At 65.0% G+C, this 46,110-nt stretch carries 47 protein-coding genes and 1 pseudogene (1 of these 48 only partly in view); 20 read left to right on the plus strand and 28 right to left on the minus strand.

Going from position 1 to position 46,110, the window contains the following annotated elements; genetic code table 11:
• Positions 1-363: the 5' portion of a transcriptional regulator gene (locus tag KZ498_RS19875; RefSeq protein WP_312621049.1), read on the minus strand. The gene continues 303 nt to the left of window position 1, outside the view; only the first 363 of its 666 coding nucleotides appear in the window; the start codon lies at positions 361-363; the stop codon falls past the left edge of the window.
• Between the two features lie 247 nt (positions 364-610).
• Between KZ498_RS19875 and hisS the strand changes: the two genes are divergently transcribed.
• Complete coding sequence (gene hisS / locus KZ498_RS19880) at positions 611-1,918, plus strand: histidine--tRNA ligase (protein WP_312621050.1); 1,308 nt, start codon at positions 611-613, stop codon at positions 1,916-1,918.
• Between the two features lie 61 nt (positions 1,919-1,979).
• Complete coding sequence (locus KZ498_RS19885) at positions 1,980-2,402, plus strand: SHOCT domain-containing protein (protein WP_312621052.1); 423 nt, start codon at positions 1,980-1,982, stop codon at positions 2,400-2,402.
• Positions 2,403-2,465: 63 nt separating this feature from the next.
• On the opposite strand, the gene KZ498_RS19890 is transcribed toward KZ498_RS19885, so the two are convergent.
• Positions 2,466-2,735, minus strand: a complete 270-nt coding sequence (locus KZ498_RS19890; RefSeq protein WP_312621053.1) for a hypothetical protein — start codon at positions 2,733-2,735, stop codon at positions 2,466-2,468.
• A 60-nt stretch (positions 2,736-2,795) separates the two neighbouring features.
• Positions 2,796-3,302: a GNAT family N-acetyltransferase gene (locus KZ498_RS19895; protein WP_312621054.1), complete on the minus strand. Its 507-nt coding sequence runs from the start codon at positions 3,300-3,302 to the stop codon at positions 2,796-2,798.
• 94 nt (positions 3,303-3,396) lie between these two features.
• On the opposite strand from KZ498_RS19895, the gene truA reads away from it, so the two are divergent.
• From truA to KZ498_RS19925, 6 genes are all read left to right on the plus strand, one after another.
• Positions 3,397-4,239 (plus strand): tRNA pseudouridine(38-40) synthase TruA, encoded by an 843-nt coding sequence (gene truA, locus KZ498_RS19900; protein ID WP_312621055.1) that lies wholly within the window; start codon positions 3,397-3,399, stop codon positions 4,237-4,239.
• Positions 4,240-4,277: 38 nt separating this feature from the next.
• Positions 4,278-6,068, plus strand: a complete 1,791-nt coding sequence (pepF, locus tag KZ498_RS19905; protein ID WP_312621056.1) for an oligoendopeptidase F — start codon at positions 4,278-4,280, stop codon at positions 6,066-6,068.
• 130 nt (positions 6,069-6,198) lie between these two features.
• On the plus strand, positions 6,199-7,419 hold the full coding sequence (locus KZ498_RS19910) for a proteasome-activating nucleotidase Pan2 (protein ID WP_312621057.1): 1,221 nt from the start codon (positions 6,199-6,201) through the stop codon (positions 7,417-7,419).
• 258 nt (positions 7,420-7,677) lie between these two features.
• Positions 7,678-8,892 (plus strand): PQQ-binding-like beta-propeller repeat protein, encoded by a 1,215-nt coding sequence (locus tag KZ498_RS19915; RefSeq protein ID WP_312621058.1) that lies wholly within the window; start codon positions 7,678-7,680, stop codon positions 8,890-8,892.
• Positions 8,893-8,934: 42 nt separating this feature from the next.
• Complete coding sequence (locus KZ498_RS19920; RefSeq protein WP_312621059.1) at positions 8,935-9,405, plus strand: pyruvoyl-dependent arginine decarboxylase; 471 nt, start codon at positions 8,935-8,937, stop codon at positions 9,403-9,405.
• Between the two features lie 82 nt (positions 9,406-9,487).
• Positions 9,488-9,841 carry a DUF5811 family protein gene (locus KZ498_RS19925; protein ID WP_312621060.1) on the plus strand — a complete coding sequence of 118 codons (354 nt, stop codon included), beginning with the start codon at positions 9,488-9,490 and terminating at the stop codon, positions 9,839-9,841.
• A gap of 57 nt (positions 9,842-9,898) precedes the next feature.
• Here KZ498_RS19925 and KZ498_RS19930 read toward each other — a convergent pair whose 3' ends face one another.
• The 4 genes from KZ498_RS19930 to KZ498_RS19945 all read right to left on the minus strand — a co-directional run bounded on the left by KZ498_RS19930 (position 9,899) and on the right by KZ498_RS19945 (position 12,835).
• Entirely contained in the window at positions 9,899-10,093 is a 195-nt protein-coding gene (locus tag KZ498_RS19930; RefSeq protein ID WP_312621062.1) for a hypothetical protein, read from the minus strand.
• A gap of 61 nt (positions 10,094-10,154) precedes the next feature.
• On the minus strand, positions 10,155-10,334 hold the full coding sequence (locus tag KZ498_RS19935) for a hypothetical protein (protein ID WP_312621064.1): 180 nt from the start codon (positions 10,332-10,334) through the stop codon (positions 10,155-10,157).
• 49 nt (positions 10,335-10,383) lie between these two features.
• On the minus strand, positions 10,384-12,189 hold the full coding sequence (gene infB, locus KZ498_RS19940) for a translation initiation factor IF-2 (protein ID WP_312621066.1): 1,806 nt from the start codon (positions 12,187-12,189) through the stop codon (positions 10,384-10,386).
• A gap of 94 nt (positions 12,190-12,283) precedes the next feature.
• Positions 12,284-12,835: a plastocyanin/azurin family copper-binding protein gene (locus KZ498_RS19945; RefSeq protein ID WP_312621068.1), complete on the minus strand. Its 552-nt coding sequence runs from the start codon at positions 12,833-12,835 to the stop codon at positions 12,284-12,286.
• Between the two features lie 184 nt (positions 12,836-13,019).
• Here KZ498_RS19945 and KZ498_RS19950 point away from each other — a divergent pair, with 184 nt between their 5' ends.
• The gene (locus tag KZ498_RS19950; RefSeq protein WP_162412324.1) at positions 13,020-13,259 is read left to right on the plus strand and encodes a PRC-barrel domain-containing protein; all 240 of its coding nucleotides are present in this window, start codon (positions 13,020-13,022) and stop codon (positions 13,257-13,259) included.
• Positions 13,260-13,718: an NOB1 family endonuclease gene (locus KZ498_RS19955; RefSeq protein ID WP_312621069.1), complete on the plus strand. Its 459-nt coding sequence runs from the start codon at positions 13,260-13,262 to the stop codon at positions 13,716-13,718.
• Here the strand turns inward: KZ498_RS19955 and KZ498_RS19960 are convergent.
• The 3 genes from KZ498_RS19960 to KZ498_RS19970 are packed head-to-tail and all read right to left on the minus strand — an operon-like array spanning position 13,715 to position 16,394.
• Entirely contained in the window at positions 13,715-13,861 is a 147-nt protein-coding gene (locus KZ498_RS19960; protein WP_312621070.1) for a CopG family transcriptional regulator, read from the minus strand. The two genes, KZ498_RS19955 and KZ498_RS19960, sit on opposite strands and share 4 nt — an antisense overlap.
• Before the next feature lie 56 nt (positions 13,862-13,917).
• Entirely contained in the window at positions 13,918-15,060 is a 1,143-nt protein-coding gene (locus KZ498_RS19965; RefSeq protein WP_312621072.1) for a CPBP family intramembrane glutamic endopeptidase, read from the minus strand.
• 23 nt (positions 15,061-15,083) lie between these two features.
• Complete coding sequence (locus KZ498_RS19970) at positions 15,084-16,394, minus strand: glucose-6-phosphate isomerase (RefSeq protein WP_312621073.1); 1,311 nt, start codon at positions 16,392-16,394, stop codon at positions 15,084-15,086.
• Positions 16,395-16,516: 122 nt separating this feature from the next.
• On the opposite strand from KZ498_RS19970, the gene KZ498_RS19975 reads away from it, so the two are divergent.
• Both KZ498_RS19975 and KZ498_RS19980 read left to right on the plus strand, forming a co-directional pair.
• The gene (locus KZ498_RS19975) at positions 16,517-17,065 is read left to right on the plus strand and encodes a hypothetical protein (protein ID WP_312621075.1); all 549 of its coding nucleotides are present in this window, start codon (positions 16,517-16,519) and stop codon (positions 17,063-17,065) included.
• Between the two features lie 95 nt (positions 17,066-17,160).
• Positions 17,161-17,628: a DUF5812 family protein gene (locus KZ498_RS19980; RefSeq protein WP_312621076.1), complete on the plus strand. Its 468-nt coding sequence runs from the start codon at positions 17,161-17,163 to the stop codon at positions 17,626-17,628.
• A gap of 18 nt (positions 17,629-17,646) precedes the next feature.
• On the opposite strand, the gene KZ498_RS19985 is transcribed toward KZ498_RS19980, so the two are convergent.
• Positions 17,647-17,961: a hypothetical protein gene (locus KZ498_RS19985; RefSeq protein ID WP_312621078.1), complete on the minus strand. Its 315-nt coding sequence runs from the start codon at positions 17,959-17,961 to the stop codon at positions 17,647-17,649.
• A 101-nt stretch (positions 17,962-18,062) separates the two neighbouring features.
• Between KZ498_RS19985 and secF the strand changes: the two genes are divergently transcribed.
• Together secF and KZ498_RS19995 are read left to right on the plus strand one after the other, a co-directional pair.
• Positions 18,063-18,923, plus strand: coding sequence for a protein translocase subunit SecF (gene secF / locus KZ498_RS19990; RefSeq protein WP_312621080.1), 861 nt, complete (start codon positions 18,063-18,065; stop codon positions 18,921-18,923).
• Positions 18,920-20,476 carry a preprotein translocase subunit SecD gene (locus KZ498_RS19995; protein ID WP_312621082.1) on the plus strand — a complete coding sequence of 519 codons (1,557 nt, stop codon included), beginning with the start codon at positions 18,920-18,922 and terminating at the stop codon, positions 20,474-20,476. Before secF ends, KZ498_RS19995 begins: the two co-directional genes overlap by 4 nt.
• 482 nt (positions 20,477-20,958) lie before the next feature.
• Here KZ498_RS19995 and rnhB read toward each other — a convergent pair whose 3' ends face one another.
• The 3 genes from rnhB to KZ498_RS20010 form a co-directional block, all read right to left on the minus strand.
• A complete protein-coding gene (rnhB, locus tag KZ498_RS20000; RefSeq protein WP_312621083.1) occupies positions 20,959-21,594 on the minus strand; it encodes a ribonuclease HII in 636 nt (211 codons plus the stop codon).
• Between the two features lie 56 nt (positions 21,595-21,650).
• The gene (locus KZ498_RS20005) at positions 21,651-22,928 is read right to left on the minus strand and encodes a tRNA pseudouridine(54/55) synthase Pus10 (protein ID WP_312621085.1); all 1,278 of its coding nucleotides are present in this window, start codon (positions 22,926-22,928) and stop codon (positions 21,651-21,653) included.
• Between the two features lie 67 nt (positions 22,929-22,995).
• Positions 22,996-24,105, minus strand: a complete 1,110-nt coding sequence (locus tag KZ498_RS20010) for a mechanosensitive ion channel family protein (RefSeq protein ID WP_312621087.1) — start codon at positions 24,103-24,105, stop codon at positions 22,996-22,998.
• An 89-nt stretch (positions 24,106-24,194) separates the two neighbouring features.
• On the opposite strand from KZ498_RS20010, the gene KZ498_RS20015 reads away from it, so the two are divergent.
• On the plus strand, positions 24,195-25,007 hold the full coding sequence (locus tag KZ498_RS20015; RefSeq protein ID WP_312621089.1) for an undecaprenyl-diphosphate phosphatase: 813 nt from the start codon (positions 24,195-24,197) through the stop codon (positions 25,005-25,007).
• A 55-nt stretch (positions 25,008-25,062) separates the two neighbouring features.
• Positions 25,063-25,929, plus strand: a complete 867-nt coding sequence (locus tag KZ498_RS20020) for a CheF family chemotaxis protein (RefSeq protein WP_312621091.1) — start codon at positions 25,063-25,065, stop codon at positions 25,927-25,929.
• A gap of 380 nt (positions 25,930-26,309) precedes the next feature.
• Here KZ498_RS20020 and KZ498_RS20025 read toward each other — a convergent pair whose 3' ends face one another.
• The 8 genes from KZ498_RS20025 to acs (KZ498_RS20060) form a co-directional block, all read right to left on the minus strand.
• Positions 26,310-26,534, minus strand: a complete 225-nt coding sequence (locus KZ498_RS20025; RefSeq protein WP_312621092.1) for a hypothetical protein — start codon at positions 26,532-26,534, stop codon at positions 26,310-26,312.
• Between the two features lie 210 nt (positions 26,535-26,744).
• On the minus strand, positions 26,745-26,963 hold the full coding sequence (locus KZ498_RS20030) for a hypothetical protein (RefSeq protein WP_312621093.1): 219 nt from the start codon (positions 26,961-26,963) through the stop codon (positions 26,745-26,747).
• 53 nt (positions 26,964-27,016) lie between these two features.
• A complete protein-coding gene (locus KZ498_RS20035; protein WP_312621095.1) occupies positions 27,017-27,490 on the minus strand; it encodes a universal stress protein in 474 nt (157 codons plus the stop codon).
• A 4-nt stretch (positions 27,491-27,494) separates the two neighbouring features.
• A complete protein-coding gene (locus KZ498_RS20040) occupies positions 27,495-29,165 on the minus strand; it encodes a sodium:solute symporter family transporter (RefSeq protein WP_312621097.1) in 1,671 nt (556 codons plus the stop codon).
• On the minus strand, positions 29,162-29,596 hold the full coding sequence (locus KZ498_RS20045; RefSeq protein WP_312621099.1) for a DUF4212 domain-containing protein: 435 nt from the start codon (positions 29,594-29,596) through the stop codon (positions 29,162-29,164). Before KZ498_RS20045 ends, KZ498_RS20040 begins: the two co-directional genes overlap by 4 nt.
• A gap of 45 nt (positions 29,597-29,641) precedes the next feature.
• The gene (gene acs / locus KZ498_RS20050) at positions 29,642-31,636 is read right to left on the minus strand and encodes an acetate--CoA ligase (RefSeq protein ID WP_312621101.1); all 1,995 of its coding nucleotides are present in this window, start codon (positions 31,634-31,636) and stop codon (positions 29,642-29,644) included.
• Positions 31,637-31,706: 70 nt separating this feature from the next.
• Positions 31,707-33,398 (minus strand): bacterio-opsin activator domain-containing protein, encoded by a 1,692-nt coding sequence (locus KZ498_RS20055; protein ID WP_312621103.1) that lies wholly within the window; start codon positions 33,396-33,398, stop codon positions 31,707-31,709.
• A 141-nt stretch (positions 33,399-33,539) separates the two neighbouring features.
• The gene (gene acs, locus KZ498_RS20060) at positions 33,540-35,483 is read right to left on the minus strand and encodes an acetate--CoA ligase (protein ID WP_312621105.1); all 1,944 of its coding nucleotides are present in this window, start codon (positions 35,481-35,483) and stop codon (positions 33,540-33,542) included.
• A 167-nt stretch (positions 35,484-35,650) separates the two neighbouring features.
• Between acs (KZ498_RS20060) and KZ498_RS20065 the strand changes: the two genes are divergently transcribed.
• The 3 genes from KZ498_RS20065 (at position 35,651) to glmS (ending at position 39,789) form a co-directional block, all read left to right on the plus strand.
• The gene (locus tag KZ498_RS20065; RefSeq protein WP_312621107.1) at positions 35,651-36,511 is read left to right on the plus strand and encodes a CheF family chemotaxis protein; all 861 of its coding nucleotides are present in this window, start codon (positions 35,651-35,653) and stop codon (positions 36,509-36,511) included.
• 297 nt (positions 36,512-36,808) lie between these two features.
• Positions 36,809-37,999, plus strand: coding sequence for a bifunctional sugar-1-phosphate nucleotidylyltransferase/acetyltransferase (gene glmU, locus KZ498_RS20070; RefSeq protein ID WP_312621108.1), 1,191 nt, complete (start codon positions 36,809-36,811; stop codon positions 37,997-37,999).
• Positions 37,999-39,789, plus strand: a complete 1,791-nt coding sequence (glmS, locus tag KZ498_RS20075) for a glutamine--fructose-6-phosphate transaminase (isomerizing) (RefSeq protein WP_312621109.1) — start codon at positions 37,999-38,001, stop codon at positions 39,787-39,789. Before glmU ends, glmS begins: the two co-directional genes overlap by 1 nt.
• 2 nt (positions 39,790-39,791) lie before the next feature.
• Here the strand turns inward: glmS and KZ498_RS20080 are convergent, their stop codons facing one another.
• From KZ498_RS20080 to aglF, 6 genes are all read right to left on the minus strand, one after another.
• On the minus strand, positions 39,792-40,235 hold the full coding sequence (locus KZ498_RS20080; RefSeq protein WP_312621110.1) for a hypothetical protein: 444 nt from the start codon (positions 40,233-40,235) through the stop codon (positions 39,792-39,794).
• Between the two features lie 49 nt (positions 40,236-40,284).
• The gene (locus KZ498_RS20085; RefSeq protein WP_312621111.1) at positions 40,285-41,700 is read right to left on the minus strand and encodes a DUF4330 family protein; all 1,416 of its coding nucleotides are present in this window, start codon (positions 41,698-41,700) and stop codon (positions 40,285-40,287) included.
• 178 nt (positions 41,701-41,878) lie between these two features.
• Positions 41,879-43,285, minus strand: coding sequence for a sugar transferase (locus tag KZ498_RS20090; protein WP_312621113.1), 1,407 nt, complete (start codon positions 43,283-43,285; stop codon positions 41,879-41,881).
• Positions 43,286-43,531: 246 nt separating this feature from the next.
• A complete protein-coding gene (locus KZ498_RS20095) occupies positions 43,532-43,750 on the minus strand; it encodes a hypothetical protein (protein ID WP_312621115.1) in 219 nt (72 codons plus the stop codon).
• 43 nt (positions 43,751-43,793) lie between these two features.
• Entirely contained in the window at positions 43,794-44,270 is a 477-nt protein-coding gene (locus KZ498_RS20100; RefSeq protein ID WP_312621116.1) for an RNA ligase family protein, read from the minus strand.
• A gap of 584 nt (positions 44,271-44,854) precedes the next feature.
• Positions 44,855-45,610, minus strand: a complete 756-nt coding sequence (gene aglF, locus KZ498_RS20105; protein ID WP_312621117.1) for a UTP--glucose-1-phosphate uridylyltransferase AglF — start codon at positions 45,608-45,610, stop codon at positions 44,855-44,857.
• Between the two features lie 164 nt (positions 45,611-45,774).
• Here aglF and KZ498_RS20110 point away from each other — a divergent pair.
• Positions 45,775-46,110 (plus strand): annotated as a pseudogene (locus tag KZ498_RS20110) (preprotein translocase subunit SecY); the annotation flags it as partial.

The raw sequence follows: 46,110 nt of genomic DNA on the forward strand, positions 1-46,110 counted from the left end.
CTCGACCGGGTCGACGACGAGGAGTGACTCCGCCGTGAGACCCTCGACGTGGGCGAGCGCATCGCTGACCGGTGCCTCGCGGTCCAGTTGGCTGACCGCAAGCTCGTCGTAAGCCACTCGCTGTGACCGCAGCGCCGACGTGACCGTTGTCGGTGCCTGCTCGCCGGAGAGATACACCGTCGCCTGCCGGGCGACGAACCTGGAGAGAAACAGCTCCGCCTGGCTCGCCGGTTCGGCGAGCAGCGTGACGAGGCTTCCGGCCGGGATACCGCCGTCGAGCTTCCGGTCGAGCGCTCGAATGCCCGTCTCGAATCGCTGTGTCACTGCCTCCACCCACGGTCTGTCCGCCGATCCAGTGCCCATCCCATAGGGCCACACTCGATTGAACGCGTCTTTGTTGTCGCCTCTCTAACACGGGCTGGTCGCGTCATAGTCGGTCACTAGCCTCTCTGACGCCGGCACGTGCTGGTCATGCCCGCCTGTCACGGACTCACTACCGGCGAGAGCAGTCGCGAGTCCCTGTCTTAGTAAGTCTCTACCGGATGTGAGGCGACGAACACGGTCAGCGTGAACGAACAGGTTCAAGCGGACCCTCGCTGTAGGCGCGGGTATGTACAACTCCGTCAAGGGCTTTCGCGATTTCTACCCCGAGGAGATGCAGGCACGGCGGTGGGCCATGGACACGCTGGAAGACGTCGCACAGCGGTACGGCTTCCGGGAGATCGGGACGCCGGCGCTGGAACCGACCGAGATGTACGTCGACAAGAGCGGCGAGGAGATCGTCGAGGAACTGTACAGCTTCGAGGACAAGGGCGGGCGCGAGGTCGCGCTCACGCCGGAGCTGACGCCGACTGTCGCGCGGATGTTCGTCGCCAAGCAACAGGAGCTCTCCAAGCCCATCAAGTGGGTGTCGACGCGGCCGTTCTGGCGCTACGAGGAGCCCCAGCAGGGCCGGTTCCGGGAGTTCTACCAGACCAACGTCGACATCTTCGGGTCGGCGGAGCCGACGGCCGACGCCGAGATTCTGGCCGTCGCCGTGGACATGCTCACCGACCTCGGACTGACGGGCGCGGACTTCGAGGTCCGCGTCTCCCACCGGGACATCCTCTCGGGCGTGCTGGAGTCCTTCGGCGCTGACGTGGACGTGCCCGAGGCGATTCGCGCGGTCGACAAGCGGGCGAAGGTCGACCACGACGACTACCTCGACGCGCTCGTCGAGGCGGGGCTCAACTACGGCCAGGCCGACACGTTCGACGAGATGCTGCAGATCGACGCCGAGGAGGTCGAGACGCTCGCGGACCTCACCGGCTCCGAGGACGTCCGCGCGGCGACCGACAACCTCCAGGCGGTGCTCGACGCGGCCGAGGACTTCGGCGTCCGCGAGCATCTGACCGTCTCGCTGACGACCGCGCGCGGGCTGGACTACTACACCGGCGTCGTCTTCGAGTGCTTCGACTCGACGGGCGAGGTGTCCCGCTCGGTGTTTGGCGGCGGCCGCTACGACGACCTCATCGAGGGCTTCGGCGGCCAGCCGACGCCGGCTGTCGGGTTCGCGCCCGGTCACGCCACGCTCCAACTCCTCTGCCAGCGGGCCGGCGTCTGGCCCGCCGAGGAGCTGTCGACGGACTACTACGTCCTGCAGGTCGGCGACACGCGCCCGACCGCGGCCCGCATCGCCCGTGACCTGCGCGAGCGCGGTCACGTCGTCGAGAGCGACGTCGCCGACCGGTCCTTCGGCGCGCAGATGGGCTACGCCGACGGCATCAACGCCGAGACGGTCGTCATCGTCGGCGAGCAGGACCTGGCAAACGACGAGGTGACGCTCAAGGAGATGGACGACGGCGAGCAGGTCAGCGTCCCGCTCTCGGCGTTCCCCGGCGACCACGACCGGCCGACGTTCGAGGACTTCGCGGAGTAACGCGGTCGAGCGGCCGGCCTCCGACAGTAGCTTTTTGCGGCCACCGTGTCGATTGTTCGACATGCAGCTCCCCTCCATTGCCCTCCCGAGGTGGAAGCTCGTCGCGACCATCGCGATACTCTCGCTGGGTATCGCCATGCTCGCAGGCGCGGCCGGCTTCGGCGGGCCGATTGCATCGGCGTCGATTATCCTCGGTTGGTTCATTCTGATTCCGCTTGTCGCCCTGTTGGGTTCGGAACTGCCGATGGTCGAGGCTCCGGAAGATGTGGCGGAGACGGACGAAACCGCCCAAACCGACGCGGCGGAACCGACGGTGAACCCGGTCGACCACCTCCGAGAGCGCTACGCCCGCGGCGAACTGACGGACAGCGAGTTCGAACGTCGGCTGGACCGCCTGCTGGAGACCGAATCGCTCTCGGCGGACGACGTGACCGAGGATGACGTCCGTGAGTCTGACAGAGAAGTCAGCCTCGAAACCGAGTGAGCGGCGGGTCATCGCACTCGAGCCGTACCGAAGGCGGGTGTGCAGTGCAAGACACTCGCGACCTCACTCCTTCGCGCTGAGGACCTCGATGTCGCTGTCGGTCAGGCGAACGTACAGAAGCGTATCGTCCGGTCCCGGGTCGACGACGTCGTCGAGTTCGGGCGCACAACCGGTCATTCCGATGTCGTTGAAGCCACAGGCGTCACAGACTGCCGCGTCGACCAGCGGGTGGTAGGTTCCGTCCCGCTCGGTCGCCGGCAGGTAACCAGCGTCCTCGATTGCCGTGCCACACTCGGCGCAGGTCAGCGTCTCCGGGTGCGAGGCGAGGTCCATACACCAGTGTTCGAATGGCCGTTATTTATGGCTACGTGGGCCGTTCGCGAGACGGTCCGGTCAGAGCGCCCGCTCCATCTCCATCTCCACGCGCTCTTTGGCGATCGTCTCGAAGCCGACCGACTCGTACAGTGCTCGTGCGACGTGGTTGGTGTTCGAGACGGAGAGCCAGACGCGGTCGAGCCCCTCTTCCTGTCCGTACCCGAGCAACACGCGGATGAGCTGAGAGCCGATGCCGGCGTGCTGGTAGTCCGGATGGACGAAAATCGCCAGTTCCGAGGTGTCCTGATACGGGACGAGGACGGCGTGGCCGACGGCCTGCCCCTCGTGCCAGACGACGACGTTCAGGCCGTTTTCGACGAGGTTTGGCAGCCAGTCGCGGATGTCCGCTTCGGTCCGTGGTGGCACGCCCTGTGACCGGGAGTCGGTCCCGAAATCAACGTACATCGCCACCAGTGGGTCGATGTCGCCGTCATAGGATTCGATTGTCACCGTCCGCCCGTCGTGGTCGGTGACCGTTTCGGGCGGGCGAGGGAATTCGTGGTCCGCCGCGGCGGCGTTTGACATACTCTCCCTTTGTTCTCAGCATGCCTAAGTTCGTCTATCCTTCCCAGCGACTGAGATTCGGGCGAGCCAAGTGGCTCGCAGTCGAGAAAACGGTATGCGCGCCTATCGCGTGGCCTACGACGGTCGGCCGTATCACGGGTTCCAGCGCCAGCCTGACGTCGACACCGTCGAGGGACGACTGCGCTCGGCGCTCGTCCGCCTCGGCGTCTGCGAGCGCGGCGAGGGGCTGCCAGAGTGCTACGCGGCCGCCGGTCGGACCGACGCCGGCGTGTCCGCGCGGGCACAAACCGTCGCCTTCGACGCGCCGGCGTGGCTCTCACCGGCGGCGTTCAACGGCGAGCTCCCGGACGACGTTCGCGTGTGGGCTAGCGCCGACGTCCCCGACGGCTTCCACGCGACCCACGACGCGACCGAGCGGACCTACACCTACTACTGGTACGCGCCGACGGACGCCGACCGGCCCGGACGCGACCCGGTCGACGACGAGCGGTGGGCCGACGCCGTCGACGCGCTCGCCGGGACCCACGACTTCCACAACCTCACGTCCGACGACACGGGCACCGAGCGGACCGTAGCTATCGACTGGACGCGGGACGGCCAGTACCTCGTCGTCCAGTTCAGGGCCGCCGGGTTCTGCCGCCAGCTGGTCCGTCGGCTCGTCTCGCTCGCGGCGGCTGTCGCGGACGGGTCGGCCCCGCTGTCGAAGGTCGACCGCGTCCTCTCGCCTGAGCGCGTCAGCGGTCCCGACGGCGTCCCGCCGGCCCCGCCCGAACCGCTGGTGCTGACAGACGTTCGCTACCCGGACGTTACCTTCGTCCGGGACGAGGACGCCGCTGCGGATGCGCAGGCAGTCTTCGCTCGCCGACGCGCGAAAGCAGCCACGACTGCGCGGGTCACAGACCACATCGCCGACGGGCTGTCGGGCGGCCGGCGCTGAAACGAAGGCTTACTTCGACCCCGTCCCAAGGGCGGGCTATGAGTTCGGTACCCGCACGGAGCGACATCGACGAGGCGTACAAGTGGGACCTCGACTCCCTCTACGCCAGCGACGAGGACTGGGACGCCGCCTACGAGGAGGCGGAGGAACTGATAGAGGACCTGTCTGCCTACGAGGGGCGGGCCACCGAGGACGCCGCCACCCTGCTAGCGACGCTCGAGACCTACGAGGAACTGATGCGGACGGTGTCGAACGTCGCCGCCTACGCCCGGATGCGCCGGGACGAGGACACGACCGACGACACGTACCAGGCGCTGACCGCCCGCTCGCAGTCGCTCTCCTCTGAGGCCAGTTCGGCCGCCTCGTTCCTCGACCCGGAACTGCAGGACCTGGACTACGACGACATCGAGGCGATGATCGACGAGGAGCCGGGGCTGGAACCCTACGAGCACTACTTCGACGACGTGCTCCGGATGAAAGACCACACCCGCTCGGCCGAGGTGGAGAACCTGCTCGCCGAACTCGGCGAGGTCACCGGCGCGCCCGGCGAGGTGTACAACATGCTGGCCAACGCCGACATGGAGTTCCCGACCGTCGAGGACCCCGACGGCGACCAGCAGCCGATCACGCTCAACAACTTCACGACGCTGCAGAAACACCCCGACCGCGACTTCCGCCAGCGCGTCTACGAGGCGTTCTACGATGAGTGGGAGACCGTCCGCAACGCCGTCGGGACCGCCTACAAGAACGCCGTCAAGACGGACGTGAAGATGGCTAACGCGCGCGACTACGACACCGCCCGCGAGGCGGCGCTGGACGGCCCGAACGTCCCCGTCGAGGTGTACGACACGCTGGTCGACACCGTCCACGACAACCTCGACACGCTCCACCGCCACGCCGACCTCAAGCGGGAGTCCATCGGCGCTGACGACCTCCGGATGTGGGACCTCTACGTCCCCCTCGTCCAGGAGGAATCGCCCGAAATCGAGTACGAACAGGCCTGCGAGTACGTCACCGAGGCCGTCGCACCGCTCGGCGAGGACTACCAGTCCCGGCTGGCCGAAGGACTGGACTCCCGCTGGGTCGACGTCTACGAGACCGAACACAAGCAGTCCGGCGCGTACTCCGGTGGCACCTACGACTCCCAGCCGTTCATCCTGATGAACTACCAGGACGACGTGGAGTCGATGTACACGCTGGCCCACGAACTCGGCCACTCGATGCACTCGGAGTACACCAGCGAGTCCCAGCCGTTCGTCTACTCCGGCTACGAGATATTCGTCGCCGAGGTCGCGTCGACTGTCAACGAGACGCTGCTGACCCACCACCTGCTGGACACCGTCGAGGATGAGCGCCTGCGCCGGCACATCCTCAACGAGTACCTCGAGCGGTTCCGGTCGACGCTGTACCGGCAGACGATGTTCGCCGAGTTCGAGCACCGTACCCACGAGATGTCCGAGGCCGGCGAGCCGCTGACCCCCGACCGGCTGGACGACCTCTACCGGGACCTGAAAGGCGACTACTACGAGCCGGCGGTGCTAGACGACCGCATCGCCCGCGAGTGGATGCGCATCCCGCACTTCTACCGGGCGTTCTACGTCTACCAGTACGCGACCGGCATCTCGGCGGCCGTCGCACTCGTCGACAGCATCCTCGACGAGGGCGAGCCCGCAGCGAACCGGTACATCGACTTCCTGCAGAGCGGGTCGCGACAGTACCCCCTGGAACTGCTTCGTGACGCCGGCGTCGACATGGCCAGTCCCGACCCGGTCGAATCCGCGCTCTCGACGTACGGCGACTACCTCGACGAGTTCGCCGAACTGCTGTAAACCGCCGTCCGTAGCCAGTCAGCGCGGCCGAAGCCGGGGGACGGCCGCTGTCCCGACACGGATAACCCTTTCACCCCCCCTGTGACCCGAAGGCACTTTGTGTCTCAACCGTATAGTACCGACCATCCAAATGTCGCGCAGTCCCTCGCTTCCGGAACGACCGCGGTTGGAACTCGACCCAGATATGACGCCTGACGAGCGTCTGGAGGCACTCCGGGAACATTTCAGAGAGATAGTACAGGTCAACGAACAGCTGACCGAGCAACTCGACACCGCCCGTGACCGGCAGACCGACCTCACGGACGAGGTCGACCAGCTCGAACGCGAAAACGAGACGCTCAAGACGTCCTCGCTGTACATCGCCACGGCCGAGGAGCTGACCGACGACGGCGTCGTCGTCAAGCAACACGGCAACAACCAGGAGGTGCTGACGGAAGTCTCGCCGTCTATCCGTGACGGACTGGAAGCAGGTGACCGCGTCGCTATCAACGACTCCTTCGGCGTCAAGCAGATTCTCGACCCTGAGACCGACGCCCGCGCGCAGGCGATGCAGGTCGATGGCTCGCCAGAGGTCTCCTACTCGGACATCGGCGGCCTCGAAGAGCAGATCCGCGAGGTCCGGGAAGCCGTCGAGGAGCCGCTGATCAACGCCGACCAGTTCCGCGAAGTCGGTATCGAACCGCCGAGCGGCGTGCTGCTACACGGGCCACCCGGCACCGGGAAGACGATGCTGGCCAAGGCCGTCGCCAACGAGACCGACGCCACCTTCATCAAGATGGCCGGCTCCGAACTGGTCCGGAAGTTCATCGGCGAGGGCGCGCGACTGGTCCGGGACCTGTTCGAACTCGCCGCCGAGCGCGAACCGGCTATCATCTTCATCGACGAGATCGACGCCATCGCGGCCAAGCGAACGGAATCGAAGACCTCCGGTGACGCCGAGGTCCAGCGGACGATGATGCAACTGCTCTCGGAGATGGACGGGTTCGACGAGCGCGGGGAGATCCGGATCATCGCGGCGACGAACCGCTTCGACATGCTCGACCGCGCCATCCTCCGGCCCGGCCGCTTCGACCGCCTCATCGAAGTCCCGAACCCCGACGTCGAGGGTCGCGAGCGCATCCTCGAGATCCACACCCAGGAGATGAACCTCGACGACGATGTCGACCTGCGTGCGTTCGCCGCCGAGACCGACGGCCTCTCCGGTGCGGAACTGGCCTCGCTGGCGACCGAGGCCGGGATGTTCGCCATCCGTGACGGCCGGACGACGGTCAAGCAGTCCGACCTCCACGACGCCCTGGAGAAGGTCGAAGCCGACGACGACGCCAGCAGCGTCCCGGTCGCGTTCGCCTAACCACCTTTTTCAGCGTCGCCTTTCCTCGCGCGCTCGTAGAGCGCGCTGTGGGAAGGCTCCTCGAAAAACGTGGGCGAAAAAGGCCGCGCTCTCACGGTGTTCGAGCGCGGTGATCCGCTCGCTACGCTCGCGGATGCTATTTTTGAATATAACCTCGCCGCTGGACAGTCGCCACGAACGCTAAGCGGTGTATGGCCTAATCCGGTCACACGGGTTGTCCCCAAGCGGTTTAAGTCACACCGCCCGGTATCAGCGCTCGTGACAGAGCGCGGACGGACGCGGCGGGCGTTTCTGGGGACGCTCGCGGCGACGACGGTCGGGTCAATGGCGGGGTGTCAGTCACGGTTCGACCCGCTCGCATCGACAGCCCTGGACGAACACGCCGCGACGCAGTTCCGCCAGGGCCTCCTGAACACGGGGTATCAGGACACGCCGGTTCCGGACGCCGTCGAGCGGGCCTGGGAACTGCCGACCAATCGCGGGGACCACACCGCGGCAAAGGGGAGTCCAGCGCTTGCTCCGACCGGTGACCTGATTCTGGCCGACGACACCGGTCGCGTGCGAGCCATCACACCGAACGGCGAGGTCCAGTGGTCGACGACGATTACACAGGCGACCCGCGGGAGCCACGGCACGCCGGCCATCGCCAACGACACCGTCTACATCGGGGCCTACGACGGTGCGCTGTCGGCGCTGGACCTCGAAACCGGCCGGCGGCGCTGGCGGACGGAGCTGGGCGACGCCATCGGCGCGAGCCCGACGTACTACAACGGGTCGCTGTACGTCGCTGTCGAGCACGCGGCGCCGAGCGGTTCCGTGGCCGCCGTCAACGCCGCCACAGGGGACGTGCAGTGGCGCGACAGCCGGCCGACCGACCACCCCCATTCGACGGTGGCGCTGGACCGCGAGCGCGGCCGTCTGCTGTTTGGTTCCAACGACGGCTACTGCTACGCGTGGTCGTTCCCGGGCTTAGAGCGGGTCTGGCGCTACGACACCGGCGGCGACGTGAAAGCCCCCATTGCCGTCGCTGACGGGACCGCTATCGTGCCGTCGTGGGCCGAGACGGTCACCGCCGTCGACGTGACCGACGGTTCGGAGCAGTGGACCTTCGGGGCCGACGCCGACGTGATGTGTGCGCCGGCGGTCCACGACGGCACCGTCTACGTCGGCAGCCACGACGACAGGGTGTACGCACTGGACCTCGCCAGCGGCGCGGAGCTGTGGCGGTACGACACCGGCGGGTGGATTATCGGGAGCGTCGTCGCCACCCCGAACCGCGTGCTCGTCGGGTCCTACGACGGACGACTGTACGCGCTGGACCGGGACTCCGGCGCGATGGCCTGGAGCACGGAGAACCGCGGTCACGTGACGAGCGCGCCGCTGGTGACTGCCGACGGCATCTACTACGCGGAGCGTGCAGCCGAGGGCGACCCGAACCGACCGGGGATGTGCTACAGGCTCGTCCCGACGTAGCGAAGCGAAACCCCTTACCCCGCGGACCGTCGACAGTCGCCTATGAGCACCATCCGGGTCGTGTGGGGGACTGCGACCGGCCCGACCGCACTGGCCGCGTACGACGCGGCACTCGCCGAGGCGGGCGTCCACAACTACAACCTCCTCACGCTCTCGTCGGTCATCCCGTCCGGACCGGCTATCGAGGTGACGGGGACGGCACCGGACCTGGGACCGCCCGGCGAAGCCATAGAGGTGGTCCAGTCCTCTGTGACTGTCCCGCCGGGCGAGCGCGGCGCGGCGGGCATCGGCTGGGCCCGCAGCGAGGACGGGCCGGGCATCTTCTACGAAGTCGACGGGGCCAGCGAGGACGCGGTCCGGATGGAGATCCGCGAGGGACTGGCCGCCGGCCGGGACCTCCGGGACTGGGAGTTCGTCGAGGAGAACGTGTACGTGGAGTCGGCGTTCGACGACGCCGAGTACGCCAGCGCCGTCGTCCTCGCCACCTACGGCGAGAGCCACCCTGTCGTGTAAGTAGCGCGCGGGCCGGTTCCGGCCAAACGTGTGCTGGCCCCCGGGTTTTTAGTCCTCCCCCCCATAGAGACAGAGAACGTTCATGTACGGGAATACGTCGTTTGGTGGGGAGACCGAAGAAGTGACCCTGACCGCGGAACAGCGAGAGAACCTCCGCCGGGACCTCTCAAGCGTCGCCGCCCGGACCCGCGAACTCCTGCCCGGCGAGTTCGTCGTCGGTTCGGAGATCAGCAACAGCACGACGGGCCCGCGGGCCACAATCGCGGTCCAGCCCCCCGTCGGGTCGGTCGTCAGCGCCGACTACACGCCGGAGGACCCGGAAAGCGCGAGCATCTCCGACGCCGAACGCGACGACCTCGCGCAGGGCATCGCCGCCTCCGCCGCCCTGCAGGTCAAGCAGTTGATGGGCGACGACACGTCGCCGACGGCACAGTAACGGCCGCCGCTCTCAGTTTTCGTCGGTACAGTCGCGGTAGCGGGTGGCCCCCGATTGTCAGGCGCGGCTACCGCTGGGGACTGGCGGGTCGTAAAACAGCGCGTAGCCGATGGAGCCACTGGCCGGGAGACTGCCGGCACTCAGCGCAGTCACGAGGCTGATGGAGGTGACGACTGCGCCGAGAGAGGCCAGCAGCATCGAGAGGGCAATGCTGGCGAGCACGAGGTCGGGCATCGACAGCGGGCCGGACATTCGTGTCTCTACAGAGACACGCCTCCTAATTAAATATTATTACTCGGTGCTGCGGCGCTCGTCAGGCGGCCCCCGTACTATCGAGGTAGTTGGTCACGAGCGTCGGCGCGATGACGCCGACACCAAGGAGTATTGCGAGTGTTACAGCAGACGTGACATCCGCCAGCACCGTGCTCGCATATCCAAGAACGAGGGCTGCGATGACGAAACCACCGACGATTTTGTTCTCGCGGGAGACCATACGCTCCGTTACACTGGGTCAGCACAAAATCCCGTCGGAAAAATAACCTTTATTTCCCCCAGAAGGGGTCCCTGTTCCGGTGGTTCTCCAGATACATCGACAGCGCCTCGCGCTCGTCGACGGAGATGTCCTCCTTGAGCTCCTGTTCCAGAATCTTCGCGTGCTTCTCCGGGATTTCGACCCAGAGGTCGTCGCCCTCCTCAATCTGGCGACCGACGGTCGGGCCCTGGATAGAGACGGCCATGCGCTCGCCGGCACGGGCCGAGTCGACGTCCTCGCCCTCATCTTGAATCGTCTTGAGGGTCCCGACGCGCTTTGCCTCGCCGTTCTCCCATCTGACGACGTTGACGTTCCGCCGGAGTTCGCCGGAGAGGATTTCGACGCCGACGACGGCGGGGTCGGACTGGCGGAAGGTGTGGTCCTGCAGAATCCGGAACTTCGCGGGCCGGGTGATGTTCTCCAGGATCTGCTCCTGCTGGGCCTCCTCGATGGCGGTGACGTGGTCGTCGTAGGACTCGACGAGCTGGTAGATGACGTCGTCCTCGAACAGCTCCACGTCCTCCTGTTCGGCGAGGTCGCGCGCGTCGTCGAGCACCTCGACGCTGAAGGCCAGAATCGCCTGGTTGGTCGGCTCGTTGGCCGTCTCGGCGACCCGCACGTCCCGCGGCGCGACCGCGCCGACCTCGGCGCGCATGACCGGAATTTCCTCCTCTTCGAGCGTACTGGACAGGGCTTCCAGCGACCCGAGCGTGTCTGCCTTGATTACGACCCCCTCCTCTTGGGTCGTCACCTCGATCTCGGCGAGTTCCTCCTCTACCTCGGCGATGACCTCGCTGCGGTCGCGGTCGCGGATGACGCGGATCGGCGCGCCGGCCATCGCGTCGCCGAGGTCCGGCGCGGCGATCTTGACCCCGTCGGCGGCGGCGACCTGCTCGACCTGTTCGAACTCCTGCTCGGTCCGGATTTCCTCGAGCGGGCGGGGGCGAAGCAGCGCGCGCACGTCGGTGACGATAGACCCCTGCAGGCCGCCGACGACGATCGTGTCGTCGTTGCGGATGGTGCCGTCGTAGATGATGGCGTCGAGCGTCGTCCCAAAGCCCTGGGTGTCTTTCACTTCGAGGACAGTCCCGACACCGGGGCCGCTGGTGTCGATCTCCATCTCCTCTTTCATGTACCGCTGGGACAGCCCCATCATCACCGTCAGCAGGTCGGGGATGCCCTCGCTGGTCTCGGCCGAGACCGGCACGACGCCGATGTTGGCCTGGAAGTTCTGGACGCGCCAGTACATGTCCGCCGAGAACCCGTTGTCCGAGAGTTCACCGATAATCTCGTACAGCTTCTCGTTCAAATCGGACTGCACGCGGTCGGACTGGGCGTCCATCGTCTGCTGGACCGGCTGTCCCTCGTTGGGGTTCCAGCCCGGAATCGTGTCGATCTTGTTCGCGGCGACGATAAACGGCGTCTGGGTTCGCTTGAGGATGTCGATGGCCTCCAGCGTCTGGGGCTGGAAGCCGTCGTTGACGTCGACGACGAGGATGGCGATGTCGGCGAGCGCGCCGCCCCGGGAGCGAAGCGTCGAGAAGGAGTGGTGGCCCGGCGTGTCGATGAACAGGAGACCCGGCAGGTCGAAGTCCGTCGGGTCGACCAGGTCGCCGGCTATCTCCGAAATCACGTTCAGCGGGACGGCTGTCGCGCCGATGTGCTGTGTAATCGCGCCCGACTCGCCGGCGGTGACGGCCGAACCGCGAATCTTGTCGAGCAGGCTCGTCTTCCCGTGGTCGACGTGGCCCAGGACGGCGACGATGGGCGTCCGCAGGGTGTCGTCGGTGGCTGTGGTGGGGTCCGTGTCAGACATAAATGGCTCCAGAAGTTGTCAGAACCGAGTCGTCGGTGGCAGTTAAGTTCGTCGTCATCAGTCGCACGCGACCGCACGTGGGGCTAAGCGGGCGTCACTCGGTCACAGTGAACGACCCCGTCATCCCGATGCTCTGGTGGGGCACACAGTGATACTCGTACTCGCCGGGGACTGTGAACGTGTGGGCGTACTCGTACCCCGAACTGTACGTCTTGCCCTCGTCTCCGGGCGTCCCCGACCAGTCGCTGTCGGCAGGCGTCGCGGTCGGTTTGACGTTGTGGCCGTCGGCTTCCCAGACCCACAGCACGGTGCTCCCGACTGGAACTTCGTAGGATTCGGGCTCGAAGACGAAGTCCCCCGGCGCGACGGCGACTTCTTGCTCAGCGTCGACGGGCGTTCCGGTCGGTGTCGCCGTCTCTGTTGGAGTGGCGGTTTCAGTCGGCGTTGCTGTCTCGGTCTGAGTGGCAGTATCAGTCGGCGTCGCCGTTTCAGTGGGCGTTGCTGTCGCGGTTCGGGTCGGTGCTTGCGTAGCGGTGGCTGTCTCCGTCGGGGACGACGGCCCGCCGTCGTCACCACTGCAGCCCGCGACGGCTCCGGTGACGACAGCCGTGAGACCGCCGAGAAACTGACGCCTGTTCCGGTCCATGTGTACCCGTCGGGTGCCTGTCGCTTAGGGCTGCTGCCTGGCCGTGAGTGTTCCCGGAGACGCCGCGAACAGCACCGTCGGTGATATCGACGGCTGCTGGTCTCTCTCTGTACCGGTCGGCGGCCACAGCTCACCCGTCAGACATCCCCGTGGCGTTTATATAACCTCGTTCGGAACAAGGGGTATGGCCGCGATACTTGCAGAAAACCTGTCGGGGAAAGACGTGATGGGGACTGATGGCGCGGAGATCGGCAGTCTCTACAACATCACGATGGACTTCTCGTCGGGCGCGTTGCACAACCTCGTCATCGACCCCGCGGACTCGCTCCGCAACACGGACTTCGAGTACAGTGATCAGGGCCGCCTGCTCGTCCCAGTCGGACGGGTCAAGGCGGTGAAAGACCACATGATCGTCCAACGCTAGATGTACGTCCTTGATTCCTCGGCGTTTATCAACGAGTATCACACTGACGAGCAGATAGCGACGATTCCGCTCGTCAGAGAGGAACTGGAGGACGAGGCCGCCTACCGCTTCGACGCCCTCGAAGGCTCGGGCATGCACCTCCACATCCCCGAGGACAACACCGTCGAGCGCATCGAGCGCGCCGCCGGCGAGACCGGGGACCTGGCGGAGCTCTCCGAAACCGACATCCGTCTGATCGCGGCCGCGTTCGAACTCGACAGCCGCCTCGTCACGGACGACTACGCGATGCAAAACGTCGCGGAGAAACTCGACGTGGCGGTCGAAGTCATCGCCCGGGACGGAATCTCCGAACAGCGCGACTGGCTGTTCCAGTGTGCCGGCTGTGGCCGCGAGTTCGAGGAGAACCGCGACCGCTGTCCCGTCTGTGGCAGTTCACTCTCCCGGAAGAACCCGGCCTAGACGGTCTGTTCGTCGCGAGCTTCGAGCCCGAGCTCGACCAGCTGCGTGAGCACTTCCTCCTCTGTGATGCCGTAGCGCCGCGCAAGCGTCTCGACCACCCGCGCCTTGTCATCATCACAGACGATAGTGAACCGCCGGGTCATGCTCTCGCCTACAACAGAAGTTCGCATAAACACCCGTCAGACAGCAGTCAGACGGCTCAGAGCGCCGGATTTCCTGTAATTTCAATGTACAATGTGAGAAACTGGATGGCGTTGAACGCCCCGTGGATGAAGATGGGCACGAGGAGGTTTTCGGTCTTGAGATAGCTCAGGCCAAGCAGCGTCGAGAGAACGAACACCAGCAGCAGCGAGAGCACAGTCTGTGTCGGCGTACCGGTACTGTACTGCCCGAAGTGGACGACGCCGAAGACGGCGCTGGTGAGAACGATCGCCTGCAGGTCACCGAAATCGTCGTAGAGGTACTTCTGGATGAGATTTCGGTAGATGAACTCCTCGCTCGGCGCGATAGTCAGAAACGCGAGCGGAACCATCACGAGCAGGAACGACGGGTCCTCGCGGGCCAGTTCCTCGACGCTGCTCCGGGCCGCTTCGAGCCCGAGCGACTGAATGAGGTAGCTGAAACCGAAGAGCGCGACCATGAGGACGACGACCCCGCCGACGCTGTAGCCGATATCGCGAACCCCGGGTCGGTGCAGGTCGAGGTCGGCCCAGTCCCGGTCTAACCGGGAGGCGACGGCCGCGCCGAAAGCGACGAAGCCGACGCCGATGCCGACGGTGAGCGTGATGTACGTCGGTCCGGTGACGGCCCCGCCGTCGAGCGCCGCGGCGCTGATAAGCCCCGCCAGTGCGGCCCCGAGTACGACGAACTGAGCGAACACCGTGCCCACGAGGAAGCCGGCCAGCCCGATGCCGGTCGCCACCGAGAGCGCTCTGGCGACGGTGTACAGTCGGTCGTTCGCTACGCCGCTTGCCAGCGCCCAGCCAAGCGCGACCGTCACGCCCCCGGCAAGTACGGTGACATAGACCGCGAGACCGACGGTCGCCTCGACGCCGGGACGGAACTCGGGCCCGAAGAAGGCGACGAGCGTCGCGAGCGTCGCGACGGCGCTTGCGCCCCCCGCGCCCAGACCGGCCTGTCGGCGGTCGAGCGCGCCGTGGCGGGCAAGCGAGAAGGCGAGTGCGGCCACGACGAATCCGGCGGCGGCGACCTGACGGGCGGTGACCGGGCCGAGAGCCGTCGGCGGCGTCACCCAGCCGACGACGCCGGTTTCGGTGGCGACGAGTACGACGAGACCGAGGCCGGCGGCGAGGACGCCCCAGTTCGCGGCAGTGTCGTCCATTGTCGGCAGTCCGTTGCGCCGGCCTAAAGGGACTCCGTTTCACCGATCTGCAGTCGCTCGCGCTCGTCGATGACTGCCGTCTCGTCGGTGGCTTCGCCACGGATGAGCGCCCGCGTGGCGTTTTTGCCCCACTCGACGGCCGGCTGTGTGAACGTCTCGACGTCTGCGAGTTCGCCGACGAGGACGCAGGCGGCCTCCATCGCGTACAGCAGTTCGCCGACGCTCTCGGCGTCGAGGCGTTCGATCTCGACCTCCAGTGCCGGCCGGTCGGCCGCCGGGAGGCTCGCCACCGTCGCCTCGTACTCCGCGTCGATGAGGCCGCCGAGGTCGGTCCCGGCGAGATACGACAGGTCCTCGTGGTCCGGGTCGGGAATCGCCACGTCGGCGCGTTCCCGCGGCCGGACGAACGTGACGACCTTGTCGCGGTGGCCGGCGCGGTACAGCTGGAGCTGGGAGTGCTGGTCGGTCGCGCCCAGCGCCCGCGCCGGCGTCTGGCCCCGCCCGTCCTTTCCCAGGCTCTCGGCCCAGAGCTGTGCGAACCACTCGCCGAAGGACTCCAGGCGCTCGGCGTAGGGCATGACCGCGTTGACCTTCGCGCCCTCCTCTTCGAGTGCGTAGGCCATCGCGCCGTAGGCGTAGGCCGGCGAGTCATACAGCGACGGCGCGAGGTCGTCGGCCGCGGCCCGGCCGCCGGCAAGCAGCCCCTCGATGTCGATGCCGAGGATGGCCGGCGGGACGAGCCCGACCGCCGAGAGCGCGCTGAACCGGCCCGGGACGCCCTCGGGCACAGGCAGCGTCGGCAGGTCGTGCTGGTCGGCGAGTGCCCTGAGCGGGCCTGACTCGCCCGTGGTGACGACGATGCGCTCGGTCCAGTCGACGCCGCGGTCCTCGTAGGCCTCGCGGACGACGAGGAAGTTCGCCAGCGTCTCCGCCGTCGTCCCAGAACGCGAGACGACGTTGATGGCTGTGTCGGCGAGGGAGAGACCCTCGAGCGTCCGCTGGACGTGCTCCGGGTCGACGTTGTCCAGGATGACGTGGCTGTCCGGGTCCTCGGCCAGCGCCTCCGTGATGGTTTTCGCCCCCAGCGCGGAGCCACCGATACCGACGGTGATGACCGACTCGGCGTCGTCGACCGGGGCGACGGCGTCGCGGATTGTCTCGGCGTCGGTTGCTTCGGGGAGGTTCAGCGACGCGTAGCCGAACTCGTCGTCGTCCCGTCCCTGTTCGATCCGGTCGTGGGCCGCGGCCACCCGCTCGTCTATGTCGTCCAGCGTCGCTCGCTCGACGCCCGGGTCGGCGGCACTGGCAAGCGCGGCTCCGATATCGACGTGCATACCGGGGGTATCGAAGCGCTGGTACAAACAACTCCCGGCGGTCACGGCAGGCAGTGGACGAGTCCGCGTCCCGCTGGTCGGACAACACCGCGCTTAACCACGCGCTCGCCTAACCAACAGGTATGACAGACGCGACGGCAGAGCAGTCCGTCACAGCCGGCGACGACGGCGACCGGCCCGAACCGTACAACGGGCTCCCCGGCGCGTTCCCGTACGCGTTCCGGGCCAGCGACTCGATTCTGTTCAAGGCCTACGTCCCGGTCGCGCTGTTGCTGTCTGTGGCGATTACGCTCGTGTTCTCGTTCGGGCTGATAACGCAACTCGCCGAAACCGGGAGCGTCCGCGGCGGGACGTTCACCTTCTCGCGGAGCTTCTTCCTGTTCGTGGGACTGTTGCTGGTCGCGCCGCTTCTGGCTCCGGTGCTCTCCGTCGCACGCCGCCACCGACGGACCGAGTCCTCGGTGGGCTACGACCGCGGCCTCGCCATCTCCGCGTTCCTGTTTATCGGTTCGATATACCTCGCGCTGTTGACCTCGGCGCCGGCGGCGCTTCGCGAACCGACACAGAGCGCCGTCGTCGGGTTCTTCTACTCGCTGCCGCCGCTTGCCGGTGTCGTCCCGCCGCTGCTCGCGACGCTGGCGATGTATCTTACCCACCGGCTGCTGAAGTAGCGTCACAGAGCCGCGCCGAACACTCTCGCAAGGAGACATGACACGCCCGTTCCAGGGTCGAAACGGGCAAGAACGCCCGTCGCGAACCTATCCCTATGACATCGATTGAAGGGACATTCCTGGTCACGCACGCCGACGACGCGTCGGCGACGCTTCGGAACGTCGCGGACTCGCAAGTGCTCACACTGTCGGACAACCCCGGCGTCGAGACCGGCGAGGTAGTCGAGGGGACGGTCGAACCGGAGCCGCCGATGGAGGTCACCTACACCGTCACCGACGTCGCCGAGCGGCGACACATCCCCGTCGAGACGGTCGACCTCGCGCCGACGGCACAGACGACCGAGATTGCCGCCGACCAGACGCCGGGCGAGCTGACGACCGTCGAACGCGCCGGCGAGGGTGAGATACACGTCCTGACGGTCCCGGAAGACGAGACGGCCGAGGCCGCGGCCGAGGTCGTCGAGGACGAGGCCACCGTCTCGCGGGCGGCCAGGCTCGGCGTCGACCGCGTCGAGGTCCGGACGACCGATGGCGTCGTCAGCGTGCGCTACCTGCCGGACTGACGCCTGCGCGCAGACACACTACTCGGTCGGTCCGGCCGCGCTCTGGACCTGCCAGCCGCCGGCGACGCCACAGGCCCCGCGCTCGGTGTACACGAACGCGGTGTCCTCGGTCACTCGGGACCCACCCTCGACGGATTCGACCCGCAGCGGGAAATCAAGCGTGTCGCCACAGCAGCCGACGCCGACGAACTCCGTCCACACGTCGCCCGGCGCGGCCGTGTCGTGTGTCTTCCGGAGGTACGCGCGGAACGGCGAGCCGTCGATCTTGTCGCGGCCCCAGCCACTGAGGTCCGCCGGATACGAGAGTTCGACCCGTGTTGCGCTTTCTACCATAGCCAGATATACGTGACACACCGCTATAGCTGTACGGCACGGCGGATGTCAGCGGTAGCGATTGAGAAGGCTTATTCGCCCCCGTCTCACACCGTTCGGTCATGTTCGAGTTCGAGGTCCCGGAAGTCGATTACACCCAGTACTCGAACCGTCAACTGGTGGCGGTTCCGCTGGTGGTGCTCGGCCTGGCGCTTGCGGTGCTCGGTGGCTGGTATCTGGTCACCGGCGCGCCGGTCTCTCCGAGCATCGACTTCACGGGCGGTTCGGAACTCACCGTCGAGTCGTCCCTCTCACAGGCGGAGCTCAGGGCCGCGTTCGACGAGCCAGTGGTCTCCGTCCAACAGGTCGAAGGTGAGAACCGCTACATCATCACGTTCGACTCGTCGAACCTGGAGCCCATCGAGGAAACCGCGCGGTCGAGCGACCAGATGGAGTTCCTCGGCAGCGGGACGACCTCGCCGATATTCGGCCAGGAGAACCAGCGGCTGGCGGTCGTCGGCATCGGCGTCGCCTTCCTCGGGATGAGCCTGCTCGTCTTTGCGATGTTCCGGACGATTGTCCCGAGTGTCGCGGTCGTCCTCTCGGCGTTTTCCGACCTTGTCATCCCGCTGGCGGTGATGAACCTCCTGGGAATCAAGCTCTCTCTCGGGACCGTCGCCGCCCTCCTGATGCTGATCGGTTACAGCGTCGACTCCGATATCCTGTTGAACAACCACGTCCTCCGGCGGTCCGGCGGGTTCTACGAGTCGACGTACCGCGCGATGCGGACCGGTGTGACGATGACGCTGACGTCGATGGCGGCGATGGCGGTGATGGCGATCTCGGCGACGATATTCGGTATCGAACTGATGGCGTCTATCGGGTTCGTTCTCGTCGTGGGACTGGCGGCCGACCTGATGAACACCTACATGCTCAACGTCACGCTGCTTCGCTGGTACAAGTACGAGGGGGTCAACCGATGAGCACACTCAAAGAGAACTGGCGCGTCGTTGCGCTCGTCACGCTGTTGCTACTCAGCGCCGTCGCGCTGTTCATCCCCGGCGTTCCGCCAGGGACCTCCGGCTCCGAAGGGGCCGGGGCCGCGAACCAGTCGACGAACCTCCAGTACGGTATCCAGCTCAGCGGCGGGACACGCATCCAGGCCCCCATCGTCGGTATCACTGCCGAGGGCGTCGAGGTCGCACCCGCGGACGAGGCCGACCTCGCCCAGTCTATGTCGGACCGGTTGGGCATCGATCCGATCGACGTGCGCGTCTCGAACCGGACCGAAACCGTCGAGGTGTTCTCGAACGACGTCAGCACCTCGGAGGTCGAGTCCGCGCTCGAAGCCGAGGGGTACGAGCCCAGCGAGGTCCGGCCCGGTGTCACGCGGGAAACCCGGGAGAACATGGTGTCGGTCATCGACGACAAACTGCGCGAATCGGCGCTGACGGGGGGCTCCGTCCAGCAGGTCAGCTCGCCGGGCGGTCGGAGCTTCATCAGCGTCACGGCTCCGGACAGGGGCCGCGAGGAACTCATCGGCCTGCTCGAAGAACGCGGTGTCGTCCGGGTGTACGCCGTCCACGACAACACCGAGAACGGGTCCTACGTCCGCGAGGAGGTCCTCTCGCAGGGCGATTTCGCCGGCATCGGGTCGGCACAGCGAAGCGACACGCAGGGGACACACGTCCCGGTGACGGTCAAACAGAGCGTGGCCGAGCGCTACGCGAACGACATGGTCGAGGCCGGCTTCGGTGGCGGGTCGACCTGCCGCCGCTCGGACTACGACCACGAGAACCTCCAGAACACGGAGGCGAACTGCCTGGTGACGACGCTGAACGGCGAGCCGGTGTTCGTCGGCGGGGTCGACCCGGGACTGGGACAGTCCTACCAGAACGGTGACTTCGTCAACAACCCGCAGTTCATCATGCAGACCAGCAACATGTCCGAGGCGACGGAACTGGAACTCGCGCTGAAGGCCGGTCGGCTGCCGGCCCCGCTCAACTTCGACAGCGCCGAGAGCCAGACGCTGTCCTCCGCGCTCGCTCAGGAGTTCCAGCAGCGCTCGCTCCTGACGGGCATTCTCGCCGTCATCGCGGTGAGCCTGGTGGTGTATCTCCGGTACGGGCGTCCCGAGGTCGCCCTGCCGATGATCGTTACGGCCCTGTCTGAGGTGTTCATCCTCCTCGGGTTCGTCGCCTTCGTCCAGTACCCGCTGAACCTCTCGCACCTGGCCGGGTTCATCGCGGTCATCGGAACGGGGGTGGACGACCTCATCATCATCGCCGACGAGATCCTCCAGCAGGGGAAAGTCGAGACGGGCCGCGTGTTCCAGAGCCGCTTCCGCAAGGCGTTCTGGGTCATCGGTGCGGCCGCAGCGACGACTATCATGGCCATGAGCCCGCTGATGGTTCTCCCGCTGGGCGACCTCTCCGGGTTCGCCATCATCACCATCGTCGGCGTGCTGGTCGGCGTGCTGGTGACGCGCCCGGCCTACGGTGATATCCTCCGGAGCCTCGTGCTGGACGAGGACTGAGCGGCCCGTTCTCGCCCGCTTTTTCGTGGTCTATCGGTGCCAGTTATTTCCATGTGAAGAAGTACCAAATTCTTTTAGATTGACTTATTATCCCGCAGGTCCAAGCTACACATCCCGCCAGATGCGGGGAGACATCGGACGACGGGTCTCAGACTGTCCGAGCAGGACGGAACGGGACGCGTTGGGGGCAACAACCGAGCGGTCCGTCACACGACTCCGAGGTGAACGCTCCGAAGGAGAACCGAAACAGCCCACCGCCGGCCCGGCCGGCCGGACCGGTACGAAGGCCAACTACCGGATGTCACGTGAGTGGCGTTCGGGAACCCAGCACATCGACAAAACCCGGTGCAAGCCCGGGTAAAGCCTGAAAGGGCGAGGCCGGTGAAAGCCCGGCTACAGTCGGACACGTGCTGGAAGAGCCGTACGGGCTGTGGAAAACAGCTCCCGTCCGACTCCACACCGTCTCTGTCGGGTTTTATCGCTCAGAAATCACCCAGCGTCGCCTGTGACGCCGCCGTCAGCACGTCGTCACACGTCGACCACGAGCGGCGCGCACACGCCGGGAGTTCCCCGTGCCGGTCGACGTACTCCGCCAGGAACGCCCGCGTCGTCGAGTCGCTGGGGTAGCCCGACCCCACGTCGCCGTACTCCTGGGCCAGGTCCGCGACGTGTGCGTCGCGGGCCACCTTCGCGATAATCGAGGCCGCGCCGACCACTGGGTCCGTCTCGTCGGCCCCGTGTTCCGCCCGCACGGTCACGTCGGCGCCGACCGCGTCCGCGACCCGGCGACCGAACCGCGCCGCGTCGGTGTCGCCGGCGTCGACCGTCCCCGACAGGCCGTCTCGGGCCACTTCCGAGAGCGCCGCAGCCTGTGCGTCGACGGTCAGCGTGTTCATGTCCGTTCCGTCGGCGTCGATACGTTCGACCGGAATCTCGGCGACGCCGACGGCGTCGGCCGACTCCCGGATTTCGCCGGCCAGTCGCTCGCGGCGCTCCGGCCTGATGTCCTTCGAGTCGCCGATGCCATCGGGCAAAGCCGCCGGGTCGGCCCGGACGGCGGCGGCGAACATCGACCCCAGAACCGGCCCTTTTCCGGCCTCGTCGACGCCAAATTGCATGGCTGTCTCCTGGACGGCACTGCAAAAACAGCTTCCGGTTGAACTGTCCCGGCGCACTACTCCTTGAGATACTCGGCTTTCGCGAACGGCTCGTCCTCGCCCTGCACGTCGATTACGTCGAGTGCCGTCACCACAGCGTCGGTGTCGAGCAGGCCGGCCAGGCTCGGCTCCGTGCGGCCCTCGTCGCTGGAGACGAGTTCCTTCACGTACAGGCCGCCCTCGCCGTGGATGCGGAGTTCGGCGTGCCGGTCGTCGGTCAGTTCGCCCTCGGCGTCGTACACCGTCCGCGTCCGGGTGATGTCGGCCCGCCGGTGGGTGACCCGCTGGGGCGTCTCCTGCTGGATGGTGGTCCCGTCCAGTTCCGCCAGCGCGTCCTGCAGGGCGTCGGCGTCGACCGGCGCTCCGAACTCGACGTCCATCCGGTAGGTCTTCGAGGCGTCCAGTTCCTTGACGCGCTCGACCATCTCGTGGGTCGCCGGATGCAGGTCCGTCACCTCGACCTTGCCGTCGGCGAAGGCGTTGATATCGGCTTCGAGTTCCTCGGCATCCACGTTCCGGGTGCGCGGTTCCAGCACTTCGATGACGAACGGCCGGCCCGAATCGAGCATCCGGGCGTCGACGTCCTCGCGGCCGGCACCGTGGAACACCGCCTCCTCGCCGTCCATCGCCTCGCGGACGACGGGCGCGGACAGTTGCTCGACGCTCTCGTCGTAGCGGTAGCCGCTGCCGCCACAGCCGTCGCAGGGCTCGCCCTGCCACAGCCCGGTCCCGTTGCAGTCGTTGCAGGGCCACTTCGTCTGGGGGATGTCGCGTTCGAGCTTGCGGTAGCGGCCGTAGACGAACGCCGAATTGACGTGTGTCTCGACCGCATCCGTCGAGAGGTCGAGCGTGAGCTGGACTTCCGGGCGGCCAAACTCCACCTCGGCGCCGGTCAGGTCGCCGATTCGTTTGCCGACCTCGCGGTTGAGTTCGGTCTTCAGCGCCTCGCCGGCGTCGGGGGCAAGCCCCACGTCCTCCCGGAGCAGTTCGTCGTTTTCCTCGAGCAGCGGCGGCACCTTCGTCCCGACCTGGTAGGTGTCGAACTCGTAGCCACGAACGGCGCTTGCGGCCTGCTGGGCCCACCAGTCGAACCGATCACACTCGCCCTCACAGACCCAGCAGTCCTCGCCCGCCTCGAAGGGGTCGTCGTCCGCGAGTGCGACTGTCACCCGCAGGGCGTGGCCCCGTTCGGCGTTGGCCAGCCCGAAACTCCGGTCGGCGAAGAGTCGGCCGAGACAGGAATCACACAGCGGCCCGGTCGCAAGCGCCGCACGGGCGTCCTCGAGTATGGTCATTGCCTGAGCCGACGCGTCGCCCCCGTAACTGCGTTTCGACCTCTCCGTCGTGTTGGACCGCTCGCTGTCACTCGCCGGTCACACCGCCGTCCGCCGCCCCATTCGAGGACGACTGGCCGAACAGCTCGCCCGGACTCTCCTCGGTCGAGAGAGAGATGGACCGCTGGGGGAACGGGATCTCGATGTCCTCGGCCCGGAACCGCTTGTAGATCGCGCTGTTGAGTTCGTGGGTCGCACGGGCTGTCAGGGCCGGATTACCGACCCAGCACAGCAGTTCGAAGTCCAGCGCGGAGTCGCCGAACTCGCGGAACCGGACCCGCGGGTTCGGGCGGTCCTTGACGAGGTCCTCGGTCTCGGCGAGTTCCAGCAGGACCTCCTCGACCTGGTCGATGTCCGTTCCGTAGGCGACGCCGACAGGGACGCGGATTCGGCGCTTGCGTCTCGGCGTCGACTCGTTGATGATGGCGGCGTTGTTGAGCTTCGAGTTCGGGACGGTGACGAGGATGTCGTCGCGGGTGCGGATGACCGTCGAGCGGACGGAGATGTCCTCGACGCGACCGCGTTCGCCGGTCTCCAGCACGACGAAATCGCCGACCGCGTACGTGCCGTCGAGATACAGCGACAGCGAGCCAAAGAAGTTCGCCAGCGTGTCTCGTGCCGCCAGCCCGACGATGATGCCCATGATCCCCGCGGAGGCCAGCAGCGGCGTCACGTCGATGTCCCAGAGGACCAGCAAAAGCAAAACGCCACCGCCAGAGACGAGCGCGCTCCAGACGTTCTGGAGGATAGGAACCATCTGGCGGTCGATATACGCCGAATCCGTCGCGATGGCTGACGCCCGACGGCCGATACGCAGCAGCGTCACCATCCAGACGATGACGACAAGCGAGAGCGTCCCGGCTTCCAGCGAGACAGCGAGGGCCGGTCGGATATCGTAGATCTGAGCGCCGACGTACGCGCCGCCGAGACCGACCGTGACGTACACGGCGGTGTGGATTCCACGGAAGACGATATCGTCGACGTCGCCCTCGATGTGCGGTGTGACCCGTCTGAGCAGTCGGTCGCCGAAAACGCGGATGCCCAGCGCGAGCGCAATCCCGCTGCCGACGAGTACGAGAAACCCCTGCCAGGCCGGCAGCCCCGACAGCAGGTCCACCACACTGCTTCCCAGTTGCATACCCCCGCTTGGACACCGGCGCTATATATACTGTCACGTCGACGGGCCGAACCGAACGGCCTTTGTCCCGCGGCGTCCGCTCCGTGGGTATGAACCCGATTCTCGTCGCCATTCTGCTGGGCCTGCTGCAAGGGGTACTGGAGTGGATTCCGGTCTCGAGCGAGGGCGGCGTCGCGCTCGCGTCAACGGTGGTCACGGGCGTCTCGCCCGCCGCTGCGACCCGTCTCGCGCTCTTTCTCCACGCCGGGACGGCAGTTGCGGCGACGGCCTACTACCGCACCGAGGTCCGAACGATTCTGCGCTCTATTCGGGGCCTCTCCCGTCGCCCGTTCGCCGACGAGACGGCGGACCTCTCCTTTATTTTCATCGCGACGGCGGCGACCGCCGTCACTGGCCTCCCCGCGTACATGGCCCTCGATGCGGCCGTTTCGGAGCTAGAGGGTGGCCTCTTCCTGGCACTGGTCGGTGGGCTGCTCGTCGTCACCGGCCTGCTCCAGCGTTTCGCCGCGGCGCTGTCGCTGGGCGAGCGCGCGATTCCGGACTGGATCGATGCCGTCCTCGTCGGGGCGTTGCAGGGACTGGCCATCCTTCCCGGTGTCTCCCGGTCCGGGACGACGGTGAGTGCCCTGTTGCTCCGGGGCCACGAGGGCGAGTCGTCGCTCCGGCTCTCCTTTCTGCTGTCGATTCCGGCCGCGCTCGCCGCGAACGCGCTAGTCCTCGTCGACGACGGCGTGCCGGCAATCGAGCCGGTGCCGGCCGTCGTTGCGCTCGCCGTGAGCGCCATCGTCGGCTACCTCACTGTCGACGCGCTCGTTCGGCTGGTTCGGCAGGTCCCGTTCTGGGCGGTCTGTACGGTGTTTGGCGGTCTGGGTGTCGTGGGCGGGCTGCTGGTCGCGCTGTGAGAGCGGTGCTGGAACTTATTTATCCTTCGGCGTCAAATCTGTAATATCAGCGGCTATGAGTGGTGACGAACGCAAGCTAGTCGACACGTCGGGGGACTTCCAGTACGTCGTCCGCGACGGCGACCCCGTGGCCGACCCGCAGTGGCGGTCCTGTCGGCTCATCGTCACCAACAAGCGGCTCATTCTCGCGACGAACGGCTCGAAACAGCCGATTCCACATTCTACGATTAGCCTCCCGTCGGACCCGGAGGACCTGGTCCCCGACGGCGGCACCGGCGGCGCGACCGCCCTGGAGGTGGGCAACAACGTCCTCCTCGTGGATACGCCGAACATGGACGACTTCGAGACGGAGTACGTCCGTGCCACCCTGCAGGGCGAGGTCATCCTCGCGCGACGGCAGGCGGTCGTCGGCGGTGTCGTCCAGGAGGACGCGGAGTGGAGCAAGGCGCGGTTTCAACTGGACGACGACGTCATCCGCCTCCAGTTCCCCGGCGGCAAGAGCATGGCCTTCGAAATCGAGGACGTCGGGACCATCGAAACCGGGACCAGTACCGTGATGGGCCAGGAACGGGTGGTCATCGAGGTCGAACACACCGACGACCAGGACCGCAGCGTCGAAACCCACATCTCGGGGATGGACCACCACACGCGGGCGCTGAAGACGCTGTTCACCCGCGTCATCGAGGGCCGCGAGGACGATTACGAACTCTCGGAGATGGAGAGCCAGGTGCTGATGGCGCTGTATTCTGGCGTCTCCCCCTTCGAGATGTCCGACTTCGTCGGGACGACGCCCGACGAGGTCGAGGAGATCTATCAGACACTCCTCGATATCGGGGCTGTCGACGAGGTCCGGGTCCGCACCGAGGTCGCGCTGAATGCCCAGGGGCGGAATATGGCGAGTGAAGCGATGAGTGAGAAGTAGAGAGGGGCGCGACCGCAGGGAGCGGCCCTCGGACCGCGAGCGGGGAGCAACGCGACCCGCGAGCAGTAGCGTGGCGCGCCGCGCCACAGAACGAACGGCGAAGCCGTGAGTAGAGAGGGGCGCGACCGCAGGGAGCGGCCCTCAGACAGCGAACGGGGAGCGATAGCGACCCGTGAGCAGTAGCGAGCCCCTCCGCGCCACCGCAACCACGCTTCGCTACAACTCCAGAAAAAACAGGCAGAGAACGAAAGCGACTCGCGAACTGCGTGGCGCTACCGGCCAGCACGTCCGAACCGACTCACAGCAACGCGTTCCCCGCACCGGCATACGGCCTATGCGGTATTGCCCACGGGGTTCTGACTCCGCGCGTCTCTCGCCGGTTACTCACCCAGGAACTCGACGTCCTCGGCCTCCGTCACCGACACCCCTTCCGGTAGTTCGGACTCCGGGACCGGCGTCAGGGTGATGACGTCGCCCACCTCCGTCTGGACCCACTCCTGTCCCGTCGCCTTGCTCCAGTCGTGTGGTTCCCAGAGCCCCGACTCGAAGCGCATCCAGATGTCGAGACCACTGTAGTACTCTCCCGTTGAACTTTGGTATATCATTGCTGACTCCACACTATCCGCTGCCGTCGAACAAGTCAATGCATCTACATGGTATTATTACTACCGACGGGACCGAAATTCGCCGGACTTGAGTGGGGAAGGGGTGCCTGGATAGCCAGGTGGCAGCGGTTCGGGTCTGGCGTGAGTTTATCGCACCCGGCCGTATCAACCAGCGGCGAACTGTAATCCAGCGGAAAAACCGAGGCCGACCTACTGTTGCTGTTGCATCGCCAGCTCAAGCGACCAGAAGAAGCCGTAGTACGCGACGACGCCGGCGGCGAGCGTCAGGTAGTAGGCCCACTGGGGAGCCGACAGCAGGTCGAAGATGACGCTCACGGCGGTCACCCAGGCGATGGCGAACACGAGGTCGACGAACATGCCCCGCTTGTGGTCGCGCACGTGGTCACGGAGCGTGTCGACGACGCTCATCGGCGGCCCCGCGTCGCCTGTGACGGTCGTGGTCGAGTCAGTCCCATGCTAGGTCACTCTTCGATCTCTGTCTCGCCGTGGACGTCGACGACGAGCACCGGCAGCCGCGTCCGGCGTAGCACTTTCTCCGTGACGCTGCCGAGGATGACGCGCTTGAGGCCCGACCGGCCGTGAGACCCCATCACGACGAGGTCGATGTCGTTGTCCTCGACGAACTTCCGGATGGCGCGGGCCGGTTCGCCGGCGGTGATGTGCTCTTGCACGTCGACACCGTGTTCGGCGGCGCGGTCGCGGACGTAGCCGGTGGCTTCGTCGGCGTCTTCCTTTATGTCGGTCATCTCCGCCAGGTTCCCCTGTCGAATGCGGTCGACCTGCTCTGTCCCCAGCGAGTAGCTGGTGGCGTCGACGTCGACGACGTACAGCGCGTGAACCGTCGCGCCGTACTTCGAGGCGATGTCTACTGCCTGGTCGACCGCGTTCTCGGCGGTTTCGCTGCCGTCGGTCGGAACGAGGATGTTGTCGTACATTGGTTTAGTCGTCCGCGGGGGTGCCGCCGCCGGTGCTGTCGCCGACGACGTCTGCGGCGGTCTCCTGTTGCCCCATCGGTTCGGGGCTGTGACACTGTCGAACCATCTTCTTCGTCTCCAGGGGCGGCTCTGGCGTCGCCAGCGAGACGGCGATGGTGACGATGAACACGAGCGGCGTCCCGACCAGCGCAGCGCCGATTGGCGGGACGTACTGGGCGTATATCGGAACGAGCGCCCCGCCCTCGCCGGCGACCGCCTCGAGCGCCCCGATGTAGTTCGGCAGGACGCTGTTGATAATCGAGGTAATCCAGATGAGCAGGCCGAGCACCATCCCGGCCAGCGCGCCCTGGCGGTTCGTGTTCTCCCACCAGAGGCCGAGGAAGAACATCGGGAACAGGACGACGCCGGCCAGCGAGAACGCGTAGGCGACCAGTTCGCCGATGAGCGCCGGTGGGTTGAACGCGGTCACCGTCACCAGCGCGCCCATGCCGATAATCGTCCCGCGACCGATGAGCACCTGCTGGCGCTGGGTGGCGTCGGGGTTGATAAGCTCGGTGTAGATGTCGTGTGCGACCGCAGAGGAGGCCGTGATGAACAGCCCGGCGGTCGTTGCGATGGCCGCGGCCATCGCACCGGCTGCGACGAGACCGACGAACCACGTCGGGAGATTGGCGAACTGCGCGGCGAGCACGACGATCACGTCACCCTCAGCGCCGGACATGCCGCCCTCCGCGGCGTAGGCGCTCGCGCCGGTCGTCGCCTGGAAGAGGTCGACGCCGAAGGCCGCCATCGCGGGGGCAGCCCAGTACAGCAGGAGGATGAAGAACAGCCCCCACACGCAGGACCAGCGGGCGACGCGTTCGCTTCTGACCGTGTAGAACCGGACGAGAACGTGCGGGAGGCCACAGGTCCCGACGATGAGCGAGAACGCCGTCGCGATCCAGAGGTAGAACGGCTGGTTCACGAACGGCGCGGAGAACTCGCGCCCGAGGTCGGCGATGAGCGCGCCGTACTCGACCTGTGGGAGCACCGTCGAGTACCCCTGTGAGAAGCCGACGACGTACACGCCGGCGAGGAACGCGATGATGAGGATCGTGTACTGGACGGCCATGTTCTTGGTCGCGCCCAGCATCCCCGAGAGCGCGAGGTAGCCGACGGTGATCGTCATCATCACGACGATCATGGGGATGATGTCCAGCCCGAAGACGTACTGGCCGACCAGCCCCATGCCGCGGGCCTGGCCGACGGAGTAGACGTACGCGATGAGCAGCGTGGTAAACGCCGCCAGCGCGCGGGCGGTCGGCGAGTTGAACCGGTCGCCGACGAAGTCCGGCGCGGTGTACTTCCCGAAGCGGCGCATCTGCGCCGCCAGGAAGATGAGCAGGATGAAGTAGCCGGTCGTCCAGCCGACGATGAACGCCAGGCCGTAGAAGCCAGACAGCGCGACCAGTCCGGCCAGCCCCAGATACGAGGCGGCGGACATCCAGTTCGCGCCGATGGCCATCCCGTTCTCGATGTTCCCGATGCCGCGGCCGGCGACCCACATCCCCTCGGTGTCGGCCACCTTGAAGACGTAGCCGATGACGAGGAACGAGGCCATCATCAGGAAGACGATGATCGCCGGGACGAGTTTGAACGAGATGTCCAGCGCCTCGGCCTGTAGCGGGACCGTCACTGCTCGACACCTCCGTCAGTGGCCGTTGCTTCGCTCCCCTCCGGAGCCGCGTTCCCGGCCGTCTCGGGATTGATACCGTACTTCTGGTCGAGTCGGTCCCGGTAGCGCGTGTAGACGACCGCCAGGATGAGCGCACCCGTCGGCGCGCCGAGCGAGACGAGGAAGTAGTGCAGCGGGAAGCCGAGCATCGGCATCTGCACAGTCATCATCTCCGGCGCGATAACGGTCATCGTCACCGGCCCGAACACGACCAGGGCCCAGAGCACGAAACTGCTCCAGATGATCTTCAGGTGGTCGCGCATGAACGGCGTGCTCGGCCGTAACAGGTTCACCTCCCTGTCGAGGTAGTTGATATCTTCGTGGGCGGCCTCCGTACCGCCGTCTGGTTGGATAGTTGACTTTTCTCGGTCCGCAGGTGTGTCTCTTGACATGGGTTTGTAAGCTTGAAAATTCGTGGTGCTGTTCGCCGCTACGGCTCAGTCACCCTGGACCTTGGTCGCGATATCACTGACGACGTCAGGGTTTCGCAGCGTGCTCGTATCGCCCAGCTCCTCGCCGTTGGCGATGTCTTCCAGCAGGCGGCGCATGATCTTCCCGGAGCGGGTCTTCGGAAGCTCGGGTGTGAAGATGACCGCTTCCGGCCGCGCGATCGGTCCGATAGCGTCCTCGACGCCGTCGATAATCGCGCTGCGGAGTTCGTCGGTCTCTTCGTAGCCGTCCTCGGTGATGACATAGGCGTACACTGCCTCGCCCTTGATGTCGTGGTCGCCACCGACGACGGCGGCTTCGGCGACGCCTTCCACGCCGACGATGGCGCTCTCGATTTCCATCGTCCCCAGGCGGTGGCCCGAGACGTTGATCACGTCGTCGACCCGTCCCAGTACGGTGATGTAGCCGTCATCGTCGATTTTCGCCCCGTCCTCGGGGAAGTACACCCAGTCGTCGGAGTCGTCGCTGTCGGTGTCGGAGTACTCGGCCCAGTACTCGTCGATGAACCGTTCGTCGTTCTTGTACAGCGTCCGGAGCATGCCGGGCCACGGTTTGTCGACCGTCAGGTAGCCGGCGCGGCCGGGCTGTACCTCCTCGCCCTCGGTGTCGACGATGCGGACGTCGTTGCCCGGCAGCGGCGGCCCGGCCGACCCGGGTTTCATGTCCTTGATGCCCGGTAGCGTCGTTATCATCATGCCGCCGGTCTCGGTCTGCCACCAGGTGTCGACGACCGGACACTCCTCGTTGCCGATGTGTTTGTAGTACCACTTCCAGGCGCGGGGGTTGATGGGTTCGCCGACGGTGCCCAGCAGGCGCAGGCTGGAGAGGTCGTGTTGCTCGGGGTACTGCTTGCCCCACTTCATGAACGCGCGGATGGCTGTCGGTGCGGTGTACAGCTGGTCGGCCTCGTACTCCTCGACGATGTCCCAGAGGCGGTCCTTGTCGGGGTAGTCCGGCGTCCCCTCGTACATCATCGTCGTGGTCCCGAGCGCGAGCGGGCCGTAGACGATGTAGGAGTGGCCGGTAATCCAGCCGATGTCGGCCGAACAGAAGTACGTGTCCTCGGGTTTGATATCGAGCACCGCCTGGGATGTCCAGGCCGCCCACGCGAGGTAGCCGGCGGTGGAGTGTTTGACGCCCTTCGGCTTCCCGGTGGTCCCGGAGGTGTACATGAGAAACAGCATGTCCTCGGCGTCGCGGTCGACCGGTTCGACCGTCTCGCCCTCGTTGTCGGCGACGACGTCCCCGAAGGCGACCTGGTTGTCCGCGTAGTCGTGGTCGAAGCCGTCGCCGTCCATCAGCCGCTCGGCGACGATGGCGCGTTCGACCTCGTGGTCGACGCCGCCCAGCCCCTCGTTGGCTTTGTCGAGGTGGTCGAGCGGGTCGCCCCGTCGGTAGTAGCCGTCGCAGGTGACCAGGTACTCCGAGTCGGCGGAGTTCATCCGCGTCGCGAGCGCGTCCGCGGAGAAGCCGGCGAACACGACGGAGTGGGGCGCGCCGATGCGAGCGCAGGCCAGCATGGCGATCGGCAGCTGCGGGATCATCGGCATGTACATCGTCACGACGTCGTCCTCACCGACGCCCATCTCCTGCAGGCCGGCCGCGAACTCGTTGACCTTCCGGTGGAGTTCCTCGTAGGTGTAGGTGATGTTGTCTTCCTCGACTGGCTCGCCCACCCATTCGATAGCGGCTTCGTCGCCGCGCTCCTCGAGGTGTCGGTCGAGGCAGTTCGCCGACGCGTTCAGTGTGCCGTCGGTGAACCACTCGTAGAACGGCGGGTTCGAGTCGTCGAGCACCTGGTCGTAGTCTTCCTCCCAGTCGAGGAGCTCGGCGGCCCCCTCCCAGCACTCCGGCCAGTTCTCCTCGAACTCCTCGTAGATACCCTCGTCCGTGACGTTCGCCTGCTCGACGAACGACTCCGGGGGCTCGAAAACCTCCTGCTCTTCGAGCCGCGCTTCGAGTTGGACATCTTCATCTGACATGGTCTATCATCGATATTTCACAGCGGCCATATAAACGGGGGGTCTAACTACCATAACATGAAACGGGGTTTCAGTTGCCGGCCGGCCGCCGCGGCTCCGTCGGCCTGTCGTCGAAAAACGCGGTCAGGACCTTCTGTTGGGCCTTCCTGAGGTGGTTGTGTAACGTCGGCGACGAGACGTCGAGCGAGTCCGCGAGCTCCTCGGCGGTCGACCCGCGGGGCCACTCGAAGTAGCCGCTGTGGTAGGCCGCCTGGAGGACCGTCTCCTGCCGGTCTGAGAGGGTATCGGTCAGCCTGTCGCGGAACCCGGTGTCCGTCTCGGCCGGCCGCTCGGTCTCTCGTTTCGCCGCTAACGAGGTCTCGGGGTAGGCGTCGGTGACGGCGGTGACCGTCGGTCTGATGTCGGCCTCGCTGGGGAGTTCGACCGCGATAGTCGATACGCCGTCGGTGGCTGTCACAGAGCTGATTCGGCCCCCGCTCTCGACCAGTCGGAGCGCCGGCGTGTCGGTCACGACGACTTCCAGTAGTGCGCCGTCGCTGTGCTCTTCGAGAAGTCTGGCGTCGGTCACACCGTCGTCGGCGTCCGCATACGACAGTATCGCGTCGGCCGAGGCACCGTCGACCATCAGGTAGTACAGGAGCGACTGGCCCGTGACGGGAACGACGCCGGACAGCTCGACCGTACACTGTAACGCCCCGGACACCCCAGCGGTGAAGGTCCGCTCGTCCGCACAGTGGAACTCCAGTTCGGTCACGGTGTCGGCAAGCAGGAGGCGCTTGCGTTCGGCGGCGACCTGTGCGTGGCCGACCTGGACGCCGAGCGCGGACAGGACGGCGCGGTCCGCGTCGGTGACCCCCTCGCTGGTCCCGATCCCGATGACACCGGACACGGCGTTCTCTCTGACGAGCGGGACCAGCGCGACAGGGCCGGTGCTGTCGTCGACGACGCGAACGTCACCCACCTCGAGCGGGGCGGTGACCGACTCGACGTGGTCGTCGATCTGTCGCTCGACGACCGTTTCGCCGACTGCTGCCGTCGCACGCGGCGTCAGCCCGTCACCCGTACGCTCGGCGAGCCAGGCGAACTCGAAGCCCGCTGTCCCCGTCAGGTGGTTACAGACCGTCGCCGCAACCGTTTCCCCGGTCCCAGCAGCCGCAAGCGCCTCACTGACCGTCGTTATCCAGTCGACTGGTCGCTGGGGCCCGCTTGGGGCTGCCCGCCCGCCGGACTCGCCAACGGTCGCGACGATGGTTTCGCGGTCCGGGTCGTCGAGCAGGGGGTCGAGCCGGTCGAGGCGGTCCCAGCCGCCGAGCGTGCAGACGACGTCCGGCGGGACGCCGTCGTCCAGCAGGCTCGCCGCGAACCGCCATCGGAGGTCGCGCGAGGAGACCTCACGCAGGTGTGGCACCGCGTCGGCGGCGCGGTCGGCTACCTCGCTGACGAGCATCTGGAGGCGTCGCGCGGAGACCGAAAAGAGCGGCTCGTCGTCGGCGTTTCCGGCCGCGTTGGCGTATTTCCGCATGTCGTGTTCGACCGAATCCGGGAGGTACGTCTCGCGTGCAACGTCGCCGTCCTCCCGAACGGAAAGCAGGCGGTGGCCCTCGAACTCGGTGATGTCGGCAAGCCGCACGGCCGTCATCTCCGCCGGCCGGAGCCCGACTTCCGCGCCGAGCCGGAGCACGAGGTCGGACCGGTGTGTCTCGGCCGCGCGCCGGAGCTGTTCGTACCCTCGTTCACCGATGCGGTCCGCTGCGCCGTCCATATATTTCGAAAATTCACAGAATAGCGAAATAAGCGTTAGGGTCTATACAGCGATTCATACGAGTTAGTGAGATAGGACAACTGCCTTAACCACAACCACGCCGCCGATTGATTTCGGACCTATAGAAAAATGCGAAACCGCTCACTCTCTCCTCGTGGTCGACTGGATCTCGCCGAGGATTTCCGGGTTGCGCAGCGCGCTGGTGTCGCCCAGCTCCTCGTCGTTTGCCACTGCCGTCAGCAGGCGGCGCATAACCTTGCCCGAGCGCGTCTTCGGGAGGTCGGGCGTGAACACGATCTCCTTGGGGCGGGCGATGCCGCCGATGGCGTCGACGATGGCCGCTTCGATGGCCGTCCGGAGTTCGCTCTCGGTGTAGCCGTCCTCCGGGGAGGCAAAGGCGTACACCGCCGTCCCGGTCGTCTCGTCGTCGGCACCGACGACGGCGGCCTCGGCGACGCCGGTGACGCCGGCGACCGTCGACTCCAGTTCCTTGGTGCTGAACCGCCGGCCGGCGACGTTGATCGCGTCGTCGATCCGACCGAGGAACGTGATGTAGCCGTCGTCGTCGACCGAGACGCTGTCCTCCGGGTAGTACCGCCACTCCTCGGCGCTGTCCGGGACGCTGCCCCAGTCCGTTCCGTCGAGCAGCGCGCGCGGCATCCCCGGCCAGGGGCGCGTCACGACGAGTTCGCCGGCCGTGTCCGGCCCGACCGCCGCACTTGCGCGGTCGACGACGGACGCCTCGATGCCCGGCAGCGGCGTTCCAGCGGCTCCAGGCTTCATATCGTCGACACCGGGCAGGGTCGATACGAGTACCGCGCCGGTCTCAGTCTGCCACCAGGTGTCGACGATGGGGCACTCGCCGCCGCCGATGTGTTCGCGATACCACTCCCAGGCGCGGGCGTCCATCGGCTCGCCGACGGTGCCCAGCAGGCGCAGGCTGGAGAGGTCGTGTTGCTCGGGGTATTCCTCGCCCCACTTCATGAACGCCCGGACGGCCGTCGGCGCGGTGTAGAACACGTCGACGGCGTACTTCTCGATGAGTTCCCACAGCCGGTCCTTCTCGGGGTGGTCCGCCGTGCCGTTGTACAGTACTGTCGTGGTCCCGAGCGCGAGCGGGCCATAGACGATGTAGGAGTGCCCGGTGATCCAGCCGATGTCGGCCGAACACCAGTAGGTGTCTTCGGGCTTGATATCAAGGACCGACCGGGCGGTCCAGGCGACGTGTGCGAGGTACCCGCCCGTCGTGTGTGTGACCGCCTTGGGTTCGCCAGTCGTCCCCGACGTGTAGATGCGAAAGAGCGGGTCGTCGGCCGCCCGCGGGACGGGCTCGACTTCGGCCCCCTCGTGGGCCGCCAGCAGGTCGTGATAGTCGTCGTAGTCGTCGCCTAAATGCACGTCGCGGCCCAGCCGGTCGAGTACGACGACCGACACGTCGTGGTCGACGGCGATGCGCGCGTTGTCGGCCTTGTTCTTCTGTGCGACGGCGCTGCCGCGGCGGTAGTACCCGTCACAGGTGATGAGGTACTCCGACTCGGCCCGCTCCATGCGCGTCGCCAGTGCGTCCGCGGAGAACCCGGCGAAGACGACGTTGTGTGGCACGCCCAGCCGTGCACAGGCCAGCATCGCGACCGGGAGTTCGGGGACCATCGGCAGGTACAGCGTCACCACGTCGTCGGGCCCGACGCCACGGTCCCGCAGCGCCGCGGCGAAGGCGTTGACTTCCCGGTACAGTTCGAGGTAGGTGTAGGTTCGGGACTCGCTGAGATGCCCCTCCCAGACCAGCGCGAGCTGGTTCTTCCGCTGGGGGAGGTGCCGGTCGAGACAGTTGTAGGCGGCGTTTAACCGGCCACCCGGGTACCACTCGAACGGCGGGCCGTCCGTTCCGCGGAAAACGGTTTCGTACGGTGTCTCCCAGTCGAGCAACTCGGCGGCCTCGCGCCAGCAATCGGGCCACTCCCGTTCGAAGCGGTCGTAGACAGCCGGGTCCGTTACGTTCGCCTGCTCGACGAACCAGTCCGGCGGTTCGACTGTCTCTCGCCCCGTGTGGGACTGGTCCCGACTCGGATCGTCGCCCCGTGTCATCAATTGACAGTACGCCGGCGCACTCAAAAACCTCCTAGCTAATTGTGTATAATTCCGATGTGACGGGACCGGAATCGACTCTGGCGGCCGTTCTCACGTTCGACACTGGCGACGGAACATATATTGAGTTCTGTGGACAACGGGTGTACGAGAGGCCGGTACGGGGCATGAGCGACACCGAAAAGAAGATCGCCGATACGAAAGGGCAGTTCCTTCAGGCGGTCTCACAGGGCCAGCGCCTCACCGACGCCGAGTGGCGAAACTGTCGCATCGTCCTCACAACCGAGCGGGTCGCCCTGCTCGGCGACGACAAGCGACAGATCTCGCTGACTGACGTCGACCGTATCGCAGACCGCTTCGACGTGAACCAGCAGAGCGCCGGCGTCTCCGACTACGTCGCGCTCTACGTCGGCGAGGACGTGATTCTGGTGTCGGCGTCGGACCACGGGGCGTTCGAGACCGACTTCTATCGGGCGAGTCTCGACGGCGCCATCGTCCTGGTTCAACATCCCGCGCTGAAAGGCGGCGTCGTCCAGTCCGCCGAGTGGACGAAAGGCCGGCTCAAAGTGACCGACGAGGCGCTGAAACTCGCGATGGCTGACGGGCAAGCCGTCGTCGTCGACCGCGCAGATATCGGCGACCTCGCTGTCGAAGAGAAGCAGGTCAGTGGCGAGGAGCGGACGGTCATTCAGGTCGAACACAGCGAGGACGACATCAGCGTCGAAACGCATCTCGCGGGCGAGGAGTTCCACGCCACCGTCCTCCGGACGATGCTCGAGGAGAGCGCCGAACAGAACCGCGCCGACCTGGACCTGAGCTCGACGGAGAAGCGGGTCATCATGGCACTCCACTCCGGCGTGTCGCCCTTCGACATCCCCAACTTCGTCGGCATCTCCGTGGAGAAGACCGAGGAGATATTCGACCGCCTCATCGAACTTGACGTGATAAGCGTGCTCCGCGAGCGGACCGAAGTGAATCTGACGACGAAGGGTCGTCGGGTCGCCGGCGAGCGGATGGGCGAGCAGTAGCGAGACATGCGGCTCTCGAATACCGAGCGGCAACGCCCCGTGAGCCTATCGCGGCGTACTGGTTGCTCGGACGGACTCCTGTACAGCCTGTCCACGAAAGAGGCCGCGGAGCCGGTATCTCGATCAATTGAATCTAACTGTGACGCGGAGTCCGGCAGGCGGTTGTGACGAAATACATCTATCCTTGGTTTGATTGTTTTATTCTACAACCTAAAGTTGGATGCATGCTCGAGAGTAACCAGTCTCCAATTGCGTTAGGGTCGCCATATTGAAGCCCCTCCTCCGTTACCTACAGGTATGCACATCGACACGGCTGTGGTCCTCGCCGCGGGAGAGGGGACTCGCCTCCGGCCGTTGACGCGAAACCGGCCAAAGCCAATGTTGCCGGCCGCGAACCGCCCGATTCTCGAACACGTCTTCGACGCGCTGGTCGAGGCCGGCATCGAGAAACTGGTCGCTGTCGTCGGCTACAAGCGAGACCGCGTGCAGGACCACTTTGGCCCGACATATCGTGGCGTTCCGATCTCGTACGTGAGCCAGACGAAACAGCTCGGCAGCGGGCACGCGCTCCTCCAGGCACGCAGTGTCGTCGACGGCCCGGTCCTGGTGATGAACGGCGACCGTCTCGTCGACGCGGCCACTATCGAGGCGGTAGACGGCTCGTACGCGGAGACTGGCGATACGAGCATCGCCGTACTCGAACGACAGGACACCAGTCGCTACGGAGCGGTCGAAGTACAGGACGGCGACATCATCGACATCGTCGAAAAACCCCAACACGACGATTTCAGACTCATCAACGGCGGCGTGTACGCCTTCGACGGCGACATCTTCGAAGCTATCGACGACACGACGCGGCACGCCGGCGAGCTGGCGCTGACCGACACCATCGAACTGCTGCTGGAGTCCGACCGGGTCCGAGCGGTCGAGGTCGACGGGATGTGGGTCGACGCGACGTATCCCTGGGACCTGCTGACCGTCGCCCGCGAGGTACTGGCGCGGGGTCGAGTTGTCGAATCGGCCCGTGACGAGCAGGTCTGGGTGGATAACTCCGCACGCATCCACGACGCGGCCACCCTCCAGTCGCCGGTCGTCATCGGGCCGGACTGTGAGGTCGGGCCCGACGCCGTCATCGGGCCGGACGTGGCGCTTGGCCGGAACGTCACCGTCAGGGCCAACAGCGTCGTCCAGCACGCCGTGCTCGACGCGGACACGCGCGTCGACCCGAGTTCGACCCTCGTCGACACTGTCACCGGCCAGGACGTGAACCTGGGTGTCAACACGGTCGTCCCCGGCGGGCCGGCCGACGTCCAGGTCGGGACAGAGGTGTTCGAGGACCAGCGGCTGGGCGCCGTCATCGCCGACCGTGCCGCCGCGCTCGGTGACGTGAGCTTCGTCCCCGGGTCGCTTGTGGGACCGAACGCCCGACTCGCGACCGGCGTGACAGTCGATGGGACCGTTCGTGAGGGCGCGGAGGTGGTCCGCTGATGTGTGGCATCATCGGCTGTGTCGGCCGCGGCGATGAGACCCTGGATACGCTCGTTCACGGCCTCTCGAAGCTGGAGTACCGCGGGTACGACTCCGCCGGCGTCGCGCTGGCAAACAGTCATATCGACATGTGCAAACACTCCGGGAAAATCGCCGACCTGCGCGAGGCGCTGTCCGACCGGACGCTCTCGGGGTCGGTCGGCATCGGCCACACCCGCTGGAGCACCCACGGGCCGCCGACCGACGAGAACGCCCACCCGCATCAGGACTGCACCGGTGATGTCGCGGTCGTCCACAACGGCATCATCGAGAACTACCAGTCCCTGCGTGACGAACTCGTCGGGGCCGGCCACACCTTCACCTCCGACACCGACACCGAGGTCGTTCCCCACCTCATCGAGGACGCGCTGAACGGTGGTGCTGACCCCGAAGACGCCGTCCGCGAGGCCATCAGCCGACTCGAAGGCAGCTACGCCGTCGCCGTCGTCATCGCCGGCTGTGATTCGGTGTTCGCCGCCCGGCACGACTCGCCGCTCGTGCTTGGCATCGGGGAAGACGCGACCTACCTGGCGAGTGACGTGCCCGCCTTCCGGGATTTCACCGACAAGGTCGTCTACCTCGCCGACGGGGAGTTCGCCCGTCTCAACGGCGACGGGTGGACCGTCACCGACACCGACGGCACGGTAATCGAGAAAGACATCGACACCGTCCAGTGGGACCCCGAGGAGACGGGCAAGAGCGGCTACGACCACTTCATGCTCAAGGAGATCCACGAACAACCCCGTGCGCTCCGGCAGTGCTTGCGGGGCCGCGTCGACGAACTCGCCGGGACAGTGGACATCGGCGACCTCGGTGACCTCTCCCCGACCGGCGTCCAGTTCGTCGCCTGCGGGACCTCGTATCACGCCGCCCTGCACGGCGCGCAACTGTTCCGCGAAGCGGGCATCCCCGCACAGGCGTTCCTCGCCAGCGAGTACGCCACTGCGACGCCACCCATCGGCGACGCGCTCGTCGTCGGCGTCACCCAGAGCGGCGAAACCGCGGACACGCTCTCGGCGCTCCGTGCGGCTCGCAGTCGCGGCGCGCGGACGCTGGCCGTGACCAACGTCGTCGGCTCCACTGCGGCCCGCGAATGCGACCACGCGCTGTACATCCGTGCCGGTCCGGAAATCGGCGTCGCCGCGACCAAGACCTTCGCCTCACAGCTGGCTGCGCTGAACCTCCTCGCACTCGGGACGTCGACGACCGGTGACGCCCGGCAGGTCATCAGCGCGCTCCGTGACCTTCCCGGCCACGTCCAGGAGGTCCTCGACGAATCTGCCGCCCGGGAGATCGCCGAGCTGTACCAGGACGCCAGCGCCTACTTCTTCATCGGCCGCGGCTATCAGGAGCCCGTGGCGCTCGAAGGCGCACTGAAGATGAAGGAGATCACCTACAAGCACGCCGAAGGCTTCGCCGCGGGGGAGCTGAAACACGGCCCGCTGGCGCTGGTGACCGAGAACACGCCCGTGTTCGCTATCGTGACCGGAAACGACGAGCGCGCTCGCAAGACCATCGGGAACGTCAAAGAGGTCGAAGCACGGGACGCCCCGGTGGTGGCGATCACCGACGGACAAAGTGACGTCGAACGGTACGCCGACCACGTACTCGAGATTCCCGAGACGCATCCGCGAGCTGCTGCCGTGTTGGCGAACACGCACCTGCAGTTAGTGTCGTATCATACGGCCGCGTTGCTGGGACGGAACATCGACAAGCCGCGGAATCTGGCGAAAAGTGTGACCGTGGAGTAAGGTCAGGACCGTTCGTCTTCGTCGGAGTTCGAACTGTCGGGTGTTTGCCGCTCTTGTTCCGGTGGGTCCGGCGGTGCTAACATAGTGGCTGCGAGTTCGTACCCACGGGTCTCAGAGAGCGGGTCGAGTACGTTCTCTTGGAATTGCTTGTACGCACTTCGAACGACCGCCCCGCCACGCGAGTGTTGCCACGCTTGCTCGATATGCGGGATAAGTCGGTCCAGTAGTGCGATGAACGGCCCGACGGTGTACGTCTCCCGAAGGTCGATGACGTTTACCTCTGGTTCGGGCTCTTTCGTGAGCCAGCGGTAGCAGTACGAACCCTTGATGAGGCTGGCCACCCGGGTACGGATCGCTCGCCCGGCACTGATGATTCGGGAGCCACTGGTAATCCCGGTTTTACCGGTGTTGTCAGCGTGATCGACTGTTCTTGGTTGGCTACCCATTCAATTGCGTAGTGGTTTGCTTGGCCGATAATATCGTTTTCGGAGTCTTTCAGGCGCCAACACTCACAACGTCTGCCTCGATTGTGAGCGTCCCCAGATTGATCACAATCGACGACCTTTGCTGGATGGGCTCGCCTTTGAACTGGACACCGCTCGTCGTTTCACGGACCTGCAGTTCGGCCGTGATAATGACATCACGCAGGAACGGGTGATCAACGACGTTCACCGAGCCGTTGTCTCCCGTCGTGATGATAACCGAGGGGTCGGTGTCGACGCGGCTGATACGAGCAATCGTTTCGTCGCGACTGGTCTCGGTCATCCCGGGTTCAATTGTGTCGGCCATCTCCTCGCGAACGTCGGTCATCCGGAGCGTTACCGTCCGGGTCCCGAGTGTGCCACGCGGTTCGAGGGCATCGACGCGTTCGATACCCCCCGAGAGGTCGTAGGTCTCGGTCGAGATGGAGATATTACTTCCACGCTGAACGTAGGCGCTCCCGAACCGCTCTCGGTCACCGTCTTCGAGCGTCGTCAGCGTGAGGCCGGCGAGGACGCGTTTGCGGTCGGGGTCTTGTGTCTCGTAGGTGGTAACGGTTTCGACTGTTGCTGTCTCGTGCCCAGCCACGGTCGCAACGTCGCCGGTTGCGATATCGTCGGCTGTTTCGGCGTCGACAGTCGTCTCGAGGAGCACGTCCGACGTCGTCGGTTGGAGGCCGCTCCCAACCTGTTCGAGACGCCCGTCGATCGTGTACTCTGGCGCCGAGAGCGTAATTGACTGTCCGGGTCGGACTTGCGTGTTACCAAACCGCTGGCGACCTTGCTGTGTGTACGTCTCAAGGTCAGCTTCGATGAAGACGGTCTGTTTGCCGGGATCGTCGGTAGCGTACGCCGCCACGTCCTGGACGGTTGCGACAGTCCGCCCACCGAGGCGGATCTCATCACCGGCGGTCACGTCACGGGTTTCGGCGGCACTCATCGTGTCCCGGAGGACGACAGTCGTCATTTCTTTGTTGAGGCTATTGTCGCCACCGACAGCCCGTATCTGCCCGTTTACCTCGTATCGGCTCGTCGCGATTGCTAATGAGCGGCCAAGCCGAGGCGGTGCATTGGCGTAGGTAAGGCTGTCATCGCTGGTGGGGCCTTCGATTGTCGCACGGAGGATGACTCGCGTTTGGTCGCCCTGCGGTGTGAGATACACATCGGTGACTGTGAGCTCGGAGTTGCTGTTAGGACTGTATGTATCGCCTTCGTTGATTTCGGAGACGAGATACTGCGGCTGTGGGCCAAGGTCAAGCGTGACGTTAGTGCTTGTGCGATCCGGTGGCTCCGGGTCTGGCTGGAGGACGAATGCTGCGCCTGCTACCACAACTGCAAGGACAAGTAGGACGGCCAGCGCGTCGACGATATTGACGAGCCCGAAAAGATTTCCCTCGTCGTCAAGGAGGGCTGACGAGCGACTATCTGCCATGCTGTAGGCGTTTTGTGGAGGCGGTTTGAGTGTTTCGTTGTCGTGCTATCGTCTGCGTTTTCGCAAAGTCCTCAGAGTGCCCTGCACGTCTTCTTGATTGCCTCGAAGTCACTGTGTTTCACTGAATTATACAGGAGCCACGAAACAGAACACAGACTTGATCGAGACGAGCAATGGTTTAACGACGAGCGATTTCGTTCATCGTGGCAACGACGTCAGTGGCTACTTTCCAGATCTGCCGGATAACTAGTCCGATATCAAACCAGAACGACTGCTGCCGAATATATTTCAAGTCAAGCCGCAACTTCTCTGATGGATTTGTGCTCTTAATATCATTCACTTGCGCAAGTCCGGTAAGGCCAGGTTTGACAAACCACCGCTGGCGCCAAGCCTGCGTATCTGCTTCTAGTAAGGTCTCTTCGGCAGTCCAGACAGCACGCGGTCCAACCACGCTCATATCGCCGACGAGGATCGACCAGAGTTGTGGCACCTCGTCGAGATGCGTTCGTCGGACGATTTTCCCAACATCAGTAACTCGACTGTTTTCCTCGTCTTCGGCTGGCTCTGCTGATGCTTCGCCGGGGGACATACTCCTGAATTTGTAGATATTGAACGCTTCACCGAACACCGCAGTCCGCTCTTGTGTGTACAGAATCGACCCACCGTCATCGAGTTTGATAGCTACTGCAATGCCGATAATCACGGGTGACAATACGACCAGTCCGACTGTTGCAAATACGATGTCAAATGCTCGCTTGAGTACGTAATCTTGGATGTCCCAGGGTTCTATTTCAACGTCAACCAGCGTTCCAACTCCATCACTGGCTGTCAGCACGGAATCTGTGTGGTCTCGGTGGACTCTCGCTCTAACACCGTACTCGTAACAGGCATCGAGTGCACCAAAAAACTCTGCTCGGTCAGCGTACTCAAACGCCAACACCACCGTATCGACATCGTACTCAACGAGCACATCTTCAATTCGGGACAGCCCCCCTAACCGCTCTAGCCCATTTGACTGGATTCCACCGTCAGCAATAGCCATGGATTGCTCCGGTGTGGTAACGATATTCGTCGGGCAGAGATATCCCAAAAATGTCTCGTCGACCTCACTTGTGACAGTCTCGATGAATTGAAGATCGTCGCCAACGATGATGGTTCGCTCGCCATCTGACGACGGGCGCTTGCGAATCCACACGAACCACGCGGGCAGTGCGACCAGTAACAATGGTGTCACCAACACGACAGTCAAGCGTGGTAATCGGTACGTATAGTCGAAGTAGCCGATTGTCGCTAGTACGAGCACTGCCACGAGCACTCGCTTCTGGGCTAGCGCAACCGCGTCAAGAATCCGGCGCGGGCGGGGCTTGTACAGCGGAAGAAATACACTGGCGACGATGGCGACTGTGACCAAGAGCTCGAACGTAAACTCCGATCCAGTCGGTGGATCGGTTGGAAGCCGACTAAGTAACGGGACCGTGGTGGCTACCGACTGGATGGTAGTGTTGTTAACAAGTGCGACGGCTATCGCTGTTAGCAGGACAACACCGGTCACACTCGAAACCCGGTACCGCCAGCCACTATCCATTAGTAGTGTGATTGCAGAGTTCCAGTATAAGTCCTGCGTCCTGGTCTGCACGTAGTGCCACTATTTTTTGACGGAATCGATAGTTGTTGCCGAATAGCGTTTTCGCGAATAGTCCCTACGAATTTATCAGGAGTCCGAGACAGTAACCTACCGCTCGTCGCGAAACGCCCGCGTCAGCGCTGCAACTTTGGATCGAAACGTTCCCATGTTGACTGGATCAGTACCATGATAGAGCCGCTTGTGCTCCTACCGGACAATATCCTCGATGGCCCGCTCGTAGAACGTCTCGACCGTCACTGCCTGTTCAAGGTTTTCCAGCTTGGCAGCGATCTCCCGGAAGCGCTGCTGCGTCGCGTATCTGTGGTTCAGTGCTGAGGCGTTGGCGTCGACCGGAACTGTCTCATCGATCTCCGGAAAGTTGGGATGGTGCAGTTTCGCACGGCCGCCGCGCTTGTTCCGGATCACGACGCCTTCGGCTGGCCCGTCATACCACGCTGACTGCGGGATTTCACAGCTGGTCGGATCGAACTCCTGTCCCGTCGCTCGCGTTCGACGGCGTTGACGGGCTGGAGCCCGAGCTGACCGAAGATTCCTTCGACGATGTCCGGTGAGTGGAACGCTTATGGGCAGTCGACCAGACATCAAAGCCGAGAAATGATGGCGTTTGCTCCCAGTCGTAGTTGATAGTATGGTGATGCATCGCTTCGCCGAAGAAGACGTACGCTTCGACATCGTCGACGGCACACCGGAGCGAACCTCGATTGAGATTTTCACGGACGTATCGGACGGCGTGGCGATATGGGTCTGGCATTGTATTGGGATCGTCATAGACACCGCTTCGGTCACCGAATTGAACTAGCTCTGAATTCTGAAGCTGAAAGCGCATGTTCCTTCCGTCGACCGTTTCGAGAATCCACAGATGTCCCTCATAGAAGAGCTCCTCAGGGGGATCATCGATGCGTGGAATCGACGGGAACTGTTTCATATATACCAAGATACCGTTCAGAGTGGTCTACCTGTTTGCTTGAGCCTTTCGAGCGAATACCCGATACTGCTCAGCATATGGGGCGGTAGATCCACTTGCCCGCTCTGTGAGAGCCGAGATGGCATGGTGAGACGCCTCATCTAATATGTCGGCCCTCCGTGCACGATCTACATCCGCCAAAGCGCGCACGGAAGCGGTCATGGAGCCGTGGATTCCGTACGAGTTTATCAGGCAGGAACGACCGGAGTTTGTTCGGAGTTTCATCGCTGAGGATCCTCTCGATTTCCGCCTGCTCGTCGTCCGGTGGTGTGTCGGCGACCGCTAACAGGACCGCGACGACGTGCTTGCACGCTCCTGGGCCGTCCGTACATGTGGCCTCGAATGGAGTTGTCGAGAGATCGACCGTCACGTTGTCTGACCGCGAGCCCTGGACAGTCCAAGTGACGAGGTCATCAGAGCGGTCGAGACGCCCGATACGCCCGTCTGAGCGGTAGTTTTCACCTCGTTCGAAAACCGTCTTCGCACACCGCTCCCGTATCTGCTGTGTATCAACCACTGTGCGCCGAGTACAGCGGGCCAGCCACTTACTCGCTCGCGGCGATATTCTCGGCAGCCATCTCCGGGTCGATTTCGCCTTGTATTCGTTTCTCAGCTTGATCGCGGTCCTCCGGATAGCCGATGTCGTTTCGCCAGCCGTCCATGCGGATTGCATCGATGGTTCGCCCGGAGTGCAACAGGAGGTCTATCGCATCGCTGATTTCGTACTCGTTTCGGTTCGAGGGCTGCACCAGATGGCAGGCGTGGAAGATGGCCGGCGTGAACGTGTAGAACCCGGTCATCACCAGATTGGATGGTGGATCTTCGGGTTTTTCGACTACTTCGGTTATTTCCCCGTACTTGTTAGTGTCACAGACGCCGTATCGGCTGGCTTCCTCCCACGGTACTTCCTCAACGAGGAAGGCGGCGTCGGCGCGCTCCTCCTGCTGGCGGTTGACGACGTCCTGTAGGTTTGCCTCGAAGATGTTGTCGCCAAGCATCAGCATGAAGTCGTCGTTGACGTGCTCTTCGACGGTCAGGAGCGCATGGGCAAGGCCGTTCTGCTCGCGCTGGTGGGTGTAGGTGATTGGGACGCCCTCGAACTCGTCCTCGTAGTGGTTGATGATAACCTGCTTCTTGTAGCCGACGACGACTAGAAGTTCGTCTGCACCTAGTTCGATCAACTGCTCGAAACAGTGAGTCAGAATCGGCTTTCCAGCAACCTCTACCATTCCCTTGGGCTTGTCTTCGGTCAGCGGGCGGAGACGGGTCCCCTCGCCAGCAGCAAGTACGACAGCTTTCATGTGTCTTCATTCGTCGGTCGTCGAATAAAGTTATTGTCGATTTATTTTATTCGCTCTTTATTCACCGACTCCCAATGAACGTTAGCCACGTTTTAGCATGAGGGCACTGCAGTTGCGGACTTCCTGAATCCCGACAAACTTGTTTTTTAGAGCAGATCACAGCCGGGCTGCCGATGGTGTTCGCCGGCGGCTTCCTGCCGGCCGATACGGCTGTCGCAAGTTCCCTGGGTATCGGGACGTTCGGTGTCCAGTGGCTCATCTTCGGCCAGATGTTCGTCGGCGGGGTCCTCATCCTGTTCATGGACGAGGTCATCTCCAAGTGGGCGTCGGCTCCGGTATCGGCCTGTTCATTGTCGCCGGCGTGAGCCAGCGGCTCGTCGGGGGCGTCCTGACGACGCCGTTCCTCGGCAACAGCGAGGGAATCATCTACACCTGGTACCTGTTCATCACCGGCCAGCGCGGCACCGGGCCAGTGCTGGCTGCCGATGGCCTCCAGACCG

Origin of the sequence: Haloarcula sp. 1CSR25-25 (assembly GCF_032027985.1) — an archaeon.
Lineage (GTDB): Archaea > Halobacteriota > Halobacteria > Halobacteriales > Haloarculaceae > Haloarcula.

Excerpts from the sequence above, each read along its gene's own strand:
- hisS (WP_312621050.1), top strand. The coding sequence starts at position 611 with ATGTACAACTCCGTCAAGGGCTTTCGCGATTTCTACCCCGAGGAGATG.
- KZ498_RS19885 (WP_312621052.1), top strand. The coding sequence starts at position 1,980 with ATGCAGCTCCCCTCCATTGCCCTCCCGAGGTGGAAGCTCGTCGCGACC.
- KZ498_RS19890 (WP_312621053.1), bottom strand. The coding sequence starts at position 2,735 with ATGGACCTCGCCTCGCACCCGGAGACGCTGACCTGCGCCGAGTGTGGC.
- KZ498_RS19895 (WP_312621054.1), bottom strand. The coding sequence starts at position 3,302 with ATGTCAAACGCCGCCGCGGCGGACCACGAATTCCCTCGCCCGCCCGAA.
- truA (WP_312621055.1), top strand. The coding sequence starts at position 3,397 with ATGCGCGCCTATCGCGTGGCCTACGACGGTCGGCCGTATCACGGGTTC.
- pepF (WP_312621056.1), top strand. The coding sequence starts at position 4,278 with ATGAGTTCGGTACCCGCACGGAGCGACATCGACGAGGCGTACAAGTGG.
- KZ498_RS19910 (WP_312621057.1), top strand. The coding sequence starts at position 6,199 with ATGTCGCGCAGTCCCTCGCTTCCGGAACGACCGCGGTTGGAACTCGAC.
- KZ498_RS19920 (WP_312621059.1), top strand. The coding sequence starts at position 8,935 with ATGAGCACCATCCGGGTCGTGTGGGGGACTGCGACCGGCCCGACCGCA.
- KZ498_RS19925 (WP_312621060.1), top strand. The coding sequence starts at position 9,488 with ATGTACGGGAATACGTCGTTTGGTGGGGAGACCGAAGAAGTGACCCTG.
- KZ498_RS19930 (WP_312621062.1), bottom strand. The coding sequence starts at position 10,093 with ATGTCCGGCCCGCTGTCGATGCCCGACCTCGTGCTCGCCAGCATTGCC.
- KZ498_RS19935 (WP_312621064.1), bottom strand. The coding sequence starts at position 10,334 with ATGGTCTCCCGCGAGAACAAAATCGTCGGTGGTTTCGTCATCGCAGCC.
- infB (WP_312621066.1), bottom strand. The coding sequence starts at position 12,189 with ATGTCTGACACGGACCCCACCACAGCCACCGACGACACCCTGCGGACG.
- KZ498_RS19945 (WP_312621068.1), bottom strand. The coding sequence starts at position 12,835 with ATGGACCGGAACAGGCGTCAGTTTCTCGGCGGTCTCACGGCTGTCGTC.
- KZ498_RS19950 (WP_162412324.1), top strand. The coding sequence starts at position 13,020 with ATGGCCGCGATACTTGCAGAAAACCTGTCGGGGAAAGACGTGATGGGG.
- KZ498_RS19955 (WP_312621069.1), top strand. The coding sequence starts at position 13,260 with ATGTACGTCCTTGATTCCTCGGCGTTTATCAACGAGTATCACACTGAC.
- KZ498_RS19960 (WP_312621070.1), bottom strand. The coding sequence starts at position 13,861 with ATGACCCGGCGGTTCACTATCGTCTGTGATGATGACAAGGCGCGGGTG.
- KZ498_RS19965 (WP_312621072.1), bottom strand. The coding sequence starts at position 15,060 with ATGGACGACACTGCCGCGAACTGGGGCGTCCTCGCCGCCGGCCTCGGT.
- KZ498_RS19970 (WP_312621073.1), bottom strand. The coding sequence starts at position 16,394 with ATGCACGTCGATATCGGAGCCGCGCTTGCCAGTGCCGCCGACCCGGGC.
- KZ498_RS19975 (WP_312621075.1), top strand. The coding sequence starts at position 16,517 with ATGACAGACGCGACGGCAGAGCAGTCCGTCACAGCCGGCGACGACGGC.
- KZ498_RS19980 (WP_312621076.1), top strand. The coding sequence starts at position 17,161 with ATGACATCGATTGAAGGGACATTCCTGGTCACGCACGCCGACGACGCG.
- KZ498_RS19985 (WP_312621078.1), bottom strand. The coding sequence starts at position 17,961 with ATGGTAGAAAGCGCAACACGGGTCGAACTCTCGTATCCGGCGGACCTC.
- secF (WP_312621080.1), top strand. The coding sequence starts at position 18,063 with ATGTTCGAGTTCGAGGTCCCGGAAGTCGATTACACCCAGTACTCGAAC.
- KZ498_RS19995 (WP_312621082.1), top strand. The coding sequence starts at position 18,920 with ATGAGCACACTCAAAGAGAACTGGCGCGTCGTTGCGCTCGTCACGCTG.
- rnhB (WP_312621083.1), bottom strand. The coding sequence starts at position 21,594 with ATGCAATTTGGCGTCGACGAGGCCGGAAAAGGGCCGGTTCTGGGGTCG.
- KZ498_RS20005 (WP_312621085.1), bottom strand. The coding sequence starts at position 22,928 with ATGACCATACTCGAGGACGCCCGTGCGGCGCTTGCGACCGGGCCGCTG.
- KZ498_RS20010 (WP_312621087.1), bottom strand. The coding sequence starts at position 24,105 with ATGCAACTGGGAAGCAGTGTGGTGGACCTGCTGTCGGGGCTGCCGGCC.
- KZ498_RS20015 (WP_312621089.1), top strand. The coding sequence starts at position 24,195 with ATGAACCCGATTCTCGTCGCCATTCTGCTGGGCCTGCTGCAAGGGGTA.
- KZ498_RS20020 (WP_312621091.1), top strand. The coding sequence starts at position 25,063 with ATGAGTGGTGACGAACGCAAGCTAGTCGACACGTCGGGGGACTTCCAG.
- KZ498_RS20025 (WP_312621092.1), bottom strand. The coding sequence starts at position 26,534 with ATGATATACCAAAGTTCAACGGGAGAGTACTACAGTGGTCTCGACATC.
- KZ498_RS20030 (WP_312621093.1), bottom strand. The coding sequence starts at position 26,963 with ATGAGCGTCGTCGACACGCTCCGTGACCACGTGCGCGACCACAAGCGG.
- KZ498_RS20035 (WP_312621095.1), bottom strand. The coding sequence starts at position 27,490 with ATGTACGACAACATCCTCGTTCCGACCGACGGCAGCGAAACCGCCGAG.
- KZ498_RS20045 (WP_312621099.1), bottom strand. The coding sequence starts at position 29,596 with ATGTCAAGAGACACACCTGCGGACCGAGAAAAGTCAACTATCCAACCA.
- acs (WP_312621101.1), bottom strand. The coding sequence starts at position 31,636 with ATGTCAGATGAAGATGTCCAACTCGAAGCGCGGCTCGAAGAGCAGGAG.
- KZ498_RS20055 (WP_312621103.1), bottom strand. The coding sequence starts at position 33,398 with ATGGACGGCGCAGCGGACCGCATCGGTGAACGAGGGTACGAACAGCTC.
- acs (WP_312621105.1), bottom strand. The coding sequence starts at position 35,483 with ATGACACGGGGCGACGATCCGAGTCGGGACCAGTCCCACACGGGGCGA.
- KZ498_RS20065 (WP_312621107.1), top strand. The coding sequence starts at position 35,651 with ATGAGCGACACCGAAAAGAAGATCGCCGATACGAAAGGGCAGTTCCTT.
- glmU (WP_312621108.1), top strand. The coding sequence starts at position 36,809 with ATGCACATCGACACGGCTGTGGTCCTCGCCGCGGGAGAGGGGACTCGC.
- glmS (WP_312621109.1), top strand. The coding sequence starts at position 37,999 with ATGTGTGGCATCATCGGCTGTGTCGGCCGCGGCGATGAGACCCTGGAT.
- KZ498_RS20080 (WP_312621110.1), bottom strand. The coding sequence starts at position 40,235 with ATGGGTAGCCAACCAAGAACAGTCGATCACGCTGACAACACCGGTAAA.
- KZ498_RS20085 (WP_312621111.1), bottom strand. The coding sequence starts at position 41,700 with ATGGCAGATAGTCGCTCGTCAGCCCTCCTTGACGACGAGGGAAATCTT.
- KZ498_RS20090 (WP_312621113.1), bottom strand. The coding sequence starts at position 43,285 with ATGGATAGTGGCTGGCGGTACCGGGTTTCGAGTGTGACCGGTGTTGTC.
- KZ498_RS20100 (WP_312621116.1), bottom strand. The coding sequence starts at position 44,270 with ATGAAACAGTTCCCGTCGATTCCACGCATCGATGATCCCCCTGAGGAG.
- aglF (WP_312621117.1), bottom strand. The coding sequence starts at position 45,610 with ATGAAAGCTGTCGTACTTGCTGCTGGCGAGGGGACCCGTCTCCGCCCG.